We start from the raw sequence: 57487 nt of genomic DNA on the forward strand, positions 1-57487 counted from the left end.
GAATTCGGCAGCCGGTAAAATTTGTCAAACACCTTATCCAACTTATCTTCAGGAAAGCCTGGACCTGTATCAATTATTTCAATTTTAAATCCATCCTTCCGCAGAAAGGTTGAAATAATAATTTCGGTTCCTTCCGGTGTATATTCAAGAGCGTTATATACAATGTTGTGAAGAACCTGTTCCATAAGTACTCCGTCAATCCTAAAAAGTGGCAGATCTTCTGTTGAGGAAAAAATTATGGAATGCGATTCTTTTCTATTGTTTTCTATAACTCCGTGTATTATTTCTTTGATATCATACCAGTCAAGTTGTAGCTTGAAAAAATCAGATTCCAAGCGACTCATACTTAGCAAATTATTAACCTGCCGATGTAGTCTATTCCCAGCCAAAACCAGCTCGGTATATAATTCCACTTTATTGGCTTCAGAAATTTTGTTCATTTTTAAAGTATCTACAGCACCTATAATTGTGGAAATGGGCGTTTTGAGTTCATGGGAGAGAGAGTTGAGTAGCGTGTTATAAAGATTCAGGGTTTTTTCCCGCTCCTTTCGTTGTCGGGCAACAGCTTCCAACTTTCTAAGACGGGAAGTAAAAACAGCATTAATTACTGCTATGACGAAATACATTAAAAAAAGTAAAGCATCCTGCGGAGTAGTAATATTAAAAGTTGCTTTTGGCTGAATAAAGAGGAAATTCCATGTCAAAGCGCTTAAAATGGCAACGGTCACCACAGGAAGGGTATTGAGAAACATTGCCAGAATAGAAACGGCCAGGAGTAAAATAAGTGCAACTACATGGTAACCTATAAAATCATTAAAAAGAAAACAAATGAAAGAAATAGAAAAGATACTGCCAATCCCTACAAGGTATTGCAGCCACCAATTCTCATCAATTTTTCTAAATAACTTCACAAGCTACAAATATAAGGTGCTTACAGATCAATCTCTAAAGTTGTGGAGGAATTGAAGTAAAGGTAGATATTTGCAGAAACGTGTATAAAACAAAAAAGCCCTTCCCTCAAAGGGAAAAGCTTCTCATTGGTTTACTTCTAAACCCAGGTAAGTCAAAGACTTACCACAAACAACACAACTAATTTTTATTGCCAAAAAAAGCTCCCCGTTTAGAGGAGCTTCTTTGCAACTTGCGGTCTGGACGAGACTCGAACTCGCGACCCCCTGCGTGACAGGCAGGTATTCTAACCAACTGAACTACCAGACCGTTGCTTGATTGCGAGGGCAAATATACAGCACATTTTAAATTCAGCAAACCTTTTTTAAAATTATTTGAAAGTATTTTTTCATTTCTAAACAAACTTCTGACGCTCAACCAAATAGGTGGACAAAATTTTATTGAAGCTCCCGTTAATATCAGCCTGCACGTATTTGATCCCGTACTGAGCACACTTCAACTTAAGTCGGCTAAAATAGATCTCAACCTCTTTTTGATAACTATCCTTCACATTATCAGCATATAAATCTATTTTCTCTCCTGTTTCCACATCTGTGAACTGCTGTGGTTCATCTCCAAAATTAAAATTCAATTCCTTCTCTTTATCCAATACATGGAAAAGGATTAACTCATGCTTATTGAATTTTAAATGCCTTAGCGCTTCAAAAAGCTTCTCTTCCTCTACTTCATCCTGGAACATATCTGAAAAGAAAAAGATAAGAGACCGCCGTTTGATTTTTTCGGCAATTTGATGCAGATAAGTATAAGTTGCAGTTTGCTTTTTTTCTTTAGGCTGCCCAATGGTTTCCTCCAGTACATGCAGCAGCATCCTGCGGTGCCGTTCACTGCCTTTCTCGGGAGCATAATATTCATACCTGTCGCTATAAATACTAAGCCCTACGGCATCGCGTTGTTTTTTGAGGATCTGCATGAGGCAGGCCGAAGCCAGGACCGAAAAACCTATTTTATTGAGATCGTTTAGACTCTGGTTTTTTTTCTTCGGAAAATGCATGGAAGCAGAATTGTCGAGGATCAAATGACACCTAAGGTTGGTTTCCTCCTCGTAACGTTTTGTATAAAGCTTGTCTGTCTTGGCAAACAGCTTCCAGTCTATATGACGGGTACTCTCCCCTTGGTTATAAACTTTATGTTCTGCAAACTCTGAAGAAAAGCCATGGAACGGACTCTTATGAAGCCCCGAAATGAATCCTTCCACTATTTGCGCGGCCAATAGTTCCAGATTAAGATATTGGCCGGCTTTATGTACTTCCTGCTCTAACTGCATCTCATAAAATTTATTTCCAAGATACAGAATTATAGGCATAAAAAAATCCGGAGTAAAACTCCGGATCTTTATATATCTAAATTTGAGGAAAAACTACAATAGTTGATCCAATGCTTCTGCGTATGTGTTTTTAGGCGCAACTCCAACCTGTCTTCCTACTACTTCTCCATTTTTGAAGATAAGTACTGTAGGAATGTTTCTCACGCCATACTTGGCTGCAAACTCCTGGTTGGCATCTACATCAAGTTTCCCAACCACTGCTTTACCTTCGTATTCTTTACTAATATCATCAATAATAGGACCTACCATTCTACATGGTCCACACCATGCAGCCCAAAAATCAACCATTACCGGTTTGTCGCTTTTAAGTACTTGTTCCTCAAAAGTTGCGTCAGTTATTTCTAAAGCCATATCTGTAGTTTTTTTACGTTATAAATTATACACAAAAATAGTCAAAATAATAAGGAATCCTTACACAACGGAAATCACATTTGGCTATAAGGTTATTGTCGCCTCCTATAAAGACTGAAAAATTCTATTTATCAAAAATTACTTTTTGTAAGAAAAAACCTTCTTATTTATTCTGTGATTTCCACTTTAACCACAATAATCACAACTTCAGCGAATTGTTAAAAATATACAAAACTAATCTTCCCCGATTTCCTATCTTTAGTAGCATAAGTAACTCAAAACCAATATATATTCAAACAACTTTACCCTTAAAAAACATTGCCATGACAGTATTAACTCAACTCTGGAAAGAACAAACAACGGGTTTTTCGTTGGTCCAAAAAGCGGTCATAGGAATTATCCTTTCATTTATCCTTTTTACAGCCATTTTCGCACTTGTACTGGTCTATTTGGAATTAACAAAGTAACCTCAAACATCCATTACTCAATGATGTTATAGTTACTTCTGTTACTCCGGAAGAAGAGGAGAAAAACAAGAATCCCTCTCAAAAATGACATTTTTGAGAGGGATTCTTGTTTTAATTCAGTTTATATAGCACCTGTTGCTCTTCCAGGGCATTAAGCAACTCCTGGGAGATCCTTATTTTCTGTTTCCTGCTGGGCATATGCAACTTAATCCTGTCTTTCATTTCATATACCACAAAATTGAGCTTGTTCTCTCCACTATGGCTCCTAAAAAGGTCCTTTAAGCTATCTATTTTATCCTCCTGCAATTCATCGATATTGAGTTGGATGGTGAGTTTCTTTGCGTAGTTCTCCATCACGTCATGCAACAACTGAATGTTGTTGAATTGTAGTCTTGGATCCCCTTTTCTGCCCGTTTCCCTGTTGGGGTAACCTTCCCGAATAAAGATCTTTGCATGAATAAAGGAATTGGGAACAAGGAAATGTCTGTATTTTAAATATTCTTCCTTGAACATCCTAAACTCATAGGAATCGGAATAATCTTCCACAACGAAAGTTGCCCAGCCCTGTCCCTGCTTATTAACGCGGTGTTGCACGTCACTTATTACACCTCCAAAAGTGAGCTCTTTGTTCAAAGCTTCTTCCAGATCCTGGAAGTCTGCAAGCACAGCGTTACAGAAGCTTTTTAATTCAATTTTAAAGTCATCCAGTGGATGTCCAGAGAGATAGATCCCTACAACTTCCCGCTCTCTTCTAAGCTTCTCCATGGTTCCCCATTCCTCACAAGGAGGCACTACAGGTTCGGGTATTTGTACTTCACTGGCGTCTCCAAAAAGACTTACCTGAGAAGAATTCTCATTCTCCTGAAATTTTGCAGCATATTTTACTACTTTCTCCAAAAAGGTGATCCCGTCGCCCTCATCATGAAAGTATTGGGCGCGGTGGGTATCCCCAAAACCATCAAAGCCCCCGGCCAAAGCCAGATTTTCGAAGGCTTTTTTATTGGCCGCTCTAAGGTCGATCCTTTTGGCCATATCAAAAATAGACCTGTAAGCTCCCTTTTTTCTATTTTCAACAATGGTAGCTACCGCTCCTGCACCAACTCCTTTAATGGCACCCATTCCAAAACGAACTGCATTTTCTTTGTTAACAGAGAACTTGTAATATGATTCATTCACATCGGGGCCAAGAACGTTTAACTTCATTCGCTTGCATTCTTCCATAAAGAATGTAACCTGCTTGATATCGTTCATGTTGTTCGACAACACGGCTGCCATATATTCTGCAGGATAATGCGCCTTTAAATATGCCGTTTGATATGCAATCCAGGCGTAACAGGTAGAATGCGACTTATTAAAGGCATAGGATGCAAAAGCCTCCCAGTCTTTCCAGACTTTCTCAAGAACGTTTCGGGGATGCCCGTTTGCCTCTCCGCCATCAAGGAATTTTGGTTTCAGTTCTTCCAGCAGGGAGAATATTTTTTTCCCCATTGCCTTTCGCAGTACATCGGCTTCACCTTTTGTGAAACTGGCCAGTTTTTGCGACAGTAGCATCACCTGCTCCTGGTAAACTGTAATTCCGTAGGTTTCTTTGAGATACTCTTCCATAGCTGGAAGGTCATAAATGATGTCCTCATCCCCATGTTTTCGGGCAATAAAGCTTGGAATGTACTCCATTGGACCCGGTCTGTAAAGCGCGTTCATGGCAATAAGATCATCAAAGACCGTTGGCTTCAGGTCTTTCATGTGCTTTTGCATGCCGGGAGATTCATATTGAAAAATCCCTACTGTTTCTCCCCGCTGGAACAACTCATAGGTTTTCTCATCATCGAGCGGAAAATTATCAGGGTCAAGATCGATGTCATGTCGGCCCTTTACAATCTTCACGGTATCCTTAATAAGGGTAAGGGTCTTGAGACCCAAAAAGTCCATTTTAAGAAGGCCTGCACTTTCTACAACCGAATTATCAAATTGGGTCACATAAAGATCCGAATCCTTGGCAAGGGCCACCGGTACAAAATTCGTTATATCGCTTGGGGTAATGATTACTCCGCAGGCATGGATCCCGGTGTTTCTCACCGACCCTTCGAGAATTCGTGCCTGATTCACTGTTTGAGCTTCCAGATCATCCCCTTCAGAGATGTTTAGTAGTTCATTGATCTTATCCAGGTCCTCACTTCGAAAGTTGCTTTTTAAAGCCTTTTCATCCATTCCAAAGATCTTGGAAAGTTTGGTATTGGGGATAAGCTTAGAGATTCTATCGGCTTCGTTTAGCGGTAGATCAAGAACCCGCGCTGTATCCCTAATGGATGATTTAGCTGCCATGGTACCATATGTGATGATCTGGGCCACCTGGTTTGCTCCATATTTATTGATCACGTAGTCCATAACCCGGCTACGGCCTTCATCATCAAAATCAATATCAATATCGGGCATACTTACACGATCGGGATTCAGGAATCTCTCAAAAAGCAGATCGTATTTAATAGGATCAATATTTGTAATTCCCAGACAGTAGGCCACAGCACTACCTGCTGCAGATCCCCTTCCAGGCCCAACAGAAACATCCATATTCCTGGCCTCCCTAATAAAATCTTCAACGATCAAAAAGTATCCCGGGTAGCCGGTATTCTCAATGACAGAAAGTTCAAAATCAAGACGCTCCTTTATTGAAGGGGTCAATTCTCCATAACGTTTTTCGGCCCCAACAAAGGTTATATGCTTAAGATAGGCATTCTCACCTCTCTTTCCTCCATCTTTGGCATCTTCGGCCACGATGAATTCTTCCGGAATGGTAAAGGCTGGAAGCAAGACATCACGTGCCAGCTCATATGGTTCTATTTTGTCAACTACTTCCTGTACATTAGAAATAGCCTCGGGAAGATCCTTAAAGAGGGCTTTCATTTCGTCACCGCTCTTGAAATAATATTCATTGTTAGGCAGCCCGTAACGATATCCCCGGCCTCGGCCTATTGGGGTGGCCTGTTTTTCCCCGTCTTTTACACAAAGTAAAATATCATGAGCATTTGCATCCTTCTGCTCGCAATAATAGGTGTTATTTGAAGCCACGAGTTTTACGTCGTGTTTTTTCGCCAGTTCCACCAGGACAGGATTCACCCTGTCTTCATCCTCCTGGTTGTGACGCATTAGCTCCACATAAAGATCTTCGCCAAATTGTTCTTTCCACCACAAAAGAGCTTCCTCGGCCTGGTTCTCCCCTACGTTAAGGATCTTACCGGGAACTTCCCCATAAAGGTTTCCGGTTAACACAATAATGTCTTCCTTGTATTTCATTACAACTTCCCTGTCAATCCTGGGAACGTAATAAAAACCCTCGGTATAGGCCATGGAAGACATTTTGGCCAGGTTATGATATCCCTTTTTGTTCTTCGCAAGAAAAACTACCTGGTATCCATTGTCCTTTCGGCTCTTATCTTTTCGATTCTCGCAAACAAAAAATTCACATCCAACAATTGCCTTCAACTCCCTGGCTGTTGCAGGTTCATTATTTTCGGCCGCAGCAGCATTTTTGGTTTTTACACCTTTATTATAGGCGCCAACTTCCTTAACAAAATGAAAAGCACCCATCATATTTGCATGATCTGTTAGTGCAACAGCCGGCATACCTTTTTTTGCAGCGGCATCAACAAGATCTTTAATACTTATTGTAGATTGCAAAATGGAAAATTGGCTGTGGTTGTGCAGGTGCGAAAAAGCAACTTCATCAAGCTTTTCAAGGTTCTCCTTAATTTCTTCGGAAGAAATCCCCTTATCCTCTTTCTTCTGAAGCCTTTTTCTGATCTCTTCGGAAGCCTTCTTCAAATTGATATGCTTCAGCCCAATAAGCTGTATTGGCTGCGGATGTGCTTCTGAAAAATTTTCAAAATAATCTGGTTTTACATCCAGCTCTTCAGAAGTAAATACCCTTTTCCTGATAAGTTCGAGGAAACAACGGGTAGTCGCCTCCACATCGGCCGTTGCGTTGTGCGCTTCAGCAAAAGGTTCATGAAACAAAAATTCGTGCAGCTCGGTTAAAGTGGGGAGCTTGAATTTCCCTCCTCTTCCACCGGGAATGCAGCAAAGCTGTGCACTAACTTCGGTACAGGTATCGAGAACCGGAAGCTCCAGTAATTTATTCTCCATTTGAAGTCGATGGAACTCGGCTCCCATTATATTGAGGTCAAACCCCACATTTTGACCCACCACGAATTTTGAGCGGGAAAGTGCAACATTAAATTTTTCCAGCATCTCCTTAAGGGAAATTCCTTCCTCAAGGGCGAGATCGGTAGAGATACCGTGTACCTTTTCGGCATCGTAGGGAATATTGAAACCATCCGGTTTCACCAGGTAATCCTGATGCTCTACCACTTGCCCCATCTCGTCATGTAACTGCCAGGCTATTTGTATACAGCGGGGCCAGTTATCGCTATCTGTGAGGGGAGCATCCCAGCGTTTGGGGAGACCGGTGGTTTCAGTATCAAAAATAAGGTACATAAAATAGTATTTTTTGAGGCTTCGTCGCTGATTATGAGCACAAAACAGTAATTTAGAAGCAATTTTAAAGAGGTAAAAATAAGTATAATTTAATGTACATGCCGGGAAAGTTTTCAGGAATTATTAACGAAAGGAAACTTCAAAAATGACATTTTTTGAGCAAAAAAAACCCGGGCGATTTGCCCGGGTTCTTGAATATATTAGGCTTTTTACTAATCAAAAGCCTCCTCCAGGTCCTTTACCTGTTTGAAGGTGCGTTCTATCGCATTTCGCTGTTTGATAAGCAGGTTGGCAGTCGAGGGGGGAAATCCATCATCCTTAATAATTTTGTTGTAGTCTTCTACAGCTATTTTCTCTCCCCGAACAACTTCTTCCAAAACCTCTTCTTCCTTATCTGAACTTAAAGCCGATTTTAGATCCATCCACATATGGTGTGCTTTACCCTTTACACTGGCTCCTTTGTCGGGAGATTCACCAAGGTTCCTGATTTCAGTTTTCAATTCATGCCCAAAATCATAACGCTCTTTGGCCTTAACCTCAAAAAATTGTTTCAGCTTCTCGTTCTTCACATCTTCGGCAGCTTTCTTAAAACCAATTTCAGAATCATAATTCTTCTCCAGCAACTCATTGAGTTTTGCTGCCTGCTCTTTTGTCGTGTTCATACTTTTCATTTTAGGTTAGCTATTTTTTCTTCTTAAAGATATGACACATAATGGATCTAACCCAATGTTTAACAGGCTTTAGCACTCCTTAACGAAGTGGAAAAAATTAAGGAATTTGACAGCCGGAGATTTCAAATTTTTTTTACTAACTGCTTAATTTACAATAAAAAATAATAGTACCTTTGCCCCCTCATTAATAATCGGGGTCGGGAACCCCACAAATTAATTTATATGCCTGTAAAGATTAGATTACAAAGACACGGTAAAAAAGGAAAGCCTTTTTTCTGGATCATTGCCGCAGACTCGCGGACAAGGAGAGATGGTAAGTTTCTTGAAAAATTAGGAATTTACAATCCAAACACAAATCCTGCAACGATCGAGCTGGATGTTGACAGTTCTGTAAAATGGTTACAGAATGGAGCACAACCAACAGATACTGCAAGAGCTATCCTTTCTTACAAAGGAGTCTTACTTAAGAACCACCTTGCAGGTGGTGTTAGAAAAGGCGCTTTAACCGAGGAGCAAGCCGAGGAGAAATTCAACGCCTGGGTTGAGCAAAAAGAAGGTAAGGTAGAAGCTAAAAAAGAGAATTTGACAAAAGAGCAGGAAGCTGCTAAGGCGAAGGCTCTTGAAGCTGAAAAAGAAGTTAATGCAAAACGCGAAGCTGAAGCTGCTGCCGCTGCACAACCTGAAGTTGAGGAAACTACCGAAGACCAGGAAGCTGCTGCTGCAAATGAAGTGGATGACGCTACTGCAGAAGAAGCAAAAACTGAAGAAAAACAAGACCAGTCAGGTTCTTAAATTTTCATTCTAACGAACAATGACAAAAGAAGAGTGTTTCTATCTTGGCAGGATCGTTAGTAAATTCAGTTTTAAGGGAGAGGTATTGATCAAACTCGATACCGATGAACCCGAGAGTTATTTAGAAATGGAATCAGTTTTTGTCGAATATGACAATAATCTGGTTCCATTTTTTATTGAAAGAAGCTCACTTCAAAAGAGCAATTTGTTAAGGGTAAAATTTGAGGAAGTCGATACCGAAGAGGACGCCGAAGACCTCATGAAATGCGACCTTTATTTACCCCTCAACCTCCTACCAGAATTAGGAGAAGATCAATTCTACTTCCACGAGATCATTGGCTATACGGTTGAAGATGAAAATTACGGCACTGTTGGCACGCTCACAGGAGTCAACGACACTACCACTCAGGCCCTTTTTGAGATCGAAAAAGACGGAAAACAGGTTCTTATCCCCATGAATGACTATTTTCTACAAAAAGTGGATAAGAAGAACAAAGTCATTCATGTAAAGACCCCGGAAGGACTTATAGATCTTTATCTTTAGATTCAAGGTTTAAAGTTTTAGGTCTCTTAACATTCTCTACTGCAATAGCAGATTTTTATATTTATCTGTCTCAATACTCACTACTAAATTCTCAATATTATTTTTAAGTTCAAACAATTCACGATCCACCAAGACCGCACCGCAATGAAAGTCGGTACAGACGGAGTGCTACTTGGTGCCTGGACTTCTCTTGAACACGAACCATTCTCAATACTTGACATTGGCACCGGCACCGGGGTGATTGCCTTGATGCTTGCTCAACGTAGTGACGCAGAGCTGATCGATGCACTTGAAATTGATGAAGATGCCTACGAGCAGGCGGTCGAGAATTTTGAGAATAGCGACTGGGGCGACAGGCTTTTTTGCTATCATGCAGCCTTTGACGAATTTGTAGAAGAGATGCAGGATGAGGAAAAATATGATCTCATTGTTTCCAATCCGCCGTTTTATTCTGCCGATTATTCTTCGGGAGATGCGAAGAGGGATCAGGCGCGGTTTGCAGAAGCACTTCCGTTTGAGGAACTCCTGGAAGGTGTTTCCCTTCTCCTTTCAAAAAAGGGAAAATTCAGCGTCATTATTCCGTTTGCAGAAGAGGAAAAATTCCTCTACCTGGCCGGAGACTTCAATCTCTTTCCACAAAGGATCACCCGAGTAAAGGGAACTCCCAATTCTGAGGTAAAAAGAAGTCTGCTGGAAGTATCATTTTTGGAAACACAGCCTATTCAGGATGAACTGATTATTGAAACCTCCCGACACCAGTACACTCCGGAGTATGTCGAGCTCGTGAAGGATTTCTATTTGAAGATGTAATTTTGGTCAAAAGGACCCTTTCAGGGTTTGGAACCCTGAAAGGGTTGAAACGTTTATTCCTTAATCACCACCTCACCTGGTAAGGATATCTTTCATAGATCACATTGTCCTCGTTAATAGTATTTCCCGCTTTGCCATTAGCTTGAGCAGATTCCATTAATTCCATGGCTTCTTCGGGTTTTTCAAGTTTATAAAGGCAAATTGCTTTATAATATTGCACTTCAGCAAAAGTGGGATAGATCTTTAGAGCCTTATTGAAAATCTCAATGGCTTCTTCACATTTTCCCAGCTCATACTTGGAAACCCCGTAGTAAAAAAGATCAAGATGATGCTCTCCATCCTCCCCCCACTGCTCTCTTTGTTCGCTGAGATCTTCAGCAAAAATAGCTTCTGCTTTTTCAAATTCATTGAGCTGTAAATAGGAAAGGCCGATATGGAATTTGTAGGTGTGATCCATAACATAGGCATTCCCATATTTCTCCAGCAGGTCTTTGAAATCAGCAATTCCAGCCCTGTAAGTCTTGGCAAAAATTACTTTTATAAAAGCCCGGTAAGGCTGCCAGCGTTCGGGATCGATCTCAACGGCTTTATCTATGTACTCCATACCTGTTTCATACTTGCCTTGCTTGAAAAGCGGCATGGCTTTTTGCTGCCATAGGTAAGCTATTGTAGGATCTTTTGCCAGCCCTGCATCAAGACATTCCTGTCTTTCCCTGGAGTATATAAATTTCTTGTTTGCGCAGTTGTACAAGTATTCATCAATTATTTCTTGCTGTTGTGCTTTTCTTTCTTCGGAAAGCTTTGGGACAGGGTCCACAACGGCCAGTCCATTTTCTTCCGGATTATTACATCCTGCAGCAAGGGCAATAAGCCACAATAAATATATTTTCTTCATCAAAATGGTGTGATATAGTTGGACAATATAGAAAATTAACTTCGGAAGCTGCTGTTTTAGGAATTCTGCTGTAATTCTACCTTGCTCCTAATTTCTGTTTGCTTAAATTTACTCTTCCAGACAAATAATAAACAACTTACAATGAAAGCAGATCAATTTCAGGCTCCCGATTACTATAATCTTGACGAATTACTTTCCGACGAACATAAAATGGTACGCGATGCCGCCCGCGCATGGGTCAAGCGGGAAGTATCTCCAATCATAGAAGAAGCGGCTCAAAAAGCAGAATTTCCAAAACAACTTATCAATGGCCTTGCAGACATTGGTGCCTTTGGACCTTATATTCCTGAAGAGTACGGTGGTGCGGGTCTCGACCAGATCTCCTACGGACTCATTATGCAGGAGATCGAACGTGGAGATAGTGGGGTACGCTCTACTGCTTCTGTGCAGTCTTCGCTGGTCATGTATCCTATTTTTAAATACGGAACAGAAGAGCAAAAGAAAAAATATCTTCCGAAGCTTGCTTCAGGGGAAATGATTGGTTGTTTTGGCCTTACCGAACCGGATCATGGTTCGAATCCCGGCGGGATGACCACTAACTTTAAAGACAAAGGAGATCATTATCTTCTCAACGGGGCAAAAATGTGGATCTCCAATGCACCTTTTGCCGATATTGCCATTGTTTGGGCAAAGAATGAAGAAGGACGTATTCACGGACTCATTGTGGAACGCGGCATGGAAGGGTTCACAACTCCCGAAACTCATAACAAGTGGTCCCTTCGCGCAAGTGCTACGGGGGAACTTGTTTTTAATGAGGTAAAAGTTCCAAAGGAAAACCTGATGCCCGAAAAAAGCGGATTGGGAGCTCCTCTCGGTTGCCTTGACTCTGCCCGCTATGGAATAGCATGGGGTGCCATTGGCGCTGCAATGGACTGCTATGACACCGCATTGCGTTATGCAAAAGAACGGGAACAGTTTGGAAAACCTATCGCGAGCTTCCAGTTACAGCAAAAGAAACTGGCCGAAATGATCACCGAGATCACTAAAGCTCAGTTGCTCGCCTGGAGACTCGGGGTGATGAGAAATGAAGGTACTGCCACCTCAGCACAAATTTCGATGGCTAAAAGGAATAATGTCGCCATGGCTATTAATATTGCCAGGGAAGCAAGACAAATTCTTGGCGGAATGGGAATCACAGGTGAATACAGCATTATGCGACACTCTATGAACCTTGAAAGTGTGATCACCTATGAAGGCACGCATGACATCCACCTCTTGATCACCGGTCTTGACATTACGGGAATACAGGCATTTCAATAAACTTTAAAGCAAATCAAAACAAGGGCAACGTTTACAACGTTTGCCCTTTTTATATTTTTCGCAGCATTCTGCCTTCAGTTCCACGTGCTTTTTGGAGATCACTCCCTCAAGCTGAAGATAATCCTTCGATTTACTGGAATAAAAAACGATTACATTAATGATCATGCTGCTTATATTTTTTCCTGCCTTTTAAAGAGGGCAAAAACCAGATCCTTTATTAAGTCAATAGCTTAATCGGCATTATACGGTGCTATTTTCACCTCCAGCCCTTCCAGCTCCTTTTCAATATGGATCTGGCAACTAAGCCTGCTGTTTTCCTGAACAAAAAATGCCTGGTCGAGCATATCTTCTTCTTCATAAGATTTCTCGGGAAGCAGGTGATCTTTGTTAAGCATATAGCACTGGCAGGAGGCGCACATGGCCATACCGCCGCAGATCCCAATTGTACCTTCGGGCGCAAGTTCGTGAGAGCGTATCACCTCCATTAAGTTCATATTCATATCTGTAGGCGCATCTACTACATGAGCTTCCCCTTCGCGGTCAATTATGGTGATTTTAATATCTGACATATATATAAAAAGGCTCCATTGGGTTCAAAAACCTATGAAGCCTGTTGCTTTTTTAATTTATACTCTTAACAACCTCTCTTTTAGCCTCTTTTTTGCTACCATCAAAACCGTTAACCCCACTCACAGTGGTGTATTTCATAACATATTTCTTGTCGGGGAAAATTCTCTGGTAAGCACTTTGACACATAATAGCCGCTTCGTGGAAACCGCAAAGAATAAGCTTCAGCTTACCTGGGTAGGTGTTAACATCCCCAATGGCATATATCCCAGGTATGTTGGTTTGATAATCATAACTGTTGTCTACTTTGATCGCATTTTTTTCGATCTCGAGGCCCCAGTTCGCAATTGGTCCCAATTTTGGTGAAAGCCCGAACAAAGGAATAAAATAATCTGTCTCTTTTATTTCTTCTCCGGAAGCATCTCCCTTATGCCTAATCACAACAGATTCCAGAGCTTCCGAACCCTTAAGCCCAACCACTTCAGCTTCAGTAATAAGGTTGATTTTTCCGATTTTTGAAAGTTCAGAAACCTTTTCTACGGAATCCAAAGCGCCGCGGAACTCATTTCTCCTGTGGACCAGAGAAACTTCCGATGCAACTTCAGAAAGATAAATAGCCCAGTCAAGAGCCGAATCACCCCCGCCCGCAATTACTACCCGCTTGTCCCGGTAATCTTCAGGTTCTTTGATCATGTAAGCAACGCCATTGTTCTCGTACTTGGCAATATTTGGAATAGGTGGCTTACGAGGCTCAAAACTACCCAGTCCACCGGCTATTACCACCACAGGCGCCTGATGTTTTGTGCCTTCGCTCGTAGTAACTATGAAAGAACCGTCATCCAGCTTCTCAATGGTCTCTGCCCTTTCCCCCAGCGTAAAACCGGGTTCAAAAGGTCTTATTTGCTCCATTAAATTATCTACCAGGTCACCTGCAAGAATTTCGGGAAAGGCCGGAATATCGTAAATAGGCTTCTTTGGATAGATCTCTGAACACTGTCCTCCTGCTTGTGGCAAAGCATCAATGAGGTGACATTTCAGTTTTAATAATCCTGCTTCAAATACGGCAAAAAGGCCCGTAGGCCCTGCGCCGATGATCAACATATCTGTTTTAATCATTACGTCTTCTTTTGTGAAGTGCCCCATCTCTATTTTTCGATATTCAGCACTTTTTCGATTTGAGGTACATATCGTTTTATAGTCATCTCAACTCCCGACTTCAATGTCATCGTATTTACGCTACAACCCACACAGGCGCCCTGCAGCTGTACCTTTACCAGCCGGTCATCATCTTCAATGCTAATGAGAGAAATATCTCCCCCGTCGTTTCTAAGAAATGGCCTTATTTCTTCAAGAGCCCTTTCAACATTCAACCTAACTTCTTCGCTTGTCATGACTATTTATTAACTGCACTACAGCCAGCCATAGTGGTGATTTTAATTGCTTCGGTAGGCGGTAAACTTTTATTACGTTTTACCGTCTCCTGAACTACATTTTGAGTAATGACCTCAAAAGCTTTTGAAAATGGGGTGTTCTCCTGTAAAGCTGCAGGATGACCAATGTCTCCGGCTTCTCTTATGCTTTGCACAAGCGGGATCTGCCCCAGGAATGGCACATTAAGATCTTCAGCAAGCATTTTAGCTCCTTCTTTTCCAAAAATGTAATATTTGTTATCTGGCAATTCCTCAGGAGTAAAATAAGCCATATTCTCAATGATACCTAACACAGGAACATCAATTGATTCCTGTTGAAACATTGCCACACCTTTACGTGCATCTGCAAGAGCTACATTTTGAGGAGTACTCACAACCACAGCCCCGGTTAAAGGAAGTGACTGCATGATAGACAGGTGGATATCCCCTGTTCCCGGGGGCAGGTCCACTAAAAGAAAATCCAATTCTCCCCATGCTGCATCAAAGATCATCTGGTTCAACGCTTTTGCCGCCATTGGCCCTCTCCATATCACCGCTTGATTTGGCTGTGTAAAGAATCCAATGGAAAGCAGTTTAACACCGTGATTCTCTATGGGTTTCATTTTTGATTTCCCATCTATGTTGACCGATAGTGGCTTTTCTGTCTGCACATCAAACATCATAGGCATGGATGGCCCATAAATATCTGAATCTAAAAGACCCACTTTAAATCCCATTTTTGCAAGGCTAACAGCAAGATTGGCAGTTACGGTAGATTTCCCTACTCCACCTTTTCCTGAGGCAACAGCGATAATGTTTTTGATCCCGGGAATTGCTTTCCCTTTAATTTCGGTCTTCTCGGGCGCCTGAACTTTTATATTTACTTTTACATTGGCTTTTTGGTAAACATGTTCGTGGATTGCTTTCATTACATCAACCTCTGCCCGTTTTTTGATGTGCAGGGCAGGCGTAGTAAGCAAGAGATCAACAACTACCTCATCTCCAAAGGTCATGATGTTTTGAACGGCACCACTTTCAACCATATTTTTTCCTTCCCCTGAAACCGAAATGGTTTCAAGAGCTTCCAGTATATCTTTTCTATTAAGTTTCATGCTGTATTATTGATGGTTCTAAACCTTATATAGATTCATTCTAAACGCAAATATAAGCCGAAAAGCTAAGATAACGAAGTTATTACCCAATTTTGATGATCGAATAAAGTGATGTGAATATAGGCTAAAGTTCTTTTGCCGGATCCCAGAAATGCAGCTGAAAATCAATGACCTTATCATCCCTTACCTCAACACCCTCGGCCTCGAGCATTTGTTCCATTACCCGTGAGCCGGGAAAGTGGTGTTTTCCTGTAAGCAGTCCATTTCTGTTTACCACCCTGTGCGCAGGAATATCTTCCATTTTGGAAGCGTTGTTCATAGCCCATCCTACCATTCTTGAACTGCCGGTGGCCCCTAAATAAATTGCAATAGCCCCATAACTGGTCACCTTTCCCATAGGGATTTGTCTTACCACTTCATACACTCTATCAAAAAATGAAATCTTGTTCATTCCTGTGCATATATTCTTATTATCGTAATCACCAGCAGGACCAGCATTAGGGCCGCCATGAAATAATTGGAGTATTTTACAAAAAAAGTTCCCTCTGCCTCTATTTTAGCAAAAAAACTAGCATAAAGATAAAGGGTGGTGAAAGTGCCCAGGGAAGCCGCCAGCACGAATGCCGTATTGTTAAGCAGGTGGTATTCAATATTACCATTGACATTAAGTGCAGCAGCAAGAGCTACAAAAAAGGGAATGGGGAAAATATTAAGAGCTCCTATTATGATGCCTTTAAACACACTTTTTTTCCCCGAAGTGGGCGTCACTTCCACCTCTCTCCTCTTTCGCTGGGCCATTACAAGAAAATAAAACATCATAATCAAGAAGATCACAAATCCGGCGCGTAAAAGAATGCTATTGATATACGTGTTATCGAAAATATAACGCGCCAGCATTATTGCAATAGCAGCTTGGAGCAAAACTACTAAAGATGCTCCCAGTGCCATATAAATGCCATTGGTTTTCCCCCTTTTAAGACAGGTTTTGGCAACGCTCATATTCACCAATCCCGGCGGTACAACCCCAAGCAAAGCTGCAAAATAGGTAATAAGGAAAATTCGGGTTTCCTCCAAGAGTGTCTATTTTATCCTAAACTGTATGTAAGTTATAGGTTTTCCCTGCTCAAGATACTGTTTTTCATAAAAAGTCTGTATCCCCGTAACTTCTTTTGGAGAGTATTCATTTTTATAGACGTTATGATTGGCCTGTACAACTTCATGCCCTTCTCCATGAAGGAGTCCAAGGGTATAACCATGCATAAATTCACTATCTGTTTTCAGGTTTACAAAACCATTCGGCTTTAGTATCTTTTTGTACTTCTGAAGGAATTCCGAATTGGTCATACGGTGTTTGGTGCGTTTATATTTGATCTGTGGATCGGGGAAGGTGATCCAGATTTCATCAACTTCATTTTCGCCAAACAATAGGTCTACCAGCTCTATTTGGGTCCTCAAAAATGCCACATTTTGGAGTCCTTCTTCCAATGCTGTTTTAGCCCCTCTCCAGAATCTGGCACCTTTAATATCTATCCCAATAAAATTTTTTTCGGGATATGCCTGGGCCAGCGCAACACTATATTCTCCTTTACCACAACCCAATTCAAGAACAATGGGTTTGTCATTTCCAAAAAGCTTACTGCCCCATTTGTTCCTGTAACCAAAATTTCCATCTAAAACTTCCTCTCGTGTAGGTTGAACCACATTGGAAAAAGTTTCATTTTCTCTAAACCTCTTTAATTTATTCTTACTTCCCACTAGAAAATTTAATATTTTGGTAAAAATAAATAAAATCCCCCACAGGCCTTTCATATATATTTGTTTTATGCGAAGTAGAAGGATTTTAGTAGCGCCAATTAACTGGGGTTTGGGGCATGCCACCCGGTGTATCCCGCTTATACAAAAGCTGGAGGAAAAGGATTTTACTCCTATCATTGCTTCAGATGGAGCAGCACTTGAACTGCTGAAAAAAGAATTTCCGCATTTAAAAGCCTTTGAATTACCTTCCTACAATATCACCTATACGAGCAGAGGAAGTCTTTTAAAATGGAAGTTGCTACTGGATAGTCCACATATTCTGAAAAATATTAAAAAGGAAAAACGGGCTACACAAATCCTGGTAGAGAAACTTAATCTCCATGGAATCATATCGGACAGCCGATTTGGAGTGCGATACAAACACCTGCCCAATGTTTTTATCACACATCAACTTAATGTACTTTCGGGAAATACTACCTTTTTAAGCAGTAGGCTTCACCAGCGGTATATAAGAAAATATGATGAATGCTGGGTGCCCGATGCCCCAGGCAAGCCAAACTTAAGCGGATTTCTGGGACATCCTAGAGCACAACAGGAAGCTGTAAAATACATGGGTATTATTAGCAGGTTCGAAAAGAAGGATTTGCCACAGGTCTATGAATATATGGTCTTGCTTTCGGGACCGGAGCCACAGCGAAGCCTTTTGGAGGAAATACTATTTAAAAAATTAAAGCAAACCGATAAAAAGATCCTTTTCGTAAGGGGGGTGGTAAATAAAGATCAACCGCCTATGGCAGCACCAAATATTGTAATAAAAAATTACCTGTTTGGACAAGAACTGGAACATGCGCTAAACAGTAGTAATGTAGTGATTTCAAGATCGGGGTATACAACTTTAATGGACCTGGCAAAACTTGAAAAGCGGGCGTTTTTTATTCCGACTCCGGGACAATTCGAGCAGAAGTACCTGGCCGATAGAATGAAAAAATTGGGATTCGCTCCTTCGTGCGAGCAGGAAGATTTTGATCTTGAGAAACTAAAAAAAGTAAAAAATTATTCCGGATTAAGTGATCCCGGGTTTATCTGCGATTACTCTGGCCTTTTTAGCCTTTTTCAGAGTAAATGAGAATTCACTTCCCATGCCGTAAGTGCTTTCCACAGAGATCCTTTCTTTATGCGCCTCCAACAAGTGCTTAACAATTGCGAGGCCCAGACCAGAACCGCCTTCTTTTCGGGAACCGCTCTTATCTACCCTGTAGAACCTCTCAAAAAGCCTTGGAATATGCTCTTTTTGGATCCCCTCTCCATTATCACTAACCCTTACTATGATCTTCTTTTTTGAATGCTCTTCAATGGCAACTTCGGTTGTGCCATCATGCTTTCCATATTTGATGGAATTCACTAAAAGATTTGTTACCACCTGCTGTATTCTTTCTTTATCGGCTTTTACCCATACCGGCGCATAAGGAGTTTCAAATAATAAAGTGATGTTCTTTTTTGCTGCCTTCATTTCCAGGAGATCAAAAACGTTTTGGATCACCTCCACAATATCAAAAACCTCCAGATTTAACCTCAGCTCCCCTGTTTCCAGTTTAGTGATCATATCCAGATCCTGAACAATATAAACCAGCCGCTCTACTCCCTTGGCTGCCCTTGCCAAATATTGTTTACGCACTGTTTTATCTTTCATTGCACCGTCAAGGAGGGTCTCGATATAACCTTGAACCGTAAATAAAGGAGTCTTAAGTTCGTGGGAAATATTACCCATAAAATCCTTTCGGTAAGAATCCCGCACTTTAAGCGCTTCGATCTCGAGCTTCTTACCTTCAGCAAATTTTTGGACTTCTTGTGAGAGCGAGGTCATATCGGTAGTGACCTGTTCGGGATTAAGGGGAGTAGCACTCAGCATACTCACATTCTCATAGATCTTCTTGATTTTTTTGTAGATGAAGAATTCTACCCGGTATTGAATAATTAAAAATGCAAAAATGAAACAGGTAATGGCATAAATTAGAAGTGCCCATTCTGAATAAGCGTCATGAAGGACGAGAAAAACAGCTGAAATCCCGGTGAGAAAGAGAGTAACGTAAATCGAGGTCTTTACTGCAAACGTATATGATCGCTTAAAACCTTTAGCCATTATTCCACAAATTTGTAACCCACTCCTTTAATAGTCTTAATACTATCATCTCCTATTTTCTCCCGAAGTTTCCTAATATGTACATCAATGGTGCGTCCACCAACAACAACTTCGTTACCCCAAACCCGTTCCAGGATCTCGTCCCGTTGAAAGACCCTTCCGGGTTGGGAGGCCAAAAGATACAACAATTCAAATTCCTTGCGCGGGAGCATAATAATTTCATCTCCCCGCGTAACCTTATACTCTTCCCTGTTAATTTCCAGGTCTCCTGCGGTAATAATTTCAGATTTTGAAGTGGAGTCTTCATTATACCGCCTCAAAAGAGCTTTAACTTTACTTAAAAGAACTTTGGGCTTAATAGGCTTCGTAATATAATCATCTGCCCCTGCATCAAAGCCGGCCATTTGTGAATAATCCTCACCTCTGGCTGTAAGAAAAGTGATTATAGTATTAGCCAGCTCGGGATCTTTTCTCATTTGGATACAGGTCTCCATTCCATCCATCTCGGGCATCATGACGTCAAGAATAACTAAATGAGGTTTGTGCTTTTTGGCAGCCTTAAGAGCTTCAATTCCATTTTTGGCTGTAGTTACCTTATATCCCTCGGCAGTTAAATTATACCTTATGATCTCAATGATATCTGGTTCATCATCCACGAGTAGTATACAGATGTCTTTTTTTTTCATGCTTAGATAGCTGTTTAAGTAAATTTACTGTAAAAATATAGATAATTGTGAAGTTCTAAATCCCTGCCCGGTTTTAGTAACACTAAGCTAACATTCCCTTTACATAGCTGTAATCTTTTGGCATAATAGAAAAATATTTAAGCAGCAGGAATTAGCTCTACTCTTTGCCTTAAAAAGGACATAAAATACCATAGTGGACTTCTTTTAACATAAAAAAAGGTTGCCTGGCCAGGGCAACCTTTCATACATCTAAATCGACAAAAACTAAGATAATATGAATTTTCTTAGTGCACATTAAGAAGTTCAAATATGAAATTTTAAAATGCATTTAGCGTAAAGCGAAGTTTACCAAATATTTAAATTTAAAATGAAAATGTAGGAGAGGGGATATCGTGAAGGAGAGGAATTAAATCAAATTCCCTTTAGGAAAGGAATGGTAAATTTTGTGTGGTGCAATTAAAGTATAATTAAGCTTTATTCTTTGGGAAATCCTTTAAGTCTATCTTAAAAATTCTAAAGAGAAACCTTAGGAAGTAAATTAGAAGTAAATTATAAGAGAGGAGTTTATACCCAGGATTTCTCCTTTTGATGCTTTAGCACTTCTGCATCCCGGTAAAAAATTATCTCCTGAGCAATATTGGTTGCCAAATCTCCCACTTTTTCAAGTTTCTTAATGACTGTAAACAATAAAAGAAATTGATCTATTAGTTCCACCTTTTTTCTCACCATTTTGCAAATAAGAGAAATGGAGTTGTTATTGATTTCATTAAGAACCTGCTCTTTTTTGAAGACCTTATGAGCTTGTTGACTATCTTCATCTGTGTATGCCTCCTTTATATCTTCCAACATTGAAAGTGTATAGGAAAACATTTCATCCAGGCGAAGACTTTTTATTAAATCCTTTTCGGGTAGCATGTTTAACTCTAATGTGTATTTGGATATGCCAGAAGCACAATCTCCAATGCGTTCAAGGTCAAAATTGATCTTTCGAAGAGCAAGCACAAACCTCAGATCACTCGCTACCGGTTTGTGCAAGGCAAGAAATTGTTCACAGTCCCGATCAATTTTTAGATCAAATGCGTTTACCCTGTATTCCATATGAACAACCTTTTCTGCCAAATCCTTGTCCAGCGTATGAAAAGCTTCAATCGAATTTTCAAGCTGTGTAGCACATAAATTAAACATTTCTGCACCTAACTGGTTCAGCATCTCCTTGTGTTGATCAATATTTACCATCGTCTTGCTCCCAATAAGTTGAAAAATAAATAACTACTCAGCATACAATGTTGTGTTCAAGTTTAACCTCCTTCACAACAAATTCTTCCTTTGATCCCGTGAAAAAGAAAAAACAACAGAATCTTTTAATGCTCAAGCATCCAAAAATAGAGGTAATCAGGTCTCCTTATGTTTAATTAAGATTATCAAATAATTAATGATATGTCACCAGTTTTGGTAATCACACTTCAATTCATAAATAACAGATTCATCTTCCTTAAGTCTTTATTCAAAGCTTATAGCCATTTTTAAAACAAAAAAAAGTCGCTGAATCTCTTCAGCGACTTTTTTTTGTTTTATATACTGTTTCTAGTGAACTATTTACTTACCACGCCTTCATCACCTTTCCATTTATGAACTGATGCAATTCTATTATTCTCAAAATCCACCTCAGATAGCTCTTCTTCATTCCAAAAAAACCATTTCCCGGTTTTTAATCCTTCAGAATATTTACCAATAGCTTTTTTATTGCCATTTTGATCGTAGGCGACCCATTCTCCATGAAGCTCTTTATCCTTATAAAAGCCTTTTTGGGCTACCTGTCCATTTTCATGGTAAAAGGTGGCCTCGATCAAATCTCCCTTTTGCTTGAATACTTTTTCAATGTCATTTTCCTGTGCCATTATAGCACTCCCAGATAGCATTAGGGAACTCAACAGCAATATCTTCAACCTTTTCATCTCATTATCTTTAAAGTCCTTTTTTAAAGATAAATAAAAATTTACATTTTAGAAACATACACGTAACCTTAATTTAACATTGGAAGTAACTAGAAAACAGGCTCTTAACCTTTAATCCCCAAAAGGCAAGCAATATAGAGAAGAAAAAAGGAAAAGGAAAGACCGGATAAAAGCTACTGGAATTAAGCCAGCTTCAGGATACTAATAACTGAAGAGCTAATGTATTCGACCCCAATAGCAATCACTATAAAGCCAATGATCCTGGATATTGCATTTATTCCAGATGCCCCAAGAAATCTTACGATATAATGGGAACAACGAAGCATGAGGAAGGTTGCAATACACACCGCAACTATGGCCGATACTACAACGATCTTTTGAGAAAACAAATCATACTCTTCATAAAGCCCTATTAATAAGGAGATGGAGCCGGGTCCTGCCAGCATAGGAATTGCCAGAGGAGTTAATGAGACGGCTTCCCGTTGGAAAGCATCATCTTTCACCCGCTGTTTTTCCATTCCCTTATGTTTTGAAAATGAACCAGTGAGTAAAGCAAAACCCGAAGTTGCTATAATTAAACCTCCTGCAATCCTAAGGGATTCTATACTTATTCCAAAAAAATGAAGGATATACCTGCCAATAAAGAATGATATAACCAAAATGACCAGGACATTAATTGATGTGAAAAGAGATATCCTGGATCGCTCGGTTTGAGAATTCTCCTGAGTTAACCCAACAAAAATCGGCAGCGTACCCAAAGGATTGATAACAGAAAATAATGCAGCAAAGACTATGATAAACAGTTCCATCTTTTTGCTGCAAAAATGAGCCTGCTTTGTTAATCATGGTCATTACTCCTATTATTTTAATATTAAGAAATCCAGCGCTTGCCCAAAAGCAAACACTCTGAAAGGTTACCTACTAATTCCGGGCAACAAAGACTAACTATGAACACGCCTTTACGGATTTTGCCTGCACATCTTACCACTCTTTTATTTCGGCATCATTACGCTAGAAATACAAATATTTTTTCAGGAAACGGACAAATCATTGCCTAAAGAGGGGCCATAACCTTAAGCTAACATTTATATCACACAGCATTAATTCCTACTTAACCCCAACTTTACAATAGGCTCTTTTATTTGCACCAGACAATTACAGATAACATGAAGCGATTTTTTATCCTATTAATCGCGGTACTAATGACAAATAATGTACTGCACGCGCAAAGCGAAACAACTGGCTCTATTATGGGCCGCCTCTCAGATGCTGAAATGAATGGCGAACCATTACCATTTGCCAATGTTTTGATCAAAGGCTCCACTAAGGGAGCTACCACAGATATGGAAGGACTTTATTCCATACCAAATCTCGAACCGGGAACCTATACCCTCGCATTCAGTTTTGTAGGTTACGAAACATTAGAAATTCCTAATGTTCAGGTTTTTGCCGGCAAAATTACTGAAATTAATACTGAATTAGGAAGCAGTGCCGCTTCCCTTGATGAAGTAGTAATATCAACTGTTTCAAGGAAAGACTCTGAAGTAGCTCTACTACTGGAGCAAAAAAGAGCTATTGATATTAAAGAAAGTATTGGAGCCCGTGAATTAGCCAAATTGGGCGTCTCTGATGCTGCCAAAGCCACTGCCCGTATTTCGGGCGTGACCAGCAGTGAAGCATCGGGTGACATTTTTGTTAGGGGATTGGGAGACCGTTATTTATATACCACTCTTAATGGACTACCTATCCCTTCAGATGATGTTGAAAGAAAGAACATAGACCTGGAACTTTTCCCTACAGGGATTATCCAAAGTGTAGCCATAAGCAAAACATATTCTCCCAACACTTCTGCCGATCAGGCTTCGGGGAATATTGATATCTCCACCAGGGAACTGGTAGGAACAAGTGAACTTAGCTTTGGCGCCGGTGCAGGAATTAATACAAATGTTTTGCAGGAAGGTATATTCGACAACTTCAAGGTTTCTCCAAACCTGAAAAATGCCGATTTTGGTTTTTACACTGGAGGAAAGGCTTCAGAATACAAGCTTATCTACCAGGACTGGACTCCCGGCACTGCAGACTTACCCATGAATTACAAGTACAACCTTACTGCGGGGAAGAGATTTGGAGATAAGCTTGAGGTTTTAATCACAGGCTCTCAGGATATTGACTATGAATATACCAAAGGAATATTTCGGGAATACCGCGCTAACTTTGTTACAGATACCATTACAGATGCTACTGTTTACTCAAAAACGATAAATACTACCGGGCTGGCAACTGTAGCTTATGAGTTTAATGCCAATAACAGCCTTAGGGCAAACAGCCTCTTTATTAATAAGCTTTCAGATAATGTTTATGAAGGAGGAAGAAACCAGGAGGGTTTTATTTTTGAAGAAACAGATCCCAATGAAGGCCTATCACAGTTTGTAAGAGACCAAAACACAAAACAGACACGTCTTTGGGTTAACCAACTGCTCGGGGAGCACAGGCTGGGAGAGAAAAATAATCTTGACTGGGCTGCCGGTTTGAATTTGGTTAACGCCGATGAGCCTAACCGGATTAGAAATGAGGTCAACTTTAATGATGATGTAGTTTATCTTGGGGATACGGGTGGTTACCAACAGAGAAAGAGCTATCAGGAAATTGACGACTATGAATTCAATGGCAGGATCCAGGATCGTCTTGAAATACTTACTTCAGAAGAAAAGCAACTTGAATTAAGCCTTGGTGGAACCTACAGGTTCAAGGAAAGAGACTTTATATCCCGGTTTCTGGGACTCGAGGAAAGATCTAACAGGATTTTAACTCCTTCTTCCATAGACAACCTGGATGAAGTTTTCTCTCCCGAAAATTATAACAATGGAAATCTGGAGATCAATGACGACCTGCAGGCAGACAGGTACAGGGCTAACCTGGAATCTACCGCTGGGTTTGCCAGCATTACTTTTAGCCTGGAAAAGCTGAACATTAATGCTGGAGTCCGCTACCAAAAAGATGAACTTGAGGTAGTTTACAACGTGGGAAACATTCCCGGAAGAACAGGAACATCAAACCTTGCTTACGATAATTTTTATCCTGCTGTCAATCTGCGTTATGCTTTAACCGAAAGATCAAACTTTCGCCTTGCTGCCAGCAAAACCCTCACCTTGCCCGAATTTAAAGAAGTAGCTCCTTTTGAGTACGTTTCTCAAACCGGACAGGTGACCAGAGGAAATCCCGATCTACAGGCATCCACCAACTACAACCTTGACCTTAAGTATGAATTCTTCCCTTCTGCAGGGGAGCTATTATCCCTTACAGGATTCTATAAAAGAATTGAAGATCCAATCAACAAAGTACAGGACAGGGGCTCTGCAGGCGTCTTCTCATATTTCAACGCTGGAGAAAAGGCAGAGATCTATGGTTTGGAACTGGAAACCCGCCTGGAGCTAATAAGAATGGAAGACGGTGCGGCCTATGACTTTAATCTTGGTTTTAATGCCTCCAGAATGTGGCACTCCCAGGACCTTAAGGAGTTAAGAAATGAGAACGGACAGTTGTTGCGCACTTTTAGATATAAAGGTTTAACTGGAACAGGTTTACAAGGTGCATCGGACTGGATCTTTAACGGTTCTCTTAATCTGGTTGTTGGCAATGAAAACCCTTTTATGGGGAGTTTAGTTGCAAATTATGCATCAGACAAGATCTATGCACTTGGCGCCCCTGAAAGACAAACTGAAAGTGAAACTTTTTACAACGATGCCATTATTGAAAAAGGTTTCATAAGCCTTGATGCCGTTCTAAGTCAGGATCTTGGGGATTACTGGGGCATAAAATTTACCGGAAAGAATCTTCTAAACCCTACTGTAGAAAGAGTGCAGGATGTTAAGCCTTCTACCACAGGAATAGAAACTACCGAAACCGTAAGATCCTATACCCGCGGGGCAGTATTGTCACTGGGAATCAACTACAACTTCTAATCTTTTACAACAAACATTAAAACTTTAATTAAAACAAACACAATGAAAAAAATGACCAAAAACTTAGCTGTACTTTTCTTACTATTAAGCGGCTTTATATTCACAGGCTGTAGTGAGGATGAAGATCCAATCATCGATAAACCACAAGTAGAAAACGATGAACTCAATGGAGAACTAAATGAAGACTTAACTCTTGATCCATCTATAGAATATAAATTAACAGGATCTTTTGAAGTCCTGGCAGGTAGCACTTTAACTATACCGGCAGGAACTAAAATTGTTGCCGAAAAAGGCACAGAAAATTATATTGCCATCCATCAAGGTGCCGACATAGTAATTACCGGAACCCAAAGCAATCCTGTGATCATGACTTCTGTCAATGGCGCTCCCGGAGACTGGGGAGGTTTAGTGATTCTTGGAAACGGGGTTACTACCGAAGGTGTTGATGTAACTGCCGAAGTAGGCGGATTCAAATATGGAGGTACAGACAACACCGATAATTCCGGAACCATTGAATATCTTGTAATTGAAGGAGCAGGTGCTCAGATCAATGCCGATTCTCAATACAATGGCTTAAGCCTGTATGCAGTTGGTAGCGGAACTACAATTAGAAATATTGCAATCCTTAACGGAGCAGATGACGGAGTGGAATTCTTTGGAGGTGCTGTATCTGCAACCGAATTGTATCTTGAGAACAACGAAGATGACTCTGTTGACTGGACCGAAGGTTGGAATGGTACAATAACAAACGTGTATGTGCTTCACACCATAGAAGGTTTCTCTACAGCCATTGAAGCCGATGGGGTAAATAACAATCCAAAAATCATCAATTTCACCGCTGTTTCTACAATTGGAGGAACTGCTCTGCAGTTTAAGAAAGAATCGGGTGCCACTTTTGAAGGTCTTTCTTTAAGCGGTTACGATACTTCTGTAGAAATGAGAGACAACGGTCCTGTAGCAAATGTTGTAATTGAAAATAATGTAGCGAATCCTGAAGCGAACTATACGGTTCCAGCAACCGTTAATGCAAATGCTTTCACCTGGATCAATAACAGAGGTAGCGTAGCTTCCAATATTCTTCAGGGTACCGTAGAAGGAACAGTGACTCTTGATCCTACAACCACCTACAACCTTAACTCTTCTTATATTGTTCAGGATGGAGGTAAACTCATTATTCCGGCAGGAACAAAGATCATTGCCAGAGACGGTGGCACAGATGTTTATATCGCTGTACTTAAAGGCGGAATGATCGATATACAGGGAACTGAAACCAACCCTGTGGTGATCTCTTCTGCAGAAGGTAATCCCGGAGATTGGGGCGGACTAACAATTGTGGGTGATGCGACTACTACCGAAGGTGTTGATGCGGTAGCCGAAGTTGGCGGATTTGTTTACGGAGGTAACAATGATGAAGATAACTCCGGAAGCATTAAATACCTTGTGATCTCCGGAACGGGAGCTCAAATCAATTCTGAATCTCAGTACAATGGAATTTCATTCTATGCTGTTGGATCTGGAACTACTGTAGAAAATGTTGCTGTACTTAGTGGAGCTGATGATGGAGTAGAATTCTTTGGAGGAACTGTATCTGCATCCAATCTTTACCTTGAAAACCTGGAAGATGATGCTGTAGACTGGACAGAAGGCTGGAATGGAACTGTGACCAATGTTTACGTGAACCACACTATAGATAATTTCTCCACTGCAGTTGAGGCCGACGGTGCTAACGCAAATCCGAAGTTGATCAACTTCACCGCAGTTTCTACAACCGGCGGTACCGCACTACAGTTCAAGAAAGAATCTGGTGCAACCATTTCAAATCTTTACCTTGAAGGTTATGAAACCAACGTTGACATGAGAGATGGCGGCGCACTTACTAATGTGCAAATCGATGGCGCAGGTGCAGCTGTAGATGCTGCTTATGACCTGGGAACAAAGGTCGATGTTTCAACCTGGAGCTGGATAGAAGCAGAACTGTAGTTCCCTCAGTTTTTTAAGTTTATAAATAAAAAGGCTGCCGTAACGGTAGCCTTTTTTTATTATTGTAGACAAATCTATTTTTAACGTTTCCACAACTAAAATTTGGTCCGGTTTTTGAATTTTTTATTGTAAATTTGAAATGATACCGTATTAAATATGAAACAAATCTACTTGTACCCTCTTATGATCATTGGTCTTTTGCTCTTCTCGAGCCCGGCCAATGCACAGGTATCACAACCCGAAGCTCCTGGAAAGGAAGTTCCCATTGAAGGGCTTTCCATATTTCCAAATCCTGCATCCGGTCAAAAAGTATACATTAACACCAAAGCAGGCAAGGCTAAAACAATTCAGGTTTATAATGTACTGGGGAACAACGTTCTATCTGCCCAGCTAACTGGAAATGAACTGAATATTTCCGATCTGGATCCAGGTATTTATATCATGAAAATCCAGGAAGGTAAAAGCACTGCTACCCGAAAACTTGTGGTTAGATAAGCATACTCATTACCATTTATTTTATTCCCTACCTTTGTGCCTTTTCATTTCTATGCATAAGGTAAAGGACATATTTTCTATTAACACCCCTCAGGATCTCACAAAAAAAGCTCTGCAGGTTTTCAACTACCAGTATTTAAACAATCTGGTCTACAGGAAGTTCTGTGATCTTCTCCTTCGGGATCCCGCCGAAGTAGTTAGTCTTGAAAAAATTCCATTTCTACCCATAGAGTTCTTTAAAACCCATAAGGTTATTTCTTCTAAAGTTTCAGAAGAAATAACCTTTACCAGTAGCGGCACTACGGGTTCTCAAACCAGTAAACATTTTGTAACAGATCTAGGCATTTATGAGGAAAGTTTCCGCAGCGGGTTCACACATTTCTACGGAAGTGTGGAAAATTATGCGGTGCTCGCTTTACTTCCCTCCTATCTTGAAAGAGAAGGTTCTTCTTTGATCTATATGGCGCAGGATCTTATTGAAAAAAGTAATAATCCTGCGAGTGGATTTTACCTGCACGACCTGGATTCTCTCGTAGCAAACCTGAAAAAACTTGAAGAAAGGGGGCAAAAAACACTGTTAATAGGAGTGTCATTTGCGCTCCTCGATCTCGCCGAAAACTATTCCCTAAACCTGAAAAATACCATTGTGATGGAAACCGGCGGTATGAAAGGACGCCGAAAAGAAATGATTCGCACCGAACTTCATGAGTTGCTTAAAAAAGGTTTGGGTGTTGAAAACATTCACAGTGAATACGGGATGACCGAGTTACTGTCGCAGGCATACTCCCTCAAAAATGGCATTTTTGAATGTCCTCCCTGGATGAAAATTCTCATTCGGGATCCCGAAGATGCCTTGAGCCTGCTACCCGAAGGAAAATCTGGCGGAATAAATATCATAGATCTGGCCAATATCAACTCCTGTTCATTTATAGCCACACAAGATCTGGGAAAGAATTTAGACGGGCAAAGAACAGAGATTCTGGGCCGTTTCGACAACAGCGACATTCGAGGCTGTAATCTTATGGTTTTTTAACAAAAAAAGTTTTTTGCTGCTGTAAGGAATTGATTTTCTGCCGACTTAACAAACGGTTAGATTATGTTTTCATAATTGGTTGGTTAGTTAGATGCCCCCTTCGCCCCTCAAAAGGAAAGGGGGTTTCTTTATTATTCCACCCTTATTATATAGGTATTCCTTTTCCCTTTATTTATAATTACATATTTATTGTTCAATAAATCCTCTGTGGTGATTATGTAATCTTCTTTAACCTTTTCCTTGTTTACCGAAATTGAATTCTCTTTTAAGGCTCTTCTGGCCTCTCCATTAGAATTTAGAAATTCTGTTTTTGCTGAAAGTGCAGCGATCATATCGAGACCAGCTTCCACATCTTCGCGTGAGACGCGGGCTTGTGGCACACCTTCAAAAACATCAAGAAAAGTAGCTTCATTCAGCTTTTTAAGATCATCTGCAGTACTCTTTCCAAAAAGAACCTCCGAGGCCTTTACAGCATTCTCGTACTCCTCATGGGAATGTACCATTACTGTGATCTCTTCGGCCAGTTTTCGCTGCAGTTCTCTTTGATGAGGTGCCTCTTTATGTTTAACAACAAGTTCTTCTATTACTTCTTTTGAAAGGAAGGTAAATATTTTAATAAACCTCTCGGCGTCTTCATCGCTGGTGTTTAGCCAATACTGGTAGAACCTGTAAGGCGAAGTACGTGCAGGATCAAGCCAAATGTTCCCGGCTTCAGTTTTCCCGAACTTGGTACCGTCTGCCTTGGTAATTAGCGGGCAGGTAAGAGCATATCCTTTTCCGTCCCCTATTCTTCGAATAAGTTCGGTTCCTGTAGTTATATTTCCCCACTGGTCACTACCACCCATTTGAAGCGTGCAATCAAGCTCCCTGTACAAATGCAGGAAATCATAACCCTGCACCAGTTGGTAGGTGAATTCGGTAAATGACATTCCTTCCGAAGAATCTGAAGACAAACGTTTCTTCACGCTGTCCTTAGACATCATGTAATTTACGGTGATATGTTTACCTACATCCCGAATAAAATCTAAAAAACTGAAATCTTTCATCCAGTCATAATTATTGACCATCACTGCCGCATTATCTGCATCACTTTCAAAGTCTAAAAATTTTGATAACTGATTTTTAAGGGCATTCTGGTTTTGAAGCAAAGTGGCTTCTGTAAGCAGGTTACGTTCATTGGATTTTCCCGAAGGATCACCTATCATTCCTGTTGCACCACCTACTAAAGCTACAGGACGATGTCCCGCCTGTTGAAAATGTTTTAGCATCATAACCCCCACCAGGTGGCCTATATGTAAAGAATCGGCGGTAGGATCAATTCCCACGTAAGCAGACCTAAGACCTTCTAAAAGATGCTCTTCGGTTCCCGGCATCACGTCGTGGATCATTCCTCTCCAGCTCAATTCGTCTACAAAATTCTTATTCATAATCTTTCTTTTGAAGTAAAAAACAGCCGTAAAGATACCATAAAGCTTCATTTTTCCTAAGTGGTTTTAGCTATATTTACCTCATGATTTTAGTTACCGGAGGCACAGGCTTAGTAGGCTCTCATTTGCTGCTGGATCTTGTAAAAGCAGGAAAACCAGTTCGCGCGATCTATCGTACAGAAGAAAGCTTAAAGGCTGTCAAAAATGTATTTTCCTACACCAATTCTCAAGATGAGACCAACCTGCTCTTTTCCCAAATCGAGTGGCAAATAGCAGATATTACAGATGTACCTTCCTTAAAAATGGCATTTAAGGATATTGATCTTGTATATCACTGCGCTGCGCTGGTAAGTTTTGACACCTCTAAAGATGCCGAATTAAGAAAGGTCAATATTGAGGGAACTGCCAATATCGTCAACTTCTGTATCAAAAATGAAGTGGAAAAATTATGCTTTGTAAGCTCTATTGCCACATTGGATAAAAAACCGGAACAAAATGAACTCACGGAATTATCCTTTTGGAACAAGGAGCTCAACCATAGCATGTACGCTATTACAAAATATGGGGCAGAGATGGAAGTATGGCGTGCAAGCCAGGAAGGAGTGCCGGTAGTGATCGTCAACCCCGGAGTGATCATTGGGCCCGGTTTCTGGAACTGTGGCAGCGGTAAAATCTTTAAAAAGATAAACCAGGGTATGGACTACTATTTCCCTAAAACCACAGGATTCGTTGGGGTTTGGGATGTTATAAAGGTTATGCGGGAGCTTACAACCTCACCTGTAAAAAATGAGGAATTTATAGTAGTTTCTGAAAATATGTCTTTTAAGGACGTCTTCTCTATGACAGCAAAAAGTCTTGGTAAACCGGCGCCTTCAAAGCAGCTGAAAAAATGGATGATTTTTACAGGATGGCTTTGGCAGGAAATTTCAGGTTTATTCACTAACAAAGAGAAGCAGCTGGAAATGAGGTCTCGAAAAACCCTTTTTGAGCATTCCTTCTACTCTTCTGCAAAACTAAAGCAACAATTGGCTTTTGAATTTGAACCCATATCACAAGTAATAGAAAAAACTGTTACTTCCTTCCGGAAGGATCTTCAGAATTAATGATTACTACTGTCGCTGGTTTCGAGAAACAGGAACAGCAAGATCCCGATTTATGCGACGGGGTACAAGTGTATCATTAATAAATTTGCGGGGGACAATTGAATCATTCCCAGGAGCTTTTCTTAGAGAATCCCGTTTCTGCTCCTCAATTTCTCTTATAGAATCATATTGTTTCATCAATATCTCCAGCCTTTCCTTCACTCTGTCATAGATCATTTGGTACTCTTTGTAGTTCTCAGCATAATAGTTATTGCTTTGAACCAGTTGCACGCTATCAATTCCATATTTATTGGTGAGATAAGGGTAGGCATTAATTCCCTTTTCCTCCATGAGGCTCTTGTTATAGCTCCTCGCCCCATGAAGAATTGAGAGCTCGGTAAGCACCTCTACCATTTTCTCCTCGGGAATAAGGTTATCGGGTTTTGGAGTGCGGTCAATGTCCTGGCAGGATGCCAGTAAAACTAAAGACAAAACTCCCAACAACTTCTTCATGTTAACGATCAAATTTTAATCTTTCGGCCTTTACAAAAGGAGTAAAATTAAAGTTTTTGTAAACGAGATTTCCATTGACAAAAGTATGGGTAACCCTGGATTTAAAGGTGGTTCCTTCAAATGGAGACCAGCCACATTTATAGAGCGTATTCCCCGGCTGCACTGCCCATGGAGCATTAAGGTCCACCAGCACAAGATCTGCCTTGTATCCTTCTCTGATAAATCCGCGTTTCTCGATGTCAAAAAGAATAGCCGGATTGTGGCACATTTTCTCAACAATTTTTTCCAGGGAAATTTTTCCCTGGTGATGCATTTGTAACATAGCCGGCAATGCATGTTGTACCAAAGGACCTCCGCTGGGAGCCTTGGTATATACATTCTTCTTTTCCTCCCGGGTGTGCGGCGCATGATCTGTTGCGATCACATCTATTTTATCTTCAATAAGTGCTTTTAAAAGTGCCTCCTGGTCCTTCTCGGTCTTAACAGCTGGATTCCACTTAATAAAAGTGCCTTTTGTTTTATAATCTGAATCATTGAACCAAAGGTGATGCACGCAAACCTCGGCGGTGATCATTTTCTCCTTTAGCGGTTTTTTACTATCAAATAATTTAAGCTCTTTTGCCGTAGAAAGATGAAAAACATGTAACCGGGCCCCAGTTTTTTTTGCCAAAGCAACAGCTCTCGATGAGGATAGGAAACATGCTTCTTCACTTCGAATTTTGGGGTGCATCTCAATGGGAATATCATCCCCGTATTGTTCTTTATACTCCTGTAAATTGTTTTGGATTGTTTTCTCATCCTCACAATGAGCGGCGATCAATACCGGAGATTCCTTAAAGATCATCTCCAACACTTTTTCATCATCTACCAGCATATTTCCCGTAGAGGATCCCAAAAATAACTTAAGAGCAGGAACTGTTTTTGGATCTATTTTCTTGATCTCTTCAAGATTATCATTAGTTCCTCCAAACATAAAAGCATAGTTGGCATATGATACATGCTCTGCCAGTTTATACTTTTCTTCTAATAAGTCTATTGTTGTAGTTTGGGGATTGGTATTTGGCATTTCTATAAAAGAAGTAATACCACCCGCTACAGCCGCTTTAGAACCGGTCTCAATTGTTTCTTTGTGGGTAAGGCCGGGTTCCCTAAAGTGTACCTGATCATCTATTACTCCGGGCAGCAGGTAATTTCCTTCGGCATCTACAATATTTAAATTGGGAGATTTGGCACTTATACTAGATGCAATCTCAGTGATAATTCCATCTTCGATAAACACATCCCCTTCAAAGATAGAACCTTCATTGACAATCTTTGCATTCTTAATTAATACCTTCTTCATTATATTGTCATCTTATTAAACAGACTATTTACTTTCATTTTTACAACTCCAAACACAGCCTCCCAAATAATTGAACCACTCATTTTGGAGGTTCCCCGGGTTCTGTCGGTGAAAATAACCGGTACTTCCACAATTCGGAATTTAGCCAGGTAAGCCTTAAATTTCATTTCTATTTGAAAAGCATATCCCACAAATTTTATTTTATCCAGGTGTATCCTCTCCAGCACTTCTCTTTTATAGCATACAAATCCTGCGGTGGTGTCTTCCACAGGCATAGCCGTAATTAATCGAACGTATTTAGATGCCAGCCATGACAGCAACACCCTGCTCATTGGCCAGTTAACAACATTTACGCCGGTTTTATATCTTGAACCAACTGCAACATGAGCTCCTCCCCTCCTGCAGGCGTTAAACAACCGTATAAGATCATTGGGGTTGTGGGAAAAATCAGCATCCATTTGGAAGATGTATGTGTATTCCCTTTCAAGAACCCATTTAAAACCTTTAATGTAAGCAGTACCCAGGCCAGACTTCCCCTCTCTTTCAATTAGAAATAACCGATCCTTAAATGAGGGCTCAAGAGATCTTACAATCCCGGCAGTCCCATCGGGAGAATTATCGTCCACCACCAATATGTGAAAACTCCGTTGAAGAGAAAAGACATTTTTAATGATCTTTTCAATATTTTCTTTTTCGTTGTAGGTGGGTATTATAACAATCCCATCTGGCATAGAATTCATTTGGGCAAATGTAACTATTTTTAAAGTTTAGGATGAAGTTTCAAACCTCTTTTAATCGTATAAATCCTACCTTTGTAGAAAAGAATTTTTATTGGAAGCTATAGAAAGACATGCGGTTTCATTAGACTGGATTACCCTGTTGCTGGTTCTGGTTTTAGGCCTGCTGGTTATTGCCAAATATGCTTTTAATCAGCGCTTTGCACATTTTATCATGCTTTTCGCCACAGATAAGTACCTTCTTCTTAAAGGAAAGGACCCCAACCTCTTTCATCCCTTTAATGTGCTCCTGTTTGCAGTCAATGTGGTTTCTGTGGGGCTTTTTATTTTTATATTCTACATAACTTTTACAGAAGGGTACCCAGATAGACCGCTGGTAGTATTTCTAAGAATAATCACCGCATATACCACTTTTGTTCTGCTTAAATTTTCTCTTGAAAAAATTCTGGCAGATGTTATTTCGGTCAATAACAAAATGAACTATTATCTTTTTTATAAATTAAGTTACCGAAACTTTACAGCCCTGGTACTGCTCCCGCTAAGCATTTTCTTTTTATACAGTTGGGAACCAACCAAGCTGGTGCTTTACATAACGCTGGGCCTCATTTTAACTTTGAATTTGATCACTCTGCTGAGTGTTTTCACCAAAAACCGACAGTATATTTCAAGCAATTGGTTTTATTTTATTTTGTATCTTTGCGCTCTCGAAATTGGTCCTTATTATATTTTATATAAGCTGGTTACCAAGTTCCAGGGTCAATAAAAAAAATGTATATGAAAGTGAAAACAATTTTGGTTTCTCAACCAGAACCGAAGGTTGAAAATTCTCCTTATTTTGATCTTGAAGAAAAGCAGAAAGTAAAAATAGATTTTATTCCGTTTATCCATGTTGAAGGGGTTTCTTCAAAGGATGTAAGACAACAAAAGGTTGACCTTTCTAATTACACCGCTATTATTCTCACCAGCCGTAACTCTGTGGATCATTTCTTTAGAATAGCTGAAGAAATGAGATTTAAGGTACCCGATACCCTTAAATACTTTTGCCAAAGTGAGGCAGTAGCCTATTACCTACAGAAGTATGTGGTTTACCGCAAGCGGAAAATTTACGTGGGGAAAAGAACTTTTGCTGAACTATCCCCGCTTATTAAAAAGTATAAGAACGAAAAGTTCCTTTTACCATCTTCAGATATGCTGAAGCCTGATGTGCCAAAGACCCTAAACAAACTTGGTGTAGATTGGAAAAAAGCCGTTTTCTATAAAACCGTAGTTAGTGATCTCTCGCATTTAAGAGAGGTTTTTTACGACATCCTGGTTTTCTTTAGTCCTAGCGGAATTAAATCTCTCTTCGAGAACTTCCCGGATTTTAAACAAAACAATACGAAAATTGCTGTTTTTGGAAATACAACTGTTAAGGCAGCTAAAGATCACGGGCTGGTAGTAAACATACAGGCTCCCACCCCCGAAACACCTTCAATGACTATGGCTCTTGAGAAATATATCAAGGAACAAAATAAGAAGGCTCATTAGAACCTTTAGATTATATAAGAAATAAAAAAACCGGCAAATTGCCGGTTTTTTTATTTCTTATAAGTTCCTTTTTAAACTTTGGGAGCACCTGAAAGTATCTCTTCATTAGCCTGTTTTTCGAATTTTTCGAAATTCTGCTGAAAAGAAATGGCAAGCTGATTTGCTTTTTTATCATAGGCTTCTTTGTCTTTCCACGTGTTACGGGGATTTAATACCTCAGAAGGTACATTTTGACATTCCACCGGCATTTGTAGTCCAAAAACAGGATGCTCTACAAATTCTACATTTTCCAGTTTACCTTCAAGCGCAGAGGAGATCATTTCCCTGGTATAGCGTAATTTCATCCTGGAACCTACCCCAAAAGGCCCGCCTGTCCAGCCTGTATTAACAAGCCAAACGTTTACGTTATTTTCCTTCATTTTTGCACTTAACATCTCGGCATATTTGGTAGGGTGCAATGGCATGAAAGGAGCTCCAAAACAGGCAGAAAAACTTGGAATAGGCTCATCAACCCCCGCCTCTGTTCCGGCTACTTTAGCAGTATATCCACTTATAAAATGATATGCGGCCTGTCCAGGGGTCAACTTACTTATAGGAGGCAATACCCCAAAAGCATCTGCTGTAAGGAAGAAAATATTCTTTGGATTTTCTCCAATAGACGGCTCCTGAATATTGTCAATGTGGTGTATTGGATAACTTACTCTGGTATTTTGAGTCACATCTGTATTTTCAAAATCTACGTCTCCATTCTCATCCAGCACTACGTTTTCCAGGATTGCACCCGGCTTAATAGCTCTAAAAATATCGGGTTCATTTTCTTCAGTAAGGTTAATGACTTTTGCATAACATCCCCCTTCAAAATTGAACACGCGGTTTTCTTTAGTCCAGCCGTGCTCATCATCTCCTATCAGTTTTCTCTCTGGATCTGCAGAAAGTGTAGTTTTCCCTGTTCCAGAAAGACCAAAGAAAATAGCAGTATCTCCTTCCTCACCTACATTGGCTGAACAATGCATTGGTAAAGTATTCTTATCTACAGGAAGAATAAAGTTAAGGGCAGAGAAAATTCCTTTTTTTATCTCACCCGTATATCCTGTCCCTCCAATAAGGGCAATTTTTTTTGTAAAGTTTAAAATCGCAAAGTTATGTTGCCTCGTGCCATCAACCTCGGGATCGGCCATAAATCCGGGAGCGTTGATTACAAGCCAGTCTTCCTTGAAATTTTCAAGCTCACTTTCCTCTGGCCTAAGAAACATGTTGTATGCGAAGAGATTGGACCATGGATATTCATTAACAACCCGAATATTAAGCCTGTAGTCATCATCTGAACAGGCATAGGAATCTCTGGTGAACACTTCCTTTCCTGAAAGATATTTGGTCACTTTATCATAAAGTGCATCAAATTTTTCAGGATCAAAAGGGATATTAATATTTCCCCACCAAACTTTATCTTTGGTGATATCATCTTCCACAATAAAACGGTCTTTAGGAGACCTCCCGGTAAATTCGCCGGTATTCACAGCCAGAGCTCCCGAAGAAGCTTCTACTCCCTGTCCTTTTTCAATTGTGATCTCATGTAGCTCCTTTGGAGAGAGTTGGTAATGAACTTCAGCATTGCTAATACCATATTGCTCCAGCGCAATCGTTTTCGTAATTCGTTTTTTAGCCAACATAAAAAGTTTAGTTGAGTGTTTTGTTTAGGTCAACAAAAGTAGAAAAACTTGGAAACAAACAGCAGGAGCTATTTTCTTTTATTTCTTTTTTAACTTAAAAAAGCTAATTAGTAACACTATCCATGCGAATATCATCAATAATCCTCCTAAGGGTGTTATGAGGGCAATCACCGAAAAGTTAAATGAAGTTAGGCTATTAGTGGCCAGAAGGTAGATTGAACCCGAAAAAAAGAAAACGCCAAAAAGTGTTAAATAGAAGCAAATTCTTTTAACTTTTTCAGAAGCAACAGGCAAACCTCCTAAAAAAAGCAGGAAGAGAGCATGATACATTTGATATCTCACACCCGTTTCAAAGGTTTGCATTTTTTCAATCGACAGGATAGGCTTTAGACCATGAGCCGCAAAAGCCCCAAGTATTATTGCTATTATACCAAAAATTGCACCCCAGATCAACAAACTCTTATTCATACTGTATTTTTAAAGACGCCCCCAATTAATTACATTCGTAGTCCAAACAAACAACTAACAAAGCCAAAGTTAAGCCTTATGCGCAAAATTCTTATTATTGGTGCAGGTAAATCTACCTCTGTACTTATTGAATACCTACTAAAAAAATCGGAAACCGAAAATCTCGAAATAACTATTGGAGACCTTGCTGTGGAAAATGCCCGAAAGCTGGCAGGAAATCATCCCAGAGCAAAGGCCACAGAACTTGATATTTTCAAGAAAGAGGAAAGAGAAAAGGCAGTAAAGAATGCTGATATCGTCATTTCCATGCTCCCTGCAAGATTCCATATCGAGGTGGCAAAGGATTGCCTGAGTTTTGGAAAGAACATGGTCACTGCCTCATATATAAGCGAGGAGATGGAGCAGCTGGACAATGCTGTTAAAGAGAAGGGACTGGTTTTTATGAACGAAATAGGAGTGGATCCCGGTATTGACCATATGAGTGCAATGCAGGTAATTGACAGGATTAGAGAACAGGGAGGAAAAATGCTGCTCTTTGAATCCTTTACCGGAGGACTGGTAGCTCCCGAAAGCGATACAAACCTTTGGAACTATAAATTTACGTGGAATCCTCGAAATGTCGTAGTGGCAGGCCAGGGAGGAGTGGCGAAATTTCTACAGGAAGGAAAATTCAAATACATCCCATACAACCGGCTATTTAGAAGAACCGAGTTCATCCAGGTACAGGACTATGGAAGATTCGAAGTTTACGCTAATCGCAACTCCTTAAAATATAAAGATATCTATGGACTTGAAGATATTTTAACGCTCTATCGTGGTACAATTAGAAGGGTAGGCTTCAGCCGGGCCTGGAATATGTTTGTACAGCTGGGAATGACAGATGACGGTTATACCATGGAAAATTCAGCAGACATGAGCTACAGGGATTTTGTGAATTCCTTTCTCCCCTATTCTCCAACAGATTCTGTAGAATTAAAATTCCGCCATAACCTTAAGATCGACCAGGATGATATCATGTGGGACAAACTTCTAGAGCTGGACATTTTTAATCCAGATAAGAAAGTGGGTCTTAAAAATGCTACCCCGGCAGAGATCCTTCAGAAGATATTGATGGAAAAATGGTCCCTTTCTCCAGAGGACAAAGATATGATCGTCATGTACCACAAGTTTGGTTATGAGATCAATGGCGAAAAGAAGCAGATAGATTCAACTATGGTAAACATTGGGCAGGACCAAACTCTTACAGCCATGGCCCGCACGGTAGGATTACCTGTTGCCATAGCAGCATTAAAGATCCTTAATGGCACGATTTCCACTCCCGGAGTACAACTCCCTATCACCAAGGAAGTGTATGATCCTATTTTGAAGGAGCTTGCACAAAACGGAATTGTTTTTAAGGAAGAAGAAAAAGAATATCTAGGCTATAACCCTTTTGGAGAGGTAGGGAATTGATACTTAGCAGTTTTTGAGATGATCTTGATCAGCTTTCACCCGTTTTTAGGTTATTTTTATTTGGAACAAATATAGATAAGGTGTAGTTTTGTCTTTAGAATGAACCTGCTGTACAAATCATATTATTTCGCCTCCTATCAATGTGACCAAAGCCGCAGCTTTTGCATTGACTTTGGTCACAAACAGGTAAAGCTGAGTTTTTGCCAGTTGCTTGCCATAAGGCAAAAAGTACTGGCCATTGATGTTTCATCTCACTTCGATAAGGACCTAAACTATAGCGGGATCGAGATCCTCACCCTTTGCAACCGGGAGCATCTTTTCGTTTTTGACACTCTCCAGATCATTGATCTTCAACGACTTTTACGTGCTACCTTTGGAGTCCTGGAAATCAATTCTCTCGTAACCTACTAGTTATATCTATTTAAATTAAATATAAATTTTCTCCCTGTTTGAGAGGTGTTCTTTCTTTTACGTATTTTTAGAAAAAGAATATATTTATGAAAGACATAGTAAGACAAAAAATAGGAATAAATGTAGACGTAATGGACCTGCTCAATGAGCAGATCGCTAAAGAGGCACATTCCTCTTCGGTCTACCTGGCCATGGCTTCCTGGTGTGATCACAACGGTTTGATGTACAGCGCTGAGTTCTTGTATAAACAAGCAGCAGAAGAGCGGGAGCATATGCTTAAGATCTTCAAGTTCATTAATGAAAACGGCGGAACTGCTTACTCTCCCGAAGTAAACAATATTACCCATGAATATAATTCACTTCAGGATATTTTTGAAACTGCATTAGACCAGGAGATCGAGGTTACAAAATCCATCCACAAGATCGTTACCAGATGCCGGAAAGTACAGGATTATGGATCCGAAAATTTCCTCCAATGGTTTATTACCGAACAAATGGAAGAAGAGAACAAATTCCGCAGGATCCTTGAAATGTTCGATTTAATGGGTACAGACGGGATAGCCCTTAAGCTCATTGACGAACGCATCAAAAACGAATAGCTCATACAGGGTTTTTATACTAAAAAAGGACGCCAGTGGCGTCCTTTTTTGTTGTTTTATGTTTTGTATTTAATCTCTTCCCAAATAGATACTCACAAAGTATAACAAGGTTGCAAGGGAACCAATAGCAGCAACCACGTAAGTACGGGCAGCCCACTTAAGAGAATCCTCAGCCGCTTTGTGCTCCTGAGAATTCAACATATTGCCTGTCTCAAGCCACACCAAAGCCCTTTTACTAGCGTCATATTCTACCGGAAGGGTTATAAAACTGAATAGAGTACCCATTGCATACATAATTATACCAACCAGAAGTACTGTTTGGCCTATCCCCACAGATACCATTGTCATTAAAATCAAACCACCAAAGATCGCCCACTGCGAAAATTTAGAAGCTACGCTTACCACCGGCACAAGTTGACTTCTCATCTGTAACCAGCTATAGGCATTGGCGTGCTGTATTGCATGCCCACACTCATGTGCTGCAACCGCTGCCGCAGCAGCATTGCGCTGAGTATAAACTGCTTCACTCAAGTTCACTGTCTTTTTTGAGGGATTATAATGATCTGTCAACTGTCCTGGAGTAGAGATCACTTTCACATCATTAATTCCATTATCCCGAAGCATTTTTTCAGCGATCTCCCGGCCACTCATGCCATTTTGAAGATGCACTTTTGAGTAATGCTTAAATTTACTCTTCAATTTATTGCTAACATAAAGACTCACTAAAAAGATAAGTCCTGCAATGATATAATATCCCATCATAGTTTTAAAGGTTGTTTTATTGAAAGTCTAATAACAAAAATTCGGCCAAATTACATTTTTTCTCAGAGCTGCAGTTTTGTCCTATTCCGCTGCTGCTGCGGCTTTAGTAAAAATCTTTAGCCAACAATATTTACGATCTTGCCCGGCACCACAATTACCTTTTTAGGTTCCCTGCCATTCAATTGCTGCTGAGTCTTTTCGTGGGCCAAAACCGTCTTCTCGATCTCCTCCTTACTCAAATCCAAAGGTAGTTCAAGAGTAAAACGCATTTTCCCGTTAAAGGAAACAGGATATTCTTTTGAGCTTTCGACCAGGTACTTCTCTTCATATTCGGGATAGCTGGCAGTTGTAACCGAGGTGTCATGTCCAAGTTTCTGCCATAGCTCTTCGGCAATATGTGGCGCATAAGGCGCAATAAGTACCGCAAGCGGTTCAAGAACCTCTCTAAAATGGCATTTTTGAGCCGCCAATTCATTAACACAGATCATAAATGTACTTACGGAAGTATTAAAGCTGAAGTTTTCAATATCTTCTGTCACCTTTTTGATCGTCTTATGAAGTGTTTTAAGAGAATCGGCTGATGCTTTCTCATCACTTAGCCTGAAGTTGTTGTCCTCGTCATGGTAAAGCTTCCATAGTTTTTTCAGGAAATTGTGCACTCCGGTGATTCCGGCAGTGTTCCATGGCTTGGCCTGTTCAAGTGGCCCAAGGAACATCTCGTACATCCTTAAAGTATCTGCCCCGTAATCTTCACAAATGTCATCTGGATTAACAACATTGTATTTGGATTTGGACATCTTTTCAACCTCGCGGCCCACTAAATATTTTCCATCTTCGGTAATGAATTCAGCTTCGGCAAATTCTGGTCGCCATTTTTTAAATGCCTCGATATCCAGTTCATCTGAAGAATTAACCATAGAAACATCGGCATGTATTGGCTGTACATTATGGGCTTCAGAAAGGCTTTTTGAGACAAACTTGTTTTCCCCTTCCAGTCTGTAAACAAATGCACTTGTTCCCAGGATCATTCCTTGGTTGATCAATTTCTTAAAAGGTTCTTCCACAGTAAGGAAACCACGATCCTTCAAAAATTTGGTCCAGAATCTTGAATACAATAGGTGTCCTGTTGCGTGTTCGCTACCGCCTATGTACAAATCCACATTTTCCCAATATTGCTGCGCTTCTTGAGAAACAAACCGCTCCTCATTGTGAGGATCCATGTACCGGAATAAATACCAGGAGCTTCCTGCCCAACCCGGCATCGTATTAAGTTCAAGGGGGAATATTGTCTTGTGATCGATCCTGGCATTCTCAACTACTTCATTTTTTTCTGTATCCCATGCCCAGGTTGTTGCATTTCCTAATGGTGGTTCCCCGGTTTCTGTAGGTAGATATTTTTCTACCTCGGGAAGACGAAGCGGTAAATGCTCTTTTTCGATCATCTGGGGAAGACCGTCCACGTAATACACCGGGAATGGCTCCCCCCAATATCTTTGTCTGCTAAAAACAGCATCTCTTAATCTATAATTGGTCCTGCCTTTCCCCTGCCCAATCTTCTCCAGCTCTAAAATGGCTTTTTGAAGGGCGGCTTTATATTCCAGCCCGTCAAGGAATTCTGAATTCGCAATTACAGTTCCTTCCTTGCCAGAATAGGCTTCCTGGGATATATCTACATTTTCAAATATATTTCTGATTGGCAGATCAAAGTGTTTTGCAAACTCATAATCCCTCTGGTCTCCACAAGGTACTGCCATTACGGCGCCAGTACCATATCCCGCCAAAACATAATCTCCTATCCATATTGGCACCGGTTCTTTGGTAAAAGGATGTTCGGCATAAGCTCCGGTAAAAACACCACTTATGGTTTTTACATCGGCCATTCTTTCGCGCTCACTGCGCCTGGTTGTTGCTTCAATGTAAGCCTCGACCTGTTCTTTATGTTCAGAAGTTGTGATCTTCTGCACCAACTCATGCTCGGGTGCAAGAGTCATAAAGGTAACTCCGTAGATCGTATCAGGTCTTGTGGTGAACACGGGAACCTTGAACTTTGAACCTTGAACTTTGAACTCAACGAGTGCTCCCACAGATTTTCCAATCCAGTTACGCTGACTCTCCTTCAAACTTTCTGTCCAGTCGATATCCTTTAATCCCTGTAGAAGTCTTTCGGAATAAGCCGAAATCCTCATGCTCCACTGGGTCATTTTTTTCCTTAATACGGGGTATCCACCTCTTTCAGAAACACCATTTACAATTTCATCATTGGCCAGTACTGTTCCCAGTTGCGGGCACCAGTTTACTTCAGTTTCGGCCAGGTAAGTGAGGCGGTATTTGAGCAGAATCCTTTGTTTTTCTTCAGAAGAAAAGCTTTTCCATTGTGATACAGAGAACTGCTCCACACCGTCATCACAGGCTGCATTTACGCCGCTGTTCCCTTCCGAAGCAAAGATCTCCTCCAATTGTGAAATTGGTCTTGCTTTTTCGGTATCATGATCATACCAGGAATCGAAAAGCTGAATAAAGATCCATTGCGTCCACCTGTAATAATCGGGTTCACTGGTTCGCACTTCCCGGCTCCAGTCAAAAGAAAATCCTATCTGGTCGAGTTGTTCACGATAGCGGTTGATATTAGCCTCGGTTGTCACCGCAGGATGTTGCCCTGTCTGGATTGCATACTGCTCGGCCGGAAGACCAAAACTGTCGTATCCCTGCGGGTGCAGCACATTAAATCCTTTATGCCTCTTATAGCGTGCGTAGATATCACTGGCAATATAACCCAGCGGGTGCCCAACGTGCAGCCCTGCTCCCGATGGATATGGGAACATATCGAGCACGTAATATTTTGGTTTACCGGAATTGTTCTTAGCTTTAAAAGTTTGGTTTTTCGCCCAATACTTCTGCCATTTCTTTTCTATTTGATTGAAGTTGTACCTCATTATAATGATTCAGCGTCACGTTATTACAGCTCCCCGAAACCTTCAGGGAAGCGCAAAAATACGGTTAATGTACGAAAGTGAAAAGTTTGGACGTTTTAAAGAAAGGGATCGATTTACTTTCTTATTTTTACACAAATTTACGCAGCCGCCCATGAGCTCATCTTTTGAAAAGTATCAAAAAAGACGTCTTATTTCCTCTTATTTTTCAGTTGTGATCAGTATTGCACTGGTCCTCTTTTTACTTGGCTTACTGGGACTTTTGGTGCTCAACACCAAAAAAATAGCTGATCATTTTAAAGAGCAGATCGCCCTGACCATTTATCTCAAGGATACAGCCAAGGAAGTAGAGATCACACAGCTCAACAAAAGTTTGGCTTTAGCCGAATATACCAAATCCACTACCTATGTGACCAAAGAAGAAGCTGCCGAGGCCCACAGCAAGGAAATTGGAGAGGATTTCATGGAATTCCTGGGTTACAATCCCCTGCAAAATTCCATTGATGTATATTTTAAGGCAGATTATATAAGCTCGGGTGAGATTGATACTATAGCACAGGAATTGACTGCGAAAAATTTTGTAGATGAAGTTGTCTATGATAAACCGCTCATTTCCCTGCTTAATGAGAATGTTACTAAAATAAGTTTTTGGATACTGGCCATAAGCGCGATATTTACATTTATAGCAGTGCTGTTGATCAATAGCTCAATAAGGCTTTCGGTATATTCCAAAAGATTTATAATTAAGACCATGCAAATGGTAGGGGCTACAAAAAGGTTCATTAGGAAACCTTTTATCCTTAAAAGTGTAAAACTTGGAATGATAGGAGCTTTTATTGCTTTAATTGGAATGGCTATCGTACTTTATTATATGAACAAAAGCTTCCCCGAGCTGGAACTTTTAAATGATGTCTCCCTTTTGGCTGCTCTTTTCATTGGAGTTTTTCTCATGGGGATAATAATTACATGGTTAAGCACCTTTTTTGCCACGCAACGTTTCCTCAACCTAAAGACGGACGAATTGTATTATTAATTAGGTAAATTAAAAATGTTATTTTTGACTCCTGTTAAAAAACATCCTAAGTCCATGGCTGGAAAAGTGGCTAAAAATTAAAGAACCAATGAAGAAGAGTAATAAGCCTTTACACAAGCAGGATCTCAATTTTGTTTTTGAAAAGAAGAACTACATTGTAATGGGTATTGGTTTAGCTGTTATTGCCCTTGGATTTATTCTTATGGCCGGCGGTGGAAGCGATGACCCCAATGTGTTTAATCCCGAGATCTACAATTTTAGAAGAATACGTCTTGCACCTGCATTAGTACTTATTGGTTTTGCCATTGAAGTTTACGCCATACTTCTCAACCCCCGAAAATAAGAATGGAAATTATCGATGCCGTGTTCCTTGGAATTATCCAGGGACTTACTGAATTTTTACCTGTTTCTTCCAGCGGTCACCTGGAAATTGGAAAAGCCCTTCTTGGTGACAACAGTATCCCAGAGGAATCTCTTATGATTACCGTGGTATTGCACTTTGCAACAGCTTTAAGTACCATTGTGGTTTTTAGAAAAGATGTCGCAGAAATCTTTCGCGGCCTGTTTTCTTTCCAATGGAATGATGAAACCAAATTTTCGGTAAAGATCATTTTTTCCATGATCCCTGCAGTCATTATAGGCTTAATGTTTGAAGAAGAACTCGAATCCCTTTTTGGGGGTGATCTAACTTTTGTGGGCTTTATGCTTTTAATCACATCCCTGTTGTTATGGCTGGCCGATCGCGCAAAAAACACCGGTAAACCTGTAAGTTATATGGATAGTGTGGTAATTGGAGTGGCGCAGGCCATAGCAATTTTGCCTGGTATTTCCAGAAGTGGAGCTACCATTTCAACATCTGTTTTACTTGGAAACGACAAGGGAAAAGCAGCCCGTTTTTCATTCCTAATGGTAGTGCCACTAATTTTAGGAAAAATCGCCAAGGATCTTTTAAGTGGAGACCTCACCGATACCACTATTGATCCCATGCCTCTCCTGGCAGGATTTATTGCCGCTTTCATCGCGGGCTATGCGGCCTGTAAATGGATGATTGCCCTCGTACGCAAGAGCAAATTATCTTATTTTGCCGTTTACTGCTTTATCGTAGGAGCAATAGCGATCACTTATGAATATTATTTTGCAGCATAAATAAATGACTGAAGAAGAATTTAAAGCCGGACAGATCCTTTTATTCGACAAGCCACTGGAATGGACATCTTTCCAACTGGTGAACAAGGTGAGATGGCTTATAAAGAGGAACTTCAGGATAAAAAAGATAAAAGTTGGCCACGCGGGAACTTTAGATCCCCTAGCTTCAGGACTGCTTATTCTTTGTACCGGAAAATCTACCAAATTAATTGAAAGCCTCCAGGGGCAGGAAAAAGAATACACCGGCACCTTTACCCTTGGCGCCACCACCCCTTCCTATGACATGGAAACCGAAGTTGATGAAACTTTCTTTACAGAACACCTTACTTCCGAAGGAATTCATGAAGCAACAAAGGCATTTTTGGGAGATATCCAGCAACGACCACCGGTTTTTTCAGCTTTAAAGAAAGACGGAAAAAGGCTGTATGAGTATGCCCGAAACGGGGAAGAAATTGAGATCCCTACCCGTACTGTGAATATTTCGGAATTTGAGATCACAAAAATTGAACTTCCAAAAGTGCATTTTAGAGTAGTATGCAGCAAAGGGACCTACATTCGTAGTCTGGCCTTCGATTTTGGATCACAACTAAACACCGGCGCCTATCTTTCCTCCCTGCGTCGCACCCGCATTGGGGAATACAAAGTTGAAAATGCCTTAACAGTCGATTCGTTTGTAAATGAGTATCTTTCCCCCAAGGAAGAAACTTAAAAAATGGATTTTTTCGACCGACATAAGGCACTGATCATTACCACCCTTATCTTTTCGATCTTGATCTTGTCCATGTACAACATCAATATCTCAAACGAATCGAAAAAGATTCGGGAGACGCTTATTGAGCTTAATGAATTGCGTCCACTACCTGCTCCCCAAGAAGAGCAGCCCCAGCCTGAGGAACCCGAACCGGCCGAACCTCAACGTCCCGGTCCAACGGTAAAAACCCACCAGGCCTTTAATCAAAATCAGGAAGAGAGTCAAAGAAACCTGGAATCAAGACTGGATGAAATTTTCGAAAAAAATTCAGCACAACAGGAAGCTTCCCAAGAAGAATCTGCAGAAGATTCAAAAGGCGAGATTGCTTTGAACAACAGCAGGAAACAGGAGAGGAAAAAAGCTTCCGAAGGAGATAATACCAGTAAAGAAACCTCTGTGAAGCAAGGAACCATGAGAAGCAGCTCCATTTCCTTTTCTCTTCGCGGGCGGTCGGCGATAGATATTCCCAACCCGATTTACACCTGCGATACTCCGGGAAGGGTCGTGGTAAACATCACTGTTAACGCTACAGGAGACGTGGTGAAAACGTCAATCAATAAAAATGCATCTTCCACCAGTAATGAATGTCTTACCAACATGGCAATGGAATATGCAGCTAATGCCAAATTTTCACAACTTCCCGGGAGAAATTCTCAGCCGGGAACTATAACTTATAATTTTCAGAATTAATGGAAGAAAAGATCCGCTGCGGCTGGTGCGTGGGTGATCCACTCTACGAAGCCTATCACGACCGGGAATGGGGTGTGCCATTAAAAGATGACGCTGCAATTTTCGAATTTTTGATCCTCGAGACATTCCAGGCGGGATTGAGCTGGATCACTATACTTCGGAAAAGGGAAAATTTTAGGCAAGCTTTTGACAATTTTGACTATAAAAAGATGGCAAATTATCCCGATGCTAAAATAGAAGAACTCATGCAGGACAGTGGCATTATAAGAAATGGTTCGAAAATTCGTGCAGCCGTAACCAATGCCCGGGCTTTTATAATGGTGCAGGAGGAATTCGGTAGTTTTTCTAAATACATCTGGAGCTTTGTCGATGGCAGCCCTGTACAGAATGACTGGGATCACTTAAAAGAAGTGCCGGCCACCACTCCTGTTAGTAAAGCTTTGAGCAAGGACCTTAAAAAAAGAGGATTTAAATTTGTAGGTCCCACAGTGGTTTACGCACATATGCAGGCCACCGGAATGGTCAATGACCATATAAAAAACTGTTTTAGAAATCCTGAAATTAAAGAGCTGGACCAACGAAAATAATCAGGTTCCAAAAAAGGCATTTTTGGATCTTCCTTTTTTCATCCCGCTCTTGTGACCCAAAATCTCTCTTCTAAAATTTTAATTTAAAAATTGTAGTACAACTGAAACGGTAAGAAAACACCCAGGGTCTTTTTTGACAATAGACTTCCTTAGCAGAGCCTTTCTCCAGCTTTAATCCAAATATTTAAGGAAAACGCTTCTGGGAATTTCCCCGGCACCCAGGCTGGCAAGATGTGGAGTATACATTTGGCAGTCTATTAACCTTACCCCTCCCTTTTCAAGTTCCTTTACAAGATGTATAAAACCGTATTTTGAAGCATTGCTAACTTTAGCAAACATACTTTCCCCGCAAAAGATTCTCTTTTCCTTTAAATAGATCCCGTAAAGTCCCCCCACCAGTTCATTTTCCTGCCAGACTTCCACCGAGGTTGCAAAACCTCTTTGATGAAGAGAGAGGTAGGCCTGCTTCATTTCGGGTGTTATCCAGGTGCCTTGCTGTCCCGTTCTTGAAATCTTTGCACAGTGGTCAACTACTTCTGAAAAAGCTGAATTATAAGTGATTTGGAAGGCGTTCTTTTTTATGAGCTGTTTCATGCTTTTAGAGACCTTCAGGTTCTCCGGAAATAACACCATCCTGGGATCTGGACTCCACCAAAGAATTGGCTGATCCTCTTCATACCAGGGAAAGATTCCGCGCGAATAAGCTTCCAGAAGTCGATTGGGAGAAAGGTCGCCGCCATAAGCCAGCAAACCTTCTGCTGTGGCTTCTTTAACTGAAGGAAATTCGTCTTGTGGTTTTAAGAATTTCAAGATTCCAAGTCTTTTTCAGGAGTAAAAATAAAAAATTTAATGGCTCACATTAATTCCCGCTTTTCAGAAAAGGAAAAACCCCAATTCTTCAGAAAAGGGGTTTTTGCTGTTTATTGTGTTTTTACCTAGAATGGCAAATCGTCGTAATCTTCGTCATTAAGATTATTGGCAGGCTCAAATTGATCTGCCGGTGGTACAGGAGCTCCGCCCTGTCCCGGACTTTGAGCTGCAAGATTTTCTATTCTCCACCCCTGAATCGAATTGAAATATTTTGTTTCTCCCTGTGGATTAACCCACTCACGCCCACGAAGGTTCACCCCTATCTTCACAGGCTGCCCTACAGCGTAGTTATTTAAAAGATCACATTTGTCCTGTACAAACTCGACAAGAATGTGTTGTGGATACTGCTCCTCTGTTGTTACCACCACTTCTCTCTTCCTAAACCCATTACTTCCGAAGGTTTGGGTTTGTCCAATCATTTTAATTTTTCCTTGTACTTCCATATCACACGTTTTTTGCTAATAATATTTTCCAGGCTGTCGCCGGATCGTCTTTTTCTAAATATTCTTTTGCTGTGGAATGCACTTTTTGCTCATTCCCTTCTTTTACCAATTCCGAAAGTTGAGAGTTTCCATTCATGAATTCCTCAACTTCCCGGGCAGTTGGCAACCGCTCTACATTTCCTAATTTTCCAAGATCGTTCCCTGTTAAATATTTGCTGTTGCGCACCTCATCGGTAATGGCATCAATACCAATCCCAAGAGTTTGTAACGGCTTAGGAACCTCGAACATTCCGGGAGTGGCACGGGTGTACCAGTTGCCTCCCATCCTGGCTACCAGGTCAATTTTATGCTGGTCAATATAGCCATTTTCATCTAAAATATCTTCCCGAATATGCATTTTTAGCACCTCGCAAATTACAAGGTTTCCGGCGCCACCTTCACTTCCCGTCTCCACGATTTCATTTATCTTGCATTCGAATTGCACCGGGGATTCTTTTACCCTAAAAGGTTTTACAACTTCAGATTCAAGCATGGTAAGACCGGCTTTGACAAACTCATTGACACCCTCGTCATATTCTGTACTTGAAAGGGAAACCTGCTGAACAAGATCATAATTCACCACGTTGATCACTACCTCCCCCGTAGCTTTAGAATTGTTGTAAGTGTGCTTCACAGTGTTGTCTCTTCCCCTACGGGCGGGAGAAAAGATAAGAATTGGCGGATTCGCTCCAAATACATTAAAAAAACTGAATGGCGATAAATTTGGCCTTCCCTGTGCATCTATGGTACTTGCAAAAGCTATAGGCCGGGGTCCTACAGCACCAAGCAAATATTGGTGCAACTTTGGAACCGGTATTTCTTTAGGATCTATGGTAAGCATAATCTGGATTTTGGCAAAGGTAACGAAACACGTCAAGAGATGAAAAAGGGACTGCACAATAATAATCTACCTAAAACGCTTATATTTAAACGCAATTAAAGCCCTGCCTTCATGAGGTTTTCAGACAAACGAAACTTTCGCCGCTGGTTCATCATCGTTTCTTCCCTTATTATTGTAAGTCTTATAGTTTGGAATACTGTTGCCTTTTTTCAACGCATCAAGGAAGAAGAGCGGGTGAAGATGGATATTTGGGCCTCTGCACAGGTTTATCTCGACCAGGTAGATACAGATACCGGCCTGGACCTCCACCTCAAGATCCTCAACAGCAATTCCAGCATTCCAACCATTTTGGTCGATGAGAATGGCAAGATCAAAGATGCCATGAATATTCCCGAGGGGATCATGGCGAACGAAGAAAGACTTCAGGAATATTTGCAATCTCTTAAAGGCACAAACAAACCCATAGAAATGGACCTGGGAGAAGGCCGGGTGAACCAGGTGTACTACGGAGACTCCCCCATGCTTACAAAACTAAAATATTATCCCCTTGCTCTTATTCTTATCATCATACTTTTCATTGCGGTGATCTACTTCTTCTACAGGACCACCAAAAGCAGTGAGCAAAACAAACTTTGGGCGGGGATGGCAAAAGAGACTGCACATCAAATTGGGACACCTCTCTCGTCTCTTATAGGGTGGACAGAAATTTTAAAAGTAGAAAAGGTAAATCCGGCTTACATCACAGAAATTGAAAAAGATGTGGATCGCCTGCAAACCATTACCGAAAGGTTCTCCAAAATAGGTTCTGCTCCTACGCTTGAACCTGAAGACATAGTAGAAAAAACCCGTAATTCATTTGATTACCTCAAAGCAAGAAGTTCAAAGCTCATAAATTTCAAGCTGAATCTTCCTGAAGAAAAGATCCCTGTGAATATGAACGCCCAGCTCTACAGCTGGACTATAGAAAATCTGGTGAAAAACGCCATTGATGCCATGAAAGGAAAGGGGGATTTGGAGATCAAATTGAAGCAGGATTCAAAAAATGTCTATATCCTTGTTAGTGACACAGGAAAAGGTATTCCAAGGAGTAAATTCAAACAGATCTTCGAACCCGGTTTCACCACCAAAAAGAGAGGTTGGGGGTTAGGTTTATCCCTATCCAAAAGGATCATTGAGAAATACCACCAGGGAAGAATCCGGGTCTTGAAAAGTGAGATCAATAAAGGATCGACTATCGAGATCTTGCTGCAAAAGGCTAAAACTGCTGCATAACTTTTTTTAATTCCGGCGGAATAGGCAGCGCTTTATCTTCAGAAAAATCGAAGAAAACTGCAATATCCCTCCCCTCGGCACAAACTTCCCCTTTTTCATTCAGGATCAACTGGTCCAGCCCGAAGCTGCTGTTCTTAATATAAGCCAGTTTTGTCTTCACTGTCGCAGTACCGGGATAAAAGAGAGATTTCTTGAAATCGCAATGTGTAGAAACCAGGATGGCTCCTTTGTTGGATTCTGAAAATATTTGTCCCAGTCCTGTGGCTTCCCAGAAGTTAACCCGACCCGATTGCAAAAACCTGATAAATGTAAGGTTGTTCACGTGCCGGTACATGTCGAGATCACTAAAGTCTATGCGCAGGTCCAATGAAAGTTTGTAATCTGAAAATTCCACTAGATACTGGCTTTTATATCTTTAGCAGTCTTCTTGAATTCTTCATCACTCATGGAAACACTATTGGCAAAATTCATGTCGCCCATGCTGTTAAGCGGAATAAGATGCACGTGCACATGAGGTACTTCCAGTCCTACTACAGCCATACCTACACGTTTGCAGGGAACAGCCTTCTCAATTCCTTTTGCCACCTTTCGGGAAAAAGCCATGAGCTCCATGTATGTTTCCTCATCCAGGTCAAATATCTTATTTACCTCCTCCTTTGGAATACAAAGAGTGTGGCCCTTTGTATTTGGTCTAACATCAAGAAAGGCCAGGAATTTATCTGTTTCCGCAACTTTATAGGCGGGTAATTCCCCGTTAATGATCTTTGTAAATATGGTTGGCATAATTTTATTTTTTGAGTTAACAAGTTAAGATTTTCGGCATTAAATGAAAGCATAAAAAAATCCTTTCCGAAAGAAAGGATCTTTAAAATGTCATTTTTGGAAGATCTTAATCGCGGGTGATCTCAAGGATCTCAAATTTCATGGTTCCTGAAGGTACCTCGACTTCGGCAATATCTCCCACTTTTTTTCCAAGCAACCCTTTCCCTATCGGGCTGTCTACAGAGATCTTTCCCGACTTAAGGTCTGCTTCACTTTGTGCTACGAGCTTGTATTTTACTTCAGCACCGTTAGTCATATTTTTAATTTTCACCGTAGAATGCACCAGAACTTTTGAAGTGTCAAGTTGTGACTCATCAATTAATCTTGCATTCGCATAGATCTCCTCCATCTTCGAAATTTTCATCTCAAGCAGACCCTGGGCCTCCTTTGCTGCATCATACTCGGCGTTTTCACTAAGATCCCCTTTGTCCCTGGCCTCGCCAATTGCCTGTGAAGCTTTTGGCCGCTCAACATCTTTTAGGTGGTTGAGTTCATCTCTAAGTTTTTTAAGGCCTTCTGCAGTATAATATGATACTTTACTCATAACTTCGTCGTTTATATAAATAGAAAAAATCCCATTCGCCGACGGGATTTTAAACAAATATACTAAATTAAAATATCCAGTACAATTATAATCCTGTAGCTTTAAAAAAATCACTTATGAAGCGTATTTTGCTGCTTTTACCCCTCTTTTTCACCATTTTAGGATGTTCATCTGATGATGATATAAACCGAAATCCTTACCTGCCCCACCTCAATTTTTCGGTGCAATTTGACCTTAGCCTCCCCGAATATAATCAGCTCAATTTTCCGGGAAATAAATTCATAACAGGTAATTATGGCATCAACGGGATCGTCATTTACAACCTCAACAATGATCAATATCTTGCATATGAGCTTACCGATCCTAACCATGTTCCACAGCCATGTTCGGCCCTTGTAGTAAATGGTACAGAAGCAACCTGTTCCTGTGGTGACGGCAATAAGTACACGATCATTACTGGCGAACAAATTGCCGGCACGGGCCAATATACCTTAAAACCATACCGGGTTGTTAGATCGGGAAATGTTTTGGAGATCTCTAATTAACACAATAAAAAAGGCATTCCTGAGAGCTCTAAAAATGCCTTTTTTGAAAGGTCTTCCTTGTTTAGAATCTTAAGGTCATTCCCACAAGGAAGTTGCGGGTTGCCTGCGGATAGTAGCCTGCACCGTCATAAGTCACTCCATCCCAGTCATAAGTGTAATAGTACCCGTTGGAGACGTATTCTTCGCTAAAGATATTGTTGATCAATCCAGTAAATACCACCTCTTTAAAAAGGGGCGCGTTCCTCCAGGTGTACTGCAGGTTAAAGTCATTTACAAAATAGCTTTCGAGTAAAGATGCTTCGTTCTCCAGGTTGCTCATATATTGCTCTCCTACGTACTTTGAAAGGAATTTGATCTCCAGACCCTCAACCGGGCGGTATTCCAGGATGTTTCCCGCAACGATCCCGGGAGAAAAAGAGATATCTGTACTCCCGAAGCTGCGCAGCTCTCCATCCCAGGTCGCAAACCAGTCATCATTCTTATTTCGGCTTATAGCGATATTCGGTCTCCAGCTGAATTTTGGATGCAACCTCACAACTGCATCCAGTTCCAAACCTAGCCTGTAACTATTCCCGCTATTCCTTCTTATTGGCGCACCTACATCATTCAATTCACCAGTTAACACCAGTTGATTCCGGTAATCCATATAGTAAAGGTTAGAATTCAATTCAAGTTTCCCGGTCGTAAATCTCCATCCCAGTTCAAAATCGTTCAATTCTTCGGGTTCTGGGTCTCCTGCCTCATAATCTGTGCGATTTGGCTCCCTGTGGGCCCTGGCAAAAGAAAAGTAAAGACGGCTGGCTTCAGAAAACTCATAAGTTAATCCGGCTTTAGGATTAAAGAAGGTATGATTGTCATAGACAATGAAAGGCACATTTTCTTCTTCAAAACCATTCACTTCATAATTGATCCTTCTTAGCTGCAGGTCTCCATAAAGAGCAAGATCATCGGTAACAGCATAAGTGGTTTTTCCGAAGATATTAAAATCACTCTTTTGAGCCTGGTTCTCGTAGTACCTGTGCAATGGCATACTTGGTGCAAAACGTGTAAATATAACCTCCCCAAAATGGTCTCCTTCATAGTTATTCCAGGCTCCCCCGGCAATTACTTCCAGCCTCTCATTTTCATATTGCAGGTTGAAAGTTGTACCGTAGAAATCGTTAACAAGCCATTTTTGAGTAACTAGATCACTTTCGGTGATCTCTTCTCCGTTTGCAGTAAAGGGCTGTAGATTGTACTCTTCAAGATTTTCTTCTGCCCTGTATGACTCGTAAAATCCCCTTCCGTAAGTGTAGTGAAGAGCAACATTTGAAGACCAGCCATTGCCGTAGCGCTCATTCCATAGAAGCTGGAAATGATCCTGCTTATAATCATCAACATGATTATCGTAAAATTGAAGATTACCTTCGTCATCTTCATAAGCCCCAGCAGGATTAAAACGTCGATCTTCCTTTAATTGATCGGCATCTATTCCATCCCAGGCCTGGTAGGTTACTTCGCTACCTCCAAAGGTGAGGGCCTTAATAAGGGTGGTTTCACCTACATAAGACCCCTGGAAAAAGTAAGATTTAAGATCTGTTGAAGCACGGTCAATATAACCGTCACTTTTTATCACAGAAGCTCTCCCGTTAAACTCCCAGTGATCATCAAATAATCCTGTGCTAAACTTTACCGTATGCTTCCGGGTGTTATAAGAGCCAAAACTGTTGGCAATTTCTGCCGAAGGTTCATAGTTGTACCTGTCGGTGAGGATATTAAGACTTGCACCAAAAGCTCCGGCCCCGTTGGTAGAAGTTCCAACTCCCCGCTGCAGTTGCAGGTCTTCTACAGAGGATGCAAAATCCCCCAGGTTGACCCAGAAGGTTCCCTGGCTCTCTGCGTCATTATAGGGAATCCCGTTAATAGTCACGTTTATCCCACGGGCTTCGGTCCCTCTAACCCGTATGCTGCTGTAACCAATTCCGGCTCCGGCATCGCTTGTCGTCACCACTCCCGGCATGAACTGCATAAGACTGGGAATATCCTGCCCCAGGTTGCGGTCCTCGATTTCCTCATTTGACAAATTGCTATAGGTAATGGGAGAACTGGCGCTAACTCTCACTGCGGAAAGGAACACCTCCCCCAGCACCTCCTCTGCATCGCTCATATCAACATTAAGCTCCATATCTTCTGAAAGCTCAATTTGAATACGTTTTTTATTTCCGAAGGAAAAGATGAGATGGTGAGTGCCCTCATCGAGAGTTAAAGAATACTTTCCTGAAGCCGAAGTTTGAGTGTAAAGAGAGGAGCCTTGAACTTTTACAAGCACGTCTTTTAATGGCATCTTGCCATCTGTGACCGTTCCTGATACCTGAAATTCCTGTGAAAAACCACTTGCTGTGGCAAGAAAAAGACTGAAAATTAAGAAAACATGTTTCATTCGTAAAAATAGTTACGAATAAAAGGGGCTGTTATTCCTGATGGTTATAAAATAAAAAATCCTGAAAACCACAATTGGTTCACAGGAGTACTATACTTGCGCGGCGCAATTTGCACCTATCCCTTGGCAGCATTACCTGCCCAGGTTCCTTGGGTATGATCTCAGCTTCCTCCTGCTTTCACAGGACTTAGCACCCCTTTGAGATGGCGCAAAGGTAATTGCTTTTTTTTGATTTAACCTAATTTTTGAAAGTTTAGGAAAGAAAGCCTTTAATTTTATACTTTGTAGAAATCATGGCTAAAAAAAAGGCGTCTATAACATTCACGGTATTTGCCGGTTACATCATACTGGCTACTCTAATGGGGTTGGCAGTATGGTTCATATATCACCAGGTAGAGGGTTACACCAGTTTGACCGAAAGGAGTAATGCCGGAAACCAAAAGCTTCTGCTTGTGGGTGAAGCTGCCACAAAACTTTATGAAGCTGAAAGCCTAAGCAGGAAACTCATTCAAACCGGAAACCTGGAAGGACTGGACACTTATAACGCCAAGATCGACTCAATAAAATTTAGCCTTGCCTCGCTTCAAAACTTTAGGACCGACAGTTCCCTGGACCGGGAAATAGATAGTATAAACAAACTTCTTAGTCAAAAGACCCAAAACCTGGAAGAACTGCTGGAGTTGAGGGCACGCGGAGAAACAGATAGTTATTATGCCCGGGTACTTTCAGAATTACAACGGGTGGATGAAAATTTTGAAAGCCGAAATTATGATCAGCGGTTTAAAGACCTTCAGCCTCACCAGCGACAACTGCTTATCAAATTGTTGGAGTATACGA

58 protein-coding genes and 1 tRNA gene (2 of these 59 only partly in view) are annotated in these 57487 nt (G+C 40.8%); 25 read left to right on the forward strand and 34 right to left on the reverse strand.

The features are described 5' to 3' along the window. The 4 genes from OU683_RS03420 to trxA all read right to left on the reverse strand — a co-directional run. Positions 1-911 carry the 5' portion of a sensor histidine kinase gene (locus OU683_RS03420; RefSeq protein WP_268135171.1) on the reverse strand. It extends 160 nt beyond the left edge of the window, so 911 of the gene's 1071 nt are visible here — the first part of the coding sequence; the start codon lies at positions 909-911; its stop codon lies beyond the left edge, outside the window. Positions 912-1144: 233 nt separating this feature from the next. Then, positions 1145-1218, reverse strand: a tRNA-Asp gene (locus OU683_RS03425). An 85-nt stretch (positions 1219-1303) separates the two neighbouring features. Beyond that, positions 1304-2233: a DUF58 domain-containing protein gene (locus OU683_RS03430; RefSeq protein ID WP_268135173.1), complete on the reverse strand. Its 930-nt coding sequence runs from the start codon at positions 2231-2233 to the stop codon at positions 1304-1306. A 93-nt stretch (positions 2234-2326) separates the two neighbouring features. Then, on the reverse strand, positions 2327-2644 hold the full coding sequence (trxA, locus tag OU683_RS03435) for a thioredoxin (protein ID WP_097055588.1): 318 nt from the start codon (positions 2642-2644) through the stop codon (positions 2327-2329). 323 nt (positions 2645-2967) lie between these two features. Between trxA and OU683_RS03440 the strand changes: the two genes are divergently transcribed. After that, positions 2968-3111: a hypothetical protein gene (locus OU683_RS03440; RefSeq protein WP_268135177.1), complete on the forward strand. Its 144-nt coding sequence runs from the start codon at positions 2968-2970 to the stop codon at positions 3109-3111. A 111-nt stretch (positions 3112-3222) separates the two neighbouring features. On the opposite strand, the gene dnaE is transcribed toward OU683_RS03440, so the two are convergent. Together dnaE and OU683_RS03450 are read right to left on the reverse strand one after the other, a co-directional pair. Then, a complete protein-coding gene (gene dnaE / locus OU683_RS03445; RefSeq protein ID WP_268135179.1) occupies positions 3223-7602 on the reverse strand; it encodes a DNA polymerase III subunit alpha in 4380 nt (1459 codons plus the stop codon). Between the two features lie 212 nt (positions 7603-7814). After that, on the reverse strand, positions 7815-8264 hold the full coding sequence (locus tag OU683_RS03450; RefSeq protein WP_268135181.1) for a ferritin-like domain-containing protein: 450 nt from the start codon (positions 8262-8264) through the stop codon (positions 7815-7817). 231 nt (positions 8265-8495) lie between these two features. Here OU683_RS03450 and OU683_RS03455 point away from each other — a divergent pair, with 231 nt between their 5' ends. The 3 genes from OU683_RS03455 (at position 8496) to OU683_RS03465 (ending at position 10419) form a co-directional block, all read left to right on the forward strand. Continuing rightward, on the forward strand, positions 8496-9065 hold the full coding sequence (locus OU683_RS03455) for a 30S ribosomal protein S16 (protein WP_268135183.1): 570 nt from the start codon (positions 8496-8498) through the stop codon (positions 9063-9065). 19 nt (positions 9066-9084) lie between these two features. Continuing rightward, positions 9085-9609: a ribosome maturation factor RimM gene (gene rimM / locus OU683_RS03460; protein WP_268135185.1), complete on the forward strand. Its 525-nt coding sequence runs from the start codon at positions 9085-9087 to the stop codon at positions 9607-9609. A gap of 144 nt (positions 9610-9753) precedes the next feature. Then, positions 9754-10419: a tRNA1(Val) (adenine(37)-N6)-methyltransferase gene (locus tag OU683_RS03465; protein WP_268135187.1), complete on the forward strand. Its 666-nt coding sequence runs from the start codon at positions 9754-9756 to the stop codon at positions 10417-10419. Positions 10420-10483: 64 nt separating this feature from the next. Here the strand turns inward: OU683_RS03465 and OU683_RS03470 are convergent, their stop codons facing one another. After that, on the reverse strand, positions 10484-11314 hold the full coding sequence (locus tag OU683_RS03470) for a tetratricopeptide repeat protein (protein WP_268135189.1): 831 nt from the start codon (positions 11312-11314) through the stop codon (positions 10484-10486). 141 nt (positions 11315-11455) lie between these two features. On the opposite strand from OU683_RS03470, the gene OU683_RS03475 reads away from it, so the two are divergent. Next, positions 11456-12634 (forward strand): acyl-CoA dehydrogenase family protein, encoded by a 1179-nt coding sequence (locus OU683_RS03475; protein WP_268135191.1) that lies wholly within the window; start codon positions 11456-11458, stop codon positions 12632-12634. Between the two features lie 230 nt (positions 12635-12864). Here OU683_RS03475 and OU683_RS03480 read toward each other — a convergent pair whose 3' ends face one another. The 7 genes from OU683_RS03480 to trmB form a co-directional block, all read right to left on the reverse strand. Further along, positions 12865-13203, reverse strand: a complete 339-nt coding sequence (locus OU683_RS03480) for a 2Fe-2S iron-sulfur cluster-binding protein (protein ID WP_268135193.1) — start codon at positions 13201-13203, stop codon at positions 12865-12867. A gap of 52 nt (positions 13204-13255) precedes the next feature. Continuing rightward, a complete protein-coding gene (locus OU683_RS03485; protein WP_268135195.1) occupies positions 13256-14317 on the reverse strand; it encodes an NAD(P)/FAD-dependent oxidoreductase in 1062 nt (353 codons plus the stop codon). A 29-nt stretch (positions 14318-14346) separates the two neighbouring features. After that, positions 14347-14592 (reverse strand): NifU family protein, encoded by a 246-nt coding sequence (locus OU683_RS03490; protein WP_228916004.1) that lies wholly within the window; start codon positions 14590-14592, stop codon positions 14347-14349. A 2-nt stretch (positions 14593-14594) separates the two neighbouring features. Then, positions 14595-15722 carry an Mrp/NBP35 family ATP-binding protein gene (locus tag OU683_RS03495; RefSeq protein ID WP_268135199.1) on the reverse strand — a complete coding sequence of 376 codons (1128 nt, stop codon included), beginning with the start codon at positions 15720-15722 and terminating at the stop codon, positions 14595-14597. Positions 15723-15846: 124 nt separating this feature from the next. Next, positions 15847-16173: an MGMT family protein gene (locus tag OU683_RS03500; RefSeq protein ID WP_268135201.1), complete on the reverse strand. Its 327-nt coding sequence runs from the start codon at positions 16171-16173 to the stop codon at positions 15847-15849. Beyond that, the gene (locus OU683_RS03505; RefSeq protein WP_268135203.1) at positions 16170-16796 is read right to left on the reverse strand and encodes a LysE family transporter; all 627 of its coding nucleotides are present in this window, start codon (positions 16794-16796) and stop codon (positions 16170-16172) included. Before OU683_RS03505 ends, OU683_RS03500 begins: the two co-directional genes overlap by 4 nt. A 6-nt stretch (positions 16797-16802) precedes the next feature. Continuing rightward, positions 16803-17477 (reverse strand): tRNA (guanosine(46)-N7)-methyltransferase TrmB, encoded by a 675-nt coding sequence (gene trmB / locus OU683_RS03510; RefSeq protein WP_268135205.1) that lies wholly within the window; start codon positions 17475-17477, stop codon positions 16803-16805. A gap of 67 nt (positions 17478-17544) precedes the next feature. On the opposite strand from trmB, the gene OU683_RS03515 reads away from it, so the two are divergent. Beyond that, positions 17545-18603, forward strand: coding sequence for a glycosyltransferase (locus OU683_RS03515; protein ID WP_268135207.1), 1059 nt, complete (start codon positions 17545-17547; stop codon positions 18601-18603). On the opposite strand, the gene OU683_RS03520 is transcribed toward OU683_RS03515, so the two are convergent. The 5 genes from OU683_RS03520 to OU683_RS03540 form a co-directional block, all read right to left on the reverse strand. After that, complete coding sequence (locus OU683_RS03520) at positions 18541-19617, reverse strand: sensor histidine kinase (RefSeq protein ID WP_268135209.1); 1077 nt, start codon at positions 19615-19617, stop codon at positions 18541-18543. The genes OU683_RS03515 and OU683_RS03520 overlap by 63 nt on opposite strands. Next, positions 19617-20303 (reverse strand): response regulator transcription factor, encoded by a 687-nt coding sequence (locus OU683_RS03525; protein WP_268135211.1) that lies wholly within the window; start codon positions 20301-20303, stop codon positions 19617-19619. Before OU683_RS03525 ends, OU683_RS03520 begins: the two co-directional genes overlap by 1 nt. A 564-nt stretch (positions 20304-20867) precedes the next feature. Continuing rightward, on the reverse strand, positions 20868-21512 hold the full coding sequence (phoU, locus tag OU683_RS03530; protein WP_268135213.1) for a phosphate signaling complex protein PhoU: 645 nt from the start codon (positions 21510-21512) through the stop codon (positions 20868-20870). Positions 21513-21895: 383 nt separating this feature from the next. Beyond that, on the reverse strand, positions 21896-22258 hold the full coding sequence (locus tag OU683_RS03535; protein WP_268135215.1) for a toxin-antitoxin system YwqK family antitoxin: 363 nt from the start codon (positions 22256-22258) through the stop codon (positions 21896-21898). Positions 22259-22440: 182 nt separating this feature from the next. Further along, entirely contained in the window at positions 22441-23067 is a 627-nt protein-coding gene (locus tag OU683_RS03540; protein ID WP_268135217.1) for a MarC family NAAT transporter, read from the reverse strand. Between the two features lie 393 nt (positions 23068-23460). Between OU683_RS03540 and OU683_RS03545 the strand changes: the two genes are divergently transcribed. The 4 genes from OU683_RS03545 to OU683_RS03560 all read left to right on the forward strand — a co-directional run bounded on the left by OU683_RS03545 (position 23461) and on the right by OU683_RS03560 (position 29728). Continuing rightward, on the forward strand, positions 23461-26220 hold the full coding sequence (locus tag OU683_RS03545; RefSeq protein ID WP_268135219.1) for a TonB-dependent receptor: 2760 nt from the start codon (positions 23461-23463) through the stop codon (positions 26218-26220). A gap of 42 nt (positions 26221-26262) precedes the next feature. Next, positions 26263-28200 (forward strand): beta-helix domain-containing protein, encoded by a 1938-nt coding sequence (locus tag OU683_RS03550; RefSeq protein WP_268135221.1) that lies wholly within the window; start codon positions 26263-26265, stop codon positions 28198-28200. A gap of 156 nt (positions 28201-28356) precedes the next feature. Further along, on the forward strand, positions 28357-28695 hold the full coding sequence (locus OU683_RS03555) for a T9SS type A sorting domain-containing protein (protein ID WP_268135223.1): 339 nt from the start codon (positions 28357-28359) through the stop codon (positions 28693-28695). 52 nt (positions 28696-28747) lie between these two features. Beyond that, the gene (locus tag OU683_RS03560; RefSeq protein ID WP_268135225.1) at positions 28748-29728 is read left to right on the forward strand and encodes a LuxE/PaaK family acyltransferase; all 981 of its coding nucleotides are present in this window, start codon (positions 28748-28750) and stop codon (positions 29726-29728) included. Positions 29729-29859: 131 nt separating this feature from the next. Here OU683_RS03560 and tyrS read toward each other — a convergent pair whose 3' ends face one another. Beyond that, positions 29860-31155, reverse strand: a complete 1296-nt coding sequence (gene tyrS, locus OU683_RS03565) for a tyrosine--tRNA ligase (protein WP_268135227.1) — start codon at positions 31153-31155, stop codon at positions 29860-29862. 83 nt (positions 31156-31238) lie between these two features. Here tyrS and OU683_RS03570 point away from each other — a divergent pair, with 83 nt between their 5' ends. Further along, positions 31239-32258, forward strand: coding sequence for an NAD-dependent epimerase/dehydratase family protein (locus tag OU683_RS03570; protein ID WP_268135229.1), 1020 nt, complete (start codon positions 31239-31241; stop codon positions 32256-32258). 6 nt (positions 32259-32264) lie between these two features. Here OU683_RS03570 and OU683_RS03575 read toward each other — a convergent pair whose 3' ends face one another. The 3 genes from OU683_RS03575 to OU683_RS03585 are packed head-to-tail and all read right to left on the reverse strand — an operon-like array spanning position 32265 to position 34823. Then, positions 32265-32750: a DUF4296 domain-containing protein gene (locus OU683_RS03575; RefSeq protein WP_268135231.1), complete on the reverse strand. Its 486-nt coding sequence runs from the start codon at positions 32748-32750 to the stop codon at positions 32265-32267. A gap of 1 nt (position 32751) precedes the next feature. Next, entirely contained in the window at positions 32752-34092 is a 1341-nt protein-coding gene (locus OU683_RS03580) for a dihydroorotase (RefSeq protein ID WP_268135233.1), read from the reverse strand. Beyond that, complete coding sequence (locus OU683_RS03585) at positions 34092-34823, reverse strand: polyprenol monophosphomannose synthase (RefSeq protein WP_268135235.1); 732 nt, start codon at positions 34821-34823, stop codon at positions 34092-34094. Before OU683_RS03585 ends, OU683_RS03580 begins: the two co-directional genes overlap by 1 nt. Before the next feature lie 100 nt (positions 34824-34923). Here OU683_RS03585 and OU683_RS03590 point away from each other — a divergent pair, with 100 nt between their 5' ends. Continuing rightward, entirely contained in the window at positions 34924-35592 is a 669-nt protein-coding gene (locus tag OU683_RS03590) for a DUF4271 domain-containing protein (protein ID WP_268135237.1), read from the forward strand. 11 nt (positions 35593-35603) lie between these two features. Further along, positions 35604-36356 (forward strand): uroporphyrinogen-III synthase, encoded by a 753-nt coding sequence (locus OU683_RS03595; protein ID WP_268135239.1) that lies wholly within the window; start codon positions 35604-35606, stop codon positions 36354-36356. Positions 36357-36427: 71 nt separating this feature from the next. Here the strand turns inward: OU683_RS03595 and pckA are convergent, their stop codons facing one another. Both pckA and OU683_RS03605 read right to left on the reverse strand, forming a co-directional pair. Beyond that, positions 36428-38026, reverse strand: a complete 1599-nt coding sequence (gene pckA, locus OU683_RS03600; RefSeq protein WP_268135241.1) for a phosphoenolpyruvate carboxykinase (ATP) — start codon at positions 38024-38026, stop codon at positions 36428-36430. Positions 38027-38104: 78 nt separating this feature from the next. Continuing rightward, positions 38105-38494 carry a DUF423 domain-containing protein gene (locus OU683_RS03605; protein ID WP_268135243.1) on the reverse strand — a complete coding sequence of 130 codons (390 nt, stop codon included), beginning with the start codon at positions 38492-38494 and terminating at the stop codon, positions 38105-38107. Between the two features lie 78 nt (positions 38495-38572). On the opposite strand from OU683_RS03605, the gene OU683_RS03610 reads away from it, so the two are divergent. The 3 genes from OU683_RS03610 (at position 38573) to OU683_RS03620 (ending at position 40956) form a co-directional block, all read left to right on the forward strand. Further along, complete coding sequence (locus OU683_RS03610) at positions 38573-39946, forward strand: saccharopine dehydrogenase family protein (RefSeq protein WP_268135245.1); 1374 nt, start codon at positions 38573-38575, stop codon at positions 39944-39946. Between the two features lie 99 nt (positions 39947-40045). Continuing rightward, entirely contained in the window at positions 40046-40357 is a 312-nt protein-coding gene (locus OU683_RS03615) for a hypothetical protein (RefSeq protein ID WP_268135247.1), read from the forward strand. Positions 40358-40443: 86 nt separating this feature from the next. Further along, on the forward strand, positions 40444-40956 hold the full coding sequence (locus OU683_RS03620; RefSeq protein WP_268135249.1) for a ferritin: 513 nt from the start codon (positions 40444-40446) through the stop codon (positions 40954-40956). 69 nt (positions 40957-41025) lie between these two features. On the opposite strand, the gene OU683_RS03625 is transcribed toward OU683_RS03620, so the two are convergent. Further along, positions 41026-41718: a zinc metallopeptidase gene (locus OU683_RS03625; RefSeq protein WP_228915949.1), complete on the reverse strand. Its 693-nt coding sequence runs from the start codon at positions 41716-41718 to the stop codon at positions 41026-41028. Positions 41719-41834: 116 nt separating this feature from the next. Beyond that, complete coding sequence (gene leuS / locus OU683_RS03630; protein ID WP_268135254.1) at positions 41835-44651, reverse strand: leucine--tRNA ligase; 2817 nt, start codon at positions 44649-44651, stop codon at positions 41835-41837. A gap of 151 nt (positions 44652-44802) precedes the next feature. Here leuS and OU683_RS03635 point away from each other — a divergent pair, with 151 nt between their 5' ends. The 6 genes from OU683_RS03635 (at position 44803) to OU683_RS03660 (ending at position 48855) form a co-directional block, all read left to right on the forward strand. Next, the gene (locus OU683_RS03635; RefSeq protein ID WP_268136135.1) at positions 44803-45681 is read left to right on the forward strand and encodes a cell division protein FtsX; all 879 of its coding nucleotides are present in this window, start codon (positions 44803-44805) and stop codon (positions 45679-45681) included. 88 nt (positions 45682-45769) lie between these two features. After that, positions 45770-46024 (forward strand): DUF3098 domain-containing protein, encoded by a 255-nt coding sequence (locus OU683_RS03640; RefSeq protein WP_228915945.1) that lies wholly within the window; start codon positions 45770-45772, stop codon positions 46022-46024. Between the two features lie 2 nt (positions 46025-46026). Next, on the forward strand, positions 46027-46827 hold the full coding sequence (locus OU683_RS03645) for an undecaprenyl-diphosphate phosphatase (RefSeq protein WP_268135256.1): 801 nt from the start codon (positions 46027-46029) through the stop codon (positions 46825-46827). A gap of 4 nt (positions 46828-46831) precedes the next feature. Beyond that, a complete protein-coding gene (gene truB, locus OU683_RS03650) occupies positions 46832-47536 on the forward strand; it encodes a tRNA pseudouridine(55) synthase TruB (protein ID WP_268135258.1) in 705 nt (234 codons plus the stop codon). Positions 47537-47539: 3 nt separating this feature from the next. After that, positions 47540-48268, forward strand: a complete 729-nt coding sequence (locus OU683_RS03655; RefSeq protein WP_268135260.1) for an energy transducer TonB family protein — start codon at positions 47540-47542, stop codon at positions 48266-48268. After that, positions 48268-48855, forward strand: coding sequence for a DNA-3-methyladenine glycosylase I (locus tag OU683_RS03660; protein ID WP_268135262.1), 588 nt, complete (start codon positions 48268-48270; stop codon positions 48853-48855). The genes OU683_RS03655 and OU683_RS03660 overlap by 1 nt, the downstream gene beginning before the upstream one ends. A gap of 171 nt (positions 48856-49026) precedes the next feature. Here the strand turns inward: OU683_RS03660 and aat are convergent, their stop codons facing one another. The 3 genes from aat to OU683_RS03675 form a co-directional block, all read right to left on the reverse strand. After that, positions 49027-49665 (reverse strand): leucyl/phenylalanyl-tRNA--protein transferase, encoded by a 639-nt coding sequence (gene aat, locus OU683_RS03665; protein ID WP_268135264.1) that lies wholly within the window; start codon positions 49663-49665, stop codon positions 49027-49029. Between the two features lie 125 nt (positions 49666-49790). Beyond that, entirely contained in the window at positions 49791-50168 is a 378-nt protein-coding gene (locus tag OU683_RS03670) for a DUF3127 domain-containing protein (RefSeq protein WP_268135266.1), read from the reverse strand. Between the two features lies 1 nt (position 50169). Next, complete coding sequence (locus tag OU683_RS03675) at positions 50170-51048, reverse strand: flavin reductase family protein (RefSeq protein WP_268135268.1); 879 nt, start codon at positions 51046-51048, stop codon at positions 50170-50172. A 111-nt stretch (positions 51049-51159) separates the two neighbouring features. Between OU683_RS03675 and OU683_RS03680 the strand changes: the two genes are divergently transcribed. Then, positions 51160-52320 (forward strand): sensor histidine kinase, encoded by a 1161-nt coding sequence (locus OU683_RS03680; protein WP_268135270.1) that lies wholly within the window; start codon positions 51160-51162, stop codon positions 52318-52320. On the opposite strand, the gene OU683_RS03685 is transcribed toward OU683_RS03680, so the two are convergent. The 3 genes from OU683_RS03685 to greA form a co-directional block, all read right to left on the reverse strand. Beyond that, positions 52304-52714: an acyl-CoA thioesterase gene (locus OU683_RS03685; RefSeq protein ID WP_268135272.1), complete on the reverse strand. Its 411-nt coding sequence runs from the start codon at positions 52712-52714 to the stop codon at positions 52304-52306. The two genes, OU683_RS03680 and OU683_RS03685, sit on opposite strands and share 17 nt — an antisense overlap. Beyond that, a complete protein-coding gene (locus OU683_RS03690) occupies positions 52714-53103 on the reverse strand; it encodes an HIT family protein (RefSeq protein WP_268135274.1) in 390 nt (129 codons plus the stop codon). The genes OU683_RS03685 and OU683_RS03690 overlap by 1 nt, the downstream gene beginning before the upstream one ends. Before the next feature lie 106 nt (positions 53104-53209). After that, entirely contained in the window at positions 53210-53686 is a 477-nt protein-coding gene (greA, locus tag OU683_RS03695; RefSeq protein ID WP_268135276.1) for a transcription elongation factor GreA, read from the reverse strand. 116 nt (positions 53687-53802) lie between these two features. Between greA and OU683_RS03700 the strand changes: the two genes are divergently transcribed. After that, the gene (locus tag OU683_RS03700; protein ID WP_268135278.1) at positions 53803-54231 is read left to right on the forward strand and encodes a Rieske (2Fe-2S) protein; all 429 of its coding nucleotides are present in this window, start codon (positions 53803-53805) and stop codon (positions 54229-54231) included. A gap of 61 nt (positions 54232-54292) precedes the next feature. Here the strand turns inward: OU683_RS03700 and OU683_RS03705 are convergent, their stop codons facing one another. Next, entirely contained in the window at positions 54293-56650 is a 2358-nt protein-coding gene (locus OU683_RS03705) for a TonB-dependent receptor (protein ID WP_268135280.1), read from the reverse strand. Positions 56651-56943: 293 nt separating this feature from the next. On the opposite strand from OU683_RS03705, the gene OU683_RS03710 reads away from it, so the two are divergent. Then, positions 56944-57487, forward strand: the start of a protein-coding gene (locus tag OU683_RS03710) for a hybrid sensor histidine kinase/response regulator (RefSeq protein ID WP_268135283.1). Its footprint extends 1871 nt past the window's final position; 544 of the gene's 2415 nt are visible here — the first part of the coding sequence; its start codon is at positions 56944-56946; its stop codon lies off the right edge, out of view.

Source organism: Salinimicrobium sp. TH3 (assembly GCF_026676115.1).
Classification (GTDB): Bacteria; Bacteroidota; Bacteroidia; order Flavobacteriales; family Flavobacteriaceae; genus Salinimicrobium.

Bases quoted from the DNA above. Each gene is read 5' to 3' on its own strand.
- OU683_RS03430 (WP_268135173.1), bottom strand. From the start codon at position 2,233: ATGCAGTTAGAGCAGGAAGTACATAAAGCCGGCCAATATCTTAATCTG.
- OU683_RS03540 (WP_268135217.1), bottom strand. From the start codon at position 23,067: ATGGAACTGTTTATCATAGTCTTTGCTGCATTATTTTCTGTTATCAAT.
- pckA (WP_268135241.1), bottom strand. From the start codon at position 38,026: ATGTTGGCTAAAAAACGAATTACGAAAACGATTGCGCTGGAGCAATAT.
- OU683_RS03635 (WP_268136135.1), top strand. From the start codon at position 44,803: ATGAGCTCATCTTTTGAAAAGTATCAAAAAAGACGTCTTATTTCCTCT.
- OU683_RS03585 (WP_268135235.1), bottom strand. From the start codon at position 34,823: ATGCCAGATGGGATTGTTATAATACCCACCTACAACGAAAAAGAAAAT.
- OU683_RS03595 (WP_268135239.1), top strand. From the start codon at position 35,604: ATGAAAGTGAAAACAATTTTGGTTTCTCAACCAGAACCGAAGGTTGAA.
- OU683_RS03515 (WP_268135207.1), top strand. From the start codon at position 17,545: ATGCGAAGTAGAAGGATTTTAGTAGCGCCAATTAACTGGGGTTTGGGG.
- OU683_RS03615 (WP_268135247.1), top strand. From the start codon at position 40,046: ATGAACCTGCTGTACAAATCATATTATTTCGCCTCCTATCAATGTGAC.
- OU683_RS03620 (WP_268135249.1), top strand. From the start codon at position 40,444: ATGAAAGACATAGTAAGACAAAAAATAGGAATAAATGTAGACGTAATG.
- OU683_RS03555 (WP_268135223.1), top strand. From the start codon at position 28,357: ATGAAACAAATCTACTTGTACCCTCTTATGATCATTGGTCTTTTGCTC.
- OU683_RS03660 (WP_268135262.1), top strand. From the start codon at position 48,268: ATGGAAGAAAAGATCCGCTGCGGCTGGTGCGTGGGTGATCCACTCTAC.
- OU683_RS03670 (WP_268135266.1), bottom strand. From the start codon at position 50,168: ATGGAAGTACAAGGAAAAATTAAAATGATTGGACAAACCCAAACCTTC.
- rimM (WP_268135185.1), top strand. From the start codon at position 9,085: ATGACAAAAGAAGAGTGTTTCTATCTTGGCAGGATCGTTAGTAAATTC.
- OU683_RS03680 (WP_268135270.1), top strand. From the start codon at position 51,160: ATGAGGTTTTCAGACAAACGAAACTTTCGCCGCTGGTTCATCATCGTT.
- dnaE (WP_268135179.1), bottom strand. From the start codon at position 7,602: ATGTACCTTATTTTTGATACTGAAACCACCGGTCTCCCCAAACGCTGG.
- OU683_RS03570 (WP_268135229.1), top strand. From the start codon at position 31,239: ATGATTTTAGTTACCGGAGGCACAGGCTTAGTAGGCTCTCATTTGCTG.
- leuS (WP_268135254.1), bottom strand. From the start codon at position 44,651: ATGAGGTACAACTTCAATCAAATAGAAAAGAAATGGCAGAAGTATTGG.
- OU683_RS03485 (WP_268135195.1), bottom strand. From the start codon at position 14,317: ATGATTAAAACAGATATGTTGATCATCGGCGCAGGGCCTACGGGCCTT.
- OU683_RS03475 (WP_268135191.1), top strand. From the start codon at position 11,456: ATGAAAGCAGATCAATTTCAGGCTCCCGATTACTATAATCTTGACGAA.
- OU683_RS03705 (WP_268135280.1), bottom strand. From the start codon at position 56,650: ATGAAACATGTTTTCTTAATTTTCAGTCTTTTTCTTGCCACAGCAAGT.
- phoU (WP_268135213.1), bottom strand. From the start codon at position 21,512: ATGCTGAACCAGTTAGGTGCAGAAATGTTTAATTTATGTGCTACACAG.
- OU683_RS03575 (WP_268135231.1), bottom strand. From the start codon at position 32,750: ATGAAGAAGTTGTTGGGAGTTTTGTCTTTAGTTTTACTGGCATCCTGC.
- OU683_RS03700 (WP_268135278.1), top strand. From the start codon at position 53,803: ATGAAGCGTATTTTGCTGCTTTTACCCCTCTTTTTCACCATTTTAGGA.
- OU683_RS03655 (WP_268135260.1), top strand. From the start codon at position 47,540: ATGGATTTTTTCGACCGACATAAGGCACTGATCATTACCACCCTTATC.
- OU683_RS03640 (WP_228915945.1), top strand. From the start codon at position 45,770: ATGAAGAAGAGTAATAAGCCTTTACACAAGCAGGATCTCAATTTTGTT.
- OU683_RS03455 (WP_268135183.1), top strand. From the start codon at position 8,496: ATGCCTGTAAAGATTAGATTACAAAGACACGGTAAAAAAGGAAAGCCT.
- truB (WP_268135258.1), top strand. From the start codon at position 46,832: ATGACTGAAGAAGAATTTAAAGCCGGACAGATCCTTTTATTCGACAAG.
- OU683_RS03495 (WP_268135199.1), bottom strand. From the start codon at position 15,722: ATGAAACTTAATAGAAAAGATATACTGGAAGCTCTTGAAACCATTTCG.
- OU683_RS03450 (WP_268135181.1), bottom strand. From the start codon at position 8,264: ATGAACACGACAAAAGAGCAGGCAGCAAAACTCAATGAGTTGCTGGAG.
- OU683_RS03480 (WP_268135193.1), bottom strand. From the start codon at position 13,203: ATGTCAGATATTAAAATCACCATAATTGACCGCGAAGGGGAAGCTCAT.
- OU683_RS03560 (WP_268135225.1), top strand. From the start codon at position 28,748: ATGCATAAGGTAAAGGACATATTTTCTATTAACACCCCTCAGGATCTC.
- OU683_RS03580 (WP_268135233.1), bottom strand. From the start codon at position 34,092: ATGAAGAAGGTATTAATTAAGAATGCAAAGATTGTCAATGAAGGTTCT.
- OU683_RS03625 (WP_228915949.1), bottom strand. From the start codon at position 41,718: ATGATGGGATATTATATCATTGCAGGACTTATCTTTTTAGTGAGTCTT.
- OU683_RS03605 (WP_268135243.1), bottom strand. From the start codon at position 38,494: ATGAATAAGAGTTTGTTGATCTGGGGTGCAATTTTTGGTATAATAGCA.
- OU683_RS03440 (WP_268135177.1), top strand. From the start codon at position 2,968: ATGACAGTATTAACTCAACTCTGGAAAGAACAAACAACGGGTTTTTCG.
- greA (WP_268135276.1), bottom strand. From the start codon at position 53,686: ATGAGTAAAGTATCATATTATACTGCAGAAGGCCTTAAAAAACTTAGA.
- OU683_RS03470 (WP_268135189.1), bottom strand. From the start codon at position 11,314: ATGAAGAAAATATATTTATTGTGGCTTATTGCCCTTGCTGCAGGATGT.
- OU683_RS03645 (WP_268135256.1), top strand. From the start codon at position 46,027: ATGGAAATTATCGATGCCGTGTTCCTTGGAATTATCCAGGGACTTACT.
- OU683_RS03610 (WP_268135245.1), top strand. From the start codon at position 38,573: ATGCGCAAAATTCTTATTATTGGTGCAGGTAAATCTACCTCTGTACTT.
- OU683_RS03520 (WP_268135209.1), bottom strand. From the start codon at position 19,617: ATGGCTAAAGGTTTTAAGCGATCATATACGTTTGCAGTAAAGACCTCG.
- OU683_RS03550 (WP_268135221.1), top strand. From the start codon at position 26,263: ATGAAAAAAATGACCAAAAACTTAGCTGTACTTTTCTTACTATTAAGC.
- OU683_RS03465 (WP_268135187.1), top strand. From the start codon at position 9,754: ATGAAAGTCGGTACAGACGGAGTGCTACTTGGTGCCTGGACTTCTCTT.
- OU683_RS03525 (WP_268135211.1), bottom strand. From the start codon at position 20,303: ATGAAAAAAAAAGACATCTGTATACTACTCGTGGATGATGAACCAGAT.
- OU683_RS03500 (WP_268135201.1), bottom strand. From the start codon at position 16,173: ATGAACAAGATTTCATTTTTTGATAGAGTGTATGAAGTGGTAAGACAA.
- tyrS (WP_268135227.1), bottom strand. From the start codon at position 31,155: ATGAATAAGAATTTTGTAGACGAATTGAGCTGGAGAGGAATGATCCAC.
- OU683_RS03535 (WP_268135215.1), bottom strand. From the start codon at position 22,258: ATGAAAAGGTTGAAGATATTGCTGTTGAGTTCCCTAATGCTATCTGGG.
- trxA (WP_097055588.1), bottom strand. From the start codon at position 2,644: ATGGCTTTAGAAATAACTGACGCAACTTTTGAGGAACAAGTACTTAAA.
- OU683_RS03545 (WP_268135219.1), top strand. From the start codon at position 23,461: ATGACAAATAATGTACTGCACGCGCAAAGCGAAACAACTGGCTCTATT.
- OU683_RS03490 (WP_228916004.1), bottom strand. From the start codon at position 14,592: ATGACAAGCGAAGAAGTTAGGTTGAATGTTGAAAGGGCTCTTGAAGAA.
- OU683_RS03675 (WP_268135268.1), bottom strand. From the start codon at position 51,048: ATGCTTACCATAGATCCTAAAGAAATACCGGTTCCAAAGTTGCACCAA.
- OU683_RS03690 (WP_268135274.1), bottom strand. From the start codon at position 53,103: ATGCCAACCATATTTACAAAGATCATTAACGGGGAATTACCCGCCTAT.